This window comes from Microvirga subterranea (assembly GCF_003350535.1).
Taxonomy (GTDB): domain Bacteria; phylum Pseudomonadota; class Alphaproteobacteria; order Rhizobiales; family Beijerinckiaceae; genus Microvirga; species Microvirga subterranea.
On record NZ_QQBB01000005.1, the window covers coordinates 225,139 to 280,006 of the forward strand.

The following is a 54,868-nucleotide window of genomic DNA, read 5'->3' on the forward strand; positions in this document are numbered from 1 at the left end:
AGGCGGGAGCCGAAGCCCTTGCGGGTCGGCGGCGTGACCGGCGGACCGCCCGTCTCCTGCCAGCGCATCACCAGCCGGTTTCCGTCCGCCGTCGCGACCATTTCCCATGAGACCAGAACCCGCCCGCCGGGCTCCTTGAGGGCGCCGTACTTCAGGGCGTTGGTGCAGAGCTCGTGGAGGGCCATGGACAGGCTCAGCGCCATGGAGGGCGTCACGCGCAGGTCCGGACCCCGGACCTCGAACGCGTCGGCCTCGCCGGAGCGCTTGCGGTAGGCCGCGAAGGCCTCGTCGAGGATCGTCGCGAGGCTCGCGCCCTCCCAGTTCTCCCGGGTCAGCACGTCGTGGCCGCGGGCGAGGGCGAAGAGGCGCGCCTCGAAGGCCTCCCGGGCCCGGGAGGCAGCGTCGACGGAGGCGTCGACCCGGGAGAAGCTCTGGGCCGACAGGGACTGCACGATCGCCAGGGTGTTCTTGACCCGGTGGTTCAGCTCGTTGACGAGGAGCTTCAGGTGCTCCTCGGCCCGCTTGTGGTCGGTGATGTCGATCTGGATGCCGTCCCAGACCAGGCCGCCGCTGGGGAGTTCTCGCGGTGTCGCCACGAGGCGCTGCCAGCGGATCTCGCCGGTCTGTGCGTGGCGCAGGGCCACCTCGATGTCGAAGGGCTTCTTCTGGTGGAACGACTCCACCTGCTTCTCGAACATGCGCTGGCGATGCTCGGGCAGCAGCAGCTCGTAGAGCAGAAACGGATTGGCGAGGGCCGCCTCGGCCGGAATGCCGTTCAGCCGCTCGCAGCTCGCGGACAGGTAGATGAACTTGCGGGCGAAGAAATTGTCGCTCTCCAGCATCTGGTAGACCATGCCGACCGGCAGGTTGTCGGCGAGCGCGCTCAGCCGCGCCTGGGTCTCGCGCAGCTCCTCCTCGGCCCGGCGCCGCTCGGTCCAGTCGCGGAAGCTGACCGCGATGCCGCCGTCGTAGGGAAAGACGTGGAACTCCACGTAGCGGTCGGGAGAGCTGACCGCCTTGGCCTCGAACGAGGCGGCCTCGCCGGTGAGGAAGACCTGCTCGTAGCGGGCGCGAAGCTCCGTTCCTTCCGACCAGGGAAACAGGTCCCAGATCACCCGGCCCAGCATCTCTTCGCGGGGAATGCCGTAGAAGGTTTCGGCCGCCCGGTTGATGTAGGTGAAGCGCCAGTCCCGGTCGAGCGCGTAGAAGGCGTCGCCGATGCCCTCGAGGACGACCGCGAGCCTGGAATCGGCATTCCCGACAGCGGAGGGGTGAGGCATCTGCGGCGGGGTGGCGCTTGCCGCAAGGGAAGTAGGCGCCGTCAGGTCGCCGAGGAAGCGGTCGGGAAGAGTCAGGTCGGTAGGTGCAGTGCGCGCGACGTCCATCGAATGAAACTTAGTCACAAAATTGCCGTTGCGCAATGTGCGGGGATGCCGAAGCGTTACGCCTATAGGATAACGTTCGATCCCCTTGCCGGGCGCGAAGGCGACCCTAAGGGAGAGCCGCCTCGGCGGCTCTCCTGGCCCGCGATGGCGCCGGCTCTGCCTAGTAGATCAGGAAGTCGTTGTTGGTCAGCGCAAGGCCCGCCGAGAGCTTGGCGAACAGCACCTGCTGGGCGCTGCCGCTGCCGTCGCGGTCGTAGTAGAGCGCTCCGGTCGCCTGATCGTAGATGATGCGGTCCGTGGCATCCGCGGCGGACGTTCCGATGTGGAACGCATCGGCCGACAGGGTGCCGGCCGGGCCTGCCTGCGTGAAGATGCTTGCCCTGAGCCAGACCGTGTCGTCGGCGACGACGAAGTCCCTGACCCGGTCCGCGTTGGTGCCTGTGTTCGCAGCCGTCAGGCTTGCATTGAATACGAAGGCGTCGGCGCCTGCATCGCCGAAGAGGGTGTCGCGGCCGGAACCGCCGACGACCGTATCGTCCCCTGCGCCGCCGCGAACGATGTCGTTGCCGGAGCTTCCCGACACGTAATCGTTGCCCTCGTCGCCATAGACGAGGTCCCGGCCGGCACCGCCAGAGACGATGTCGTCGTCGAGGCCGCCGGCCACGAAGTCGTTGCCGCTCTGCCCGTTGATGGTGTCCCTTCCAGCCTCGCCAACGAAGAAGTCGTTGCCGCTGCCGCCGTAGAGGCTGTCATTGCCCTCGTTTCCGGCCGCGTAGTCGTTTCCGGTGTTGCCGAAGATCTGGTCGTCGCCGAAATTGCCGATCAGCTGATCGTCGCCCGCATCGCCGAAGATGACATCGTTGCCGTCGCCGCCCGCTACGAAATCGAACCCGTTCCCGCCGAAGAGGCGGTCGTTCCCCTGATCGCCGTGAATTCTGTCGAAGTTGTCGCCGCCACGGATGAGGTCGTCTCCGAGGCGTCCGATGATGATGTCCTCGCCGCCCAATCCACGGATGATGTCGTTGTTGTCCGTGCCAATGAGATCGTTGTTGCCGTTGTTGCCGTTGATGGTGGCCATCGTTTCATCCCTGTCGTTCGGGCATAGCCGATGCCGCGGCGCGGGCCGCACCGGTCGGAAGGAGGGCAAGCTATGCCGGAGTTTCTGTCATTGCTGGCGGCTTTCATGCTCAGATAAGCTTGGCCGATAGCATCAAATCTCGTAGGAATGCTGACAAATACTGTGTTACGTCGGCGTATTTTTAGATTTCTGTCGCGTTTATACGAGGCAGGACATAGTAATTTTCAGGCTTGGACTTGGTTCCGCATCTGATGAGGTACGCTCGATGCCTTATCCCGAACGGGATAGGAGCGGCATGACGATCGGCCGGGCCCTCGTGGTGCGGGCCGACGCAATGCGGAACGCCCGACAGGACGAGAATTCGGGAGAAACGTGCCTCCCGCTGAACGACGAGCCCGGAGCAATGATCGTTGGGGACATCGGACGTGCGGAAGGGGTAATCCTTTGAAAGAAATTGCTGAATCACCCCTCGACGAGGCATAGTTAACGCCTTGCCCTATCGAGGTAGAGCTATGAACGAGCTTTCGATAGTAATCCTCTTTGTTGGCGTGTTTGTTGCTTCCTTGGTGGTATTTCTCGGCGCGGTCGATTTCCTCTACCCGATCACGGATGGGGGCACGAAAGGGTTCTCGCTCGGCCGCGATGCCAAGCGGCGACCGTAATCCGGCATCTCGGGCCTGCGTGAGTCGTTGGAGGCGCGTCGTGATCCTCTACGCGAACAGCTGGTAGAGAACGAGGCTGCCGAGGCCGAGGCCCGACAGGAAGAGCGGGTACCATTTGGGGCATCCCACGTGCTCGTCTTCCCATTCCATGCTCATCCCTCCGAACGACGGTCCATCGTGGCTTCCATCAAAGCCTCGATGAACCTCGTCGAAAAGGTGCGCGCTGGTGAAATGTCGGGCGTTCGCGCTCAAAGGGCGGGCAGCCGTGCTGCTCCGCCCCGGATCATGCCCGACTTCCGCCGTTCCGGGACCCGTCAGTCGCAGTAGGTGGAGGTGTGGGTCCGGCTGCCGCCCCACGGATCCGTCACCCGGTGCTGGGTCGTGTAGCAGTCGCGGCGGCCGCTGAAGCGTGGGTCGCCATAGGCCGGATAGGCGTAAGTCGGCGGGTTGTAGCGGGGCGCCGCCGCGGAGCCCGCGATCGCGCCGATCGCCAAGCCGCCGATGACGCCGGCCGCCAGCGCCGCATCCGCGTTGGACCGGTTGCGGTAGGCGTAGCCCGGGCCCGGAACGTACTTCCACGTGCCGGTGCGCTGGCCCGCCGCGGCCGGAGCGGCCCCAAGCGACAGGCCTCCGCACAGCGTGAGCGCCACGGCCGCCGAGGCGGCCGCCTTCTTCAGAGAAATGGTCATTGTCTGCCCCCAATTGGTCTTGCTTGCGCAACCTACCGTAAGGTTAGGAAATTAAGGAAGCGTGCTTCCGCGAAGCTGGACCCGGTCGATGTGAACGGCGCCATGGGGTCAAAGACTTCCAGCATGACCGTGACGTCCGGCGAACTGTCCGGGGTGAAGTCCGCGGGCCGCCCATTGTCGTTCTGGGCCCCGACATCGGCGAAGCTGAGGGCGGCCAGCGGAACGATCCCTCGGGAGAACTGTCTCGTGGTGCAGTAGGACAGGACCAGATTCATCGCGGCCTCCGTCGAAAGGCAGCGTCAAGCTAACGCAAGGTTAACTTTCCTGGATGTGCTCGACCGCACGGGAACCGCGTCCCGGGCGCGACCTGCCGCGCGATGACACTTGACTCCATTATATTGGATAAGCATTCTAATTTAATGGACAGGTCCACCGACATCAACGCGCACCTCGCGGAACGCCTTCGCGGACTCCGGGCCGAGCGCGGCCTTACGCTCGACGGGTTGGCGGACCGGACCGGCGTGAGCCGTTCCATGATCTCGCTGATCGAGCGGGGCGAAAGCAGCCCGACGGCGGCCGTACTCGATAAGCTCGCAGGCGGCCTCGGGGTCACGCTCGCGTCCCTCTTCGCGGAAACGCCCCGGGAGAACGCATCGCCCCTGGCGCGCCGGGCCGAGCAGCGGGTCTGGCGCGACCCGGCGACCGGCTATGTGCGCCGAAACCTGTCGTCGCCCGGCTATCCGTCGCCCATCGAACTCGTCGAGGTGAGCCTTCCGGCCGGCGCCCGCGTCGCCTACGATACCGGGCCGAGAACGGTCGGGGTGAAGCAGCAGGTCTGGCTCATCGACGGTGCAATCGATCTCACCGTGGGCCCCGATACCCGCCGGCTCGAATCGGGTGACTGCCTGTCCATGCACATCGACCAGCTCATCGTCTTCCACAACCCGGCCGACCGGCCGGCGCATTACCTGGTGGCGCTCGCCACCGATCCTGCGGTCGGCCTTCAACGCGAGAGAACGTCTCCATGATCGATCACGTGACCATTCGGGCCCTGTCGCCACAGGAGGCGAGGGAGCAGGTCGGCGCGCTCTCCGCCGTGCTGATCGACTGCGTCGAAGGCGGCGCTTCGGTGAGCTTCATGGCGCCGCTCACGCGGGAGCGTGCGGACGCGTTCTGGTCCGGCGTCGCGGACGGCGTCGCGGCCGGCGAGCGCATCGTGATCGTCGCGCGGGACGCGGCGAGCGGACGGATCGTCGGAACCGTGCAGGTGGTGCTCAGGCAGCCCGAGAACCAGCCGCACCGGGCCGACATCGCCAAGATGCTCGTCTGCCGCGAGGCGCGCCGGCGCGGCGTCGGGGCGATGCTGATGCGGGCGGCCGAGGACGCGGCGCGGGACGCCGGCAAGAGCGTGCTCGTGCTCGACACGGTGACGGGCAGCGATGCAGAGCGCCTGTACGAGCGCGTCGGCTGGGAGCGCGTCGGCGTCATCCCGAACTACGCGCTCTGGCCGGAGGGCGGCTTCTGCGACACGACGGTGTTCTACAAGCAGATCGCGGCCGCGTGACGGACGAAGGTCGATCGGGTCGCGTTATCGCTCGCTGATCGACTCCGTCGCGCAGACGAGCGCGAACAGCGCGATCACGCCTATGATCTCCGCGAGGTTCACCAGGAAAGTGGAAGAATCGCCGCTGACATAGGCGAGCGCGCCCATCACGAGCGCAACGAACGCAGCCCCGGTGATCATGGGCCTCCTCCCGGCAGATTGTCCTGTGCGGCCCGTTAACAGCCGAGGTTGAGGAAAGTTCCGGTCCCGACACGAAAAATTCGCATCGCGGAGGCCCTGTGGTGCCGGGCGCGCGGCGCTATCTCACGCGTCTGAATCTTAGCGAGCGTCTCATCCCATGCGACCCGTGATCCGACACATCGTCGACGAGCTTCCGGCGCCGGACAATTCCGTGCTCGCCGAGGCGCGCCGGGCTGAGGCGACGCGGGAGAACCACGGGCGGTTCATCGAGCGCATCGCGGCCCTGCATGCGGTCGAGCAGCGGGCGCCGGCGCGGCCGATCCCCTGGCCCGGGCGTCTGCGGATCGCGGCCTTCAACGCCGAGCGGCTGAAATACTGCGCCGGGACCCGCGCGCTCCTCGACCGGGTCGGAGCCCATGTGGCGCTGCTCAGCGAGGTGGATGTGGGCATGGCCCGCTCCGGCAACGTCCACACCGTTCGCCGACTGACAGGGGACACGGGCGAGGGCTATCTCTACGGCGTCGAGTTCGTCGAGCTCGATCTCGGCGGCGTGAGCGAGATGCGCCTTCATGCAGGCGAGCGCAACGCATGCAGCTTCCACGGCAACGCCGTCGTGACCGGCCTCGCGCTCGCGGAGCCGTGCCTCATCCCTCTCGAGGAGAGCGGCTTCTGGTTCCCGGGCCGCAAGGGCGTGCAGCGGCGCATCGGCGGCCGCATGGCGCTGGCGGCGCGGATCGCGGATGCGCCGCGCCCGCTCTGGGTGGTGAGCACCCATCTCGAAAGCAAGACGGACGAGGCCGACCGGCACCTGCAGGTCCAGGCGCTGCTGCGGGCCCTCGACGGTTTCGCGCCGCACGACGCCTGCATCGTCGGCGGCGACTTCAACACCAAGGCCCTGCCGCGCGACGCCGGCGAGCGCGACCGGATGCTCGCCGAGCCCGCGCGGTACGAGCCGCTCTTCGCGGATCTGGAAAAGGCGGGCTTCGCCTGGGTCGACGCCAACGCCCCGCGCCCGACCCAGCGGACCGGACCGGCGAACAAGCCCCGGCCGCCTTTCGGCAAGCTCGACTGGCTGGTGTTCCGGGGGCTGGAGGCGGAGGCCCCGAAGGTGGTTCCCGCCCTCGACGGAAACGGCAGGCCGATCTCGGACCACGAGATGGTGGTGGTCGATGTCAGCCTGTGACCCCCACGATAAAACGTTCCTGAAATGATGTTGTAAAGTCACCTATCCGGTCGTATAGGTGATGAAGAAACGTTGCTTCAAGTAATAACGTCAATATATAGCTATATAAACATATAGGTTATTTTGTTTGAGCTTGGAGACACTGTGGCAGGTTGCCGATTTATTGCCAAAACGTTCTAATTATGATCATCAAAAACTGTAACAATATTTAAGCTTGAGCAGGGAGACTGGAACTTTCCGGGAACGCGGCTTGGCCATAGGCTCGGAGCCGCAGCCGCGTCGAGGCGTACGAAGTCGGTCGCACCGGATCGCTCATGCCGATGCTGAATCAGGGGCGGCCGACGGGCGACACCGTCAGCCGATGACCGCGCTTGTCTTGCGGTTGCCGCATGCTCACTATGATTCGCGTTGCTCGAGCGAGGAAGGCGATGCGGACATCACTCTACGACCTCAGCGTGCCGACCTTCCTGCAAACCGTCAGATCCATCGGGGGCTTTCTCGACCGTGCGGCCGCCCATTGTTCGAACACCGGTGTCGATCCCGACGATTTCGTCAACGCCCGCCTCTTCGACGACATGGCGCCCTTTCATTTTCAGATCGAAGCCGCATGGCATCATTCCGTGTGGGGGGTCGAGGCTCTCAGGACCGGCGCGTTCACCCCTCCGGCCCTGGTCGGACCTGTTCCGTTCGCCGACCTGCAGGCGATGATCGGCAAGGCCGAAACGGCGCTGGAGGCCTTCGTCCCCGACGAGATCGACGGCTGCGCGGGCAAGCACCTCGACCTCCAGATCGGCCCGCGGCGGCTCGCATTCACGCCCGAGACCTTCATTCTCTCCTTCTCCCTGCCGAACTTCCATTTCCACGCTGTCACCGCATACAACATCCTGCGCTCGCGCGGCGTGCCGCTCGGCAAACGGGATTACGAGGGCCGGCTGCGCACCAGCTCATTCTGAGCCGCCATTCGGTCTCGGCGAAACGACCGTCATCGCGCGACCAGCCGCCTTCCATGAGTTCACGACCTAAGGCTCGTCGTAGCTCAGGCTCCAGTCGGGCGTTCGGAACCAGCATCGGCCGGGCTTGCCGGCCTCCTTCCAGCGCAGGCTGCGGACGAACTCGACGCCGCCCTTCTCGAAGGCGGTCTTGAGGGCGTCGTCCTCGGAGCTCTCCGCCAGCGCGCCTTCGGCATAGACGAAGAAGGCCGGGCCGAGCCACCGCACCGCGAAGCCGGCGCCGGTTCGCTCCACGCACAGGCCGGCGCCGTGGAGCGTGTGCGTTCCGCCGCCCGGGCTGCGCTTCGGGCGCGGCACCCCGAGCGGAAGAATCAGGCGGCCACCCCGATCGAGGCGCTCGACCCAGGCGTCGGCTGGACGCTGCACGAGAAAGTTGACGTAGACGCAGTCCACCGTCTCGCGGGGCCAGTCGGCGCCGTCGCCCTGGACGACCGTGACGTTGGCGCGATCCGACAGGTTGCGTTGGGCAAGCCGCGCGAGGTCCGGATCGAACTCCACCGCCGTCACGCGACCCTCGGGCCCGACCAGATGGGCGATGAGCGCGGTGTAGTAGCCGGTTCCGGCGCCGATATGCGCCACGCGGCTGCCGGCCTTCAGGCCGGCATGATGCAGCCAGCGGGCATGGAGCGACGGCGAGCCGTTGTTGACGCCGCGCTCGGCCGCGAGCGCGAAGTTGATATCCTGGTAGGCGACGACGGGATCGGAGGAGGGCAGCTCGCGGTATCCGCCATGCGCCACCATGCGCCAGGGCGGCGGACCGAGGAAGCTTTCGCGCGGCACGGCCGCGAAGGCGTCCTCAAGGGCCGGATCGTCCGCGATTCCCGCCACCGCCAGCATCTGCCGGGCATAGGCCCTGCGAATCGCCGAAAGAGCCTCATCGTCGAAGGCGATGCCGTGATTCATCCCGGGCGTCCTGGATTTGCGGTGGCGAGCACCTGAGCGAGTCGCGGCAGCATAGCGGCGACTCGGGCTCGCGTCATGGCCGGTGAAACCGTGTCCTCTCCGGCGAGAGGAGCGAGGGAAGGGACGCACTCCATCGTCATTCCGGGGCGGCTCGGCGAGCCGAGCCCGGAACCCATAAACGTCGGCATCGCAGGAAGGGACGATCGGTGTTCCGCTTTATCCTGCACCCACAGGGATTATGGGTTCCGGGCTCCGCTGCGCGGCCCCGGAATGACGGCGTATAGATCGGACCGGAAAATCGTCCTTGACAGCGCGACGCTGATAGAGTACAAAACGTGAACACTGACGAAGTGCGAATGAGACCAGTGCCCCCCGGCTCCTTCCCCTCCCGTCAGTTTCCTGAACCGCCCAAGCCGCAAGGCCTGGGCGGTTTTTTTATGCCGTACTTTCCGGCGCGTTCCGCGGCAGCGCCGCAGGCGTCGCGCCTCTGCTCCCGACATCCCGGAGATCATCCATGGCTTCCCGCGCCCGCATCGAATGGGCCACCCTCGGCGAGGGCCGGTCCCTGAACGGATCCGCACACAACATCATCCAGCTCCTGCACGGCACCGCCGCGATGCTCGACGTCTCGGCCTCGCCGACCACCGGCGCCGCGCGCCCCGTCGCGCCGGGCTTCGGCCTGCACGGCATGGGCTACGCGCTGGTGCGCTGCCTCGGCTCGTCGGCGCATCCCGTTGCGGTCGCATGGGGCGACGACCCGATTGCGTCGTCGGCGAACGGCAAGCTCGTCGAGCCCGGCGAGGAGGTGGCGTTGTATTGCCGCGAGGGCATGCTGTTCTCGCTGGTCGAGGTCGCGGAATGAACGCGTTCGGCTACGGCCATGGCTACGGCCTTCGGCAACGCAGGCCAAGGGCGCGCGCCGAACCGGCGATTCCCGATCCGCTGATCCGCCTCGATTTCAACGCCGCGACCATGACGCCGCTCGCGGTGCCGAGCACGGGCACGGACGCGACGCCCTGGAGCGCGGGCGCGGATGAGCCGGCGCTCATCGCTCTTGGCCAAGGCAAAGCGCTGCGCTTCACCACGACCCAGATCCTGGAAAGCGCCGTCACGCTCCCGGCCGGGCCCTTCACCGTGCTGCTGCTGGTGAAGAACGAGAGCCTCGATGGGCAGGGCGTCTATTTCACCGCGCGCTCGTCGCCGCTGCCGTACATGCTCTGGCGCGGACAGCCGGGCGGCACTGCGCTCAACGCGGGCACCGCCGGCAACGGCAGCCGCGCCGTCGGCGGCGCGGTAACGCTGGGCGTATGGCGCGCGCTCTGTGTGACCTTCGATCCGGTGCTGCCGTCCAACCATCTGACGGTGTTCATCGACGGCGCGCCCGTGGCGTCCGCCGATGCGCCCGTGTGGGATCCGGCCGGCAGCGCCGGCATGCTGATCAACTCCATCTACCGCGACGAGGGCACCGGCGACGGCAACGCCATGATCCTCGCCGCCTTCGAGGTTTGGACCGGCGCGCTCCCCGCGCCGCTCGTCGCGCGGCGCTCAGCGAGCGTGGCGGCGGAGGCGGGCGTCGCGCTCGGCCGGCCCTGACACCTGAAGAGGCTTTTCATGAAGACAGAAATCTCCGCTGACCTCAGGCAGCGGGCCTACGACTACTATGCCCATCATCCCGAGATCAGCCTGAAGGCGATTGCGGATTTCCTCGGCGTCAGCGCATGGACATTCCGGCGACTGCGCAAGCAGTGGAACTGGCCGCCCCGAGCCGAGGCCGCGACGGCGCCAGCATGCGACGCCGCTCCCGCATCGGCGCGAAGCACCCTGCGCGACGCGGCCCTGTCGCTGGCGCAGGTGACGCGCACGCGCATCGACGCGCTCGTGCGCGAGCAGCGCGACGCAACATCGGAGGATCACGACAGGACCGCGCGCACCCTGGCGTCCTATGCCAGGACGCTCACCGCCGCGCAGTCCCTGCTCGAACAGGAAGGCACGCAGCCCGATGGACACGAGCACACCGACACGCCCGGCCGCAGCATCCACGACCTGCGCGACGAGCTTGCTCGTCACCTTGAGCGGGTTATCGCGGAGGAGGAGGCTCGCGGACGCGACGGCCTCCTGGTCTGAGGCCGAGCTCGACCGCGTCCTGCGCCACTGGCCCCTGCGATGCCGGCCCGAGCAGCGCGCGCCCGGCCTCGCGCGAAAGCATGATCCCTGGACCACCTGGCTCATGCTCGGCGGCCGCGGCGCGGGCAAGACCCGCGCGGGGTCCGAGTGGGTGCGCGGCATCGCGCTGGGCGACCCCGATTTCGCGGAGCGGCCCGTCGGCCGCATCGCGCTGATCGGCGAGACGTTTTCGGACGCGCGCACCGTGATGGTGGAAGGGCCGGCGGGAATCCTCGGCGTGCATGCGCGCCACGAGCGCCCGACCTGGTCGCCGTCCTTGCGAAAGCTCGAATGGCCGAACGGCGCGGTGGCGCAGGTCTTTTCGGCCGAGGATCCCGATTCCCTGCGCGGCCCGCAATTCGAGGCCGCCTGGGCGGACGAGCTCGCCAAGTGGAAGCACGGCGAGGCGACCTGGGACATGCTGCAGTTCGGCCTGCGCCTCGGCGCGCATCCGCGCCAGATGGTGACCACGACGCCGCGGCCGATCCCGCTCATCAAGCGCTTCCTCGCCGATCCGTCGGTCGCGGTATCGCGGGTGCGCACGGCCGACAATGCCGAGAACCTGGCGCCTGCCTTCCTGGAGACCGTGCTCGGCCGCTACGGCGGCACGCGCCTCGGACGGCAGGAACTCGACGGCGAGATCATCGAGGACCGGCCCGACGCGCTCTGGACCCGCGACGGGATCGAGCTGAGCCGGGTCGAGGCCGCGCTGCCGCTCATGCGGATCGTGGTTGCGGTCGATCCGCCCGCCTCCTCGTCGAAGCGCGCGGATGCCTGCGGCATCGTCGCGGCGGGCGTGGACGAGGGCGGCACCGCCTACGTGCTGGAGGACGCGACCGCGTCCGGCCTCAAGCCGCCCGAATGGGCCGCGAAGGCGGTGGCTTTGTACCGCCGCCTCCAGGCCGACGCCCTCGTGGTCGAGATCAACCAGGGCGGTGAGATGGCGACTGGCGTGATCCGCGAGGTCGATCCCTCGGTGCCGGTGGTCAGCGTGCGCGCCACGCGCGGAAAGTACCTGCGCGCCGAGCCGGTCTCCGTGCTCTATGCGCAGGGCCGCGTCCGCCACGTGGGCGCGCTGCCCGAGCTGGAGGACGAGCTGTGCGACTTCGGCCCCGGCGGATTGAGCACCGGCCGCTCTCCCGACCGCATGGACGCGCTGGTCTGGGCGCTCACGGAGCTGATGCTGCGCACGCGGCCCGAGCCGCGGATGCGGGTGTTGTGAGCGGAACCAAGCCGGCGGACACGGGGTTGACCAGCCGCCCCGACCTATCATATTGATAGGTCGGGGCAGAGATTGTGCCTCTGAACCTCTCTATCGCCGGTGCTTTCCGGATCATCCGGGAGATTGTGCAGGATACGAACAACATCGTCGTTCTGCCGCACGGCAGGCAGAGAGGGCGGCAGCGGAACATCACGCGACGGCAGATCGAACTTTGCGTCCAGCGGGGCACGATCGTCGAGGGGCCATTCGTCAATCAGTTCGGCCATTGGCAGGTCACGTTGTACCGCCACGCGGCCGGAGAGGAAATTACCTGCGTCCTCGCCATCGAGTGGGCGACGAAGGTGCTTGTCATCACGACGTTCTAGGAGGTGGGGATGGCCTATCACTATACCGATAGCGGTCTCGACAACGTCTATCTCGAGAACGGCTTTACGGTGCACAAGACACCTTACGGCGAGGGAATCTCCATCCAGAACACGGAAGGACTTCACCAGGTCATCGGCCGGTCGATCGTCATGGCTCCGAAAGCCATCAACGGCGCGGAGCTCCGCTTTCTGCGGCTGGAGATGGATCTGACGCAGCGCAGCCTTGCGGCCTTCCTCGGCTCGACGGAACAGAATGTCCGGCGCTGGGAAAAGGCACGTCGCACAGCCATCCCAGGCCCGGCAGACCGGCTCCTTCGTCTGCTGTACTCCGAGTATAGCGGCGGCGACGGATCGGTGCGTTCCCTCGTGGAGCGTCTGGCGGAACTCGACCAGATCGACTCCATGGAGCTTCATCTGCTCGAAACCGGTCACGGCTGGCAGGCTGCCCACGCCGCTTGAGCGGGCCGAACCCGCATCGAATTCATCCTGAACCAGCGAAACCTCGCAGCCTCACGGACGCTGCGGGGTTCTTTTGTCTGCCTGACAAGGCAGGAGTTTCCCATGATCGATCTTTTGACCCGCTGGCTTCAGGCGTCGCCCGAAGCCAAGGCCTCGCGTGCGCAATCGGCCGTCGCGCTCTATGTCGCCGGCCACGCCGTGTGGACGCCGCGGGACTATGCGGCGCTCTCGCGCGATGGCTTCCAGAAGAACGCCGTCGTGCACCGGGCCGTGCGGCTCGTGGCGGAGGCGGCGGCGTCGCTGCCGTTGGTGCTGAAGCGGGCAAGCGCGGAACTCGCCGACCATCCGCTCCTGACGCTCCTCGCACGGCCTAACGCCCGGGAGGGCGGTCAGCGCTTCCTGGAGAGCGTCTACGGCCACCTGCTCGTCTCCGGCAACGCCTATGTGGAGGCCGTGCAGGTGGAGGGCGCGCCGCGCGAGCTCCATGCACTCAGGCCCGACCGGATGCGCGTGGTGCCGGGCGCCGACGGCTGGCCCGCGGCCTACGACTACACGGTCGGGTCCGAGACGATCCGCTTCGCGCAACGGTCCGGGGAGGCGGTGCCGCCGGTCCTGCACCTGACGCTGTTCCATCCGGCGGACGATCACTACGGGTTGTCGCCCATGGAGGCGGCCGCCACGGCCCTCGACATCCACAATGCGGCCGGGGCCTGGAACAAGGCGCTCCTCGACAACGCGGCGCGGCCTTCCGGCGCGCTGGTGGTCGGCGGCGCGTCGCTCACGGAGGCGCAGTTCGACCGGCTGAAGGGAGAACTCGAAGCGAACTACCAGGGCGCCGCGAATGCGGGGCGTCCGCTGCTGCTCGAAGGCGGGCTCGACTGGAAGCCCCTGTCGCTCTCGCCCAAGGACATGGACTTCGTCGAGGCGAAGGCCGCCGCCGCGCGCGAGATCGCGCTCGCCTTTGGGGTGCCGCCGCTGCTGCTGGGGCTCTCCGGCGACAACACGCATGCGAACTACGCGGAAGCCAACCGCGCCTTCTACCGTCAGACCGTGATCCCGCTCGTGCGCCGCACGGCCGAGGCCCTCGCGCACTGGCTCTCGCCCGCTTACGGCGAGACGGTGTCGCTGACGCCCGACCTCGACGCCATCGAGGCGCTGGCGGAGGAGCGCGAAAGCCTGTGGCGGCGCGTATCCGCCGCGACGTTCCTGTCCGAAGACGAGAAGCGCGAAGCGGTGGGCTATGGGCGGCGGTGACAGGATTGGCTTCGCGCGGCGTTTCCACCGTCATTCCGGGGCCGCGAAGCGGAGCCCGGAACCCAGAAGCGTTAGCGCCTTAGAACGTGGCGATGACCGGTTCATTTCATCCTGCACCGTCAGCGGTTCTGGGTTCCGGGCTCAGCCCTGCGGGCTGCCCCGGAATGACGGTGAGTGTCATCACCGCTAATCCTCCTCCCGCATCTCCGCCCGCCGCATCGGCATTGTGTCGATCAGGCCGAAGAGTTCCGACGGATCGGCCGGGCGGGTCTCGCGCCACTTCACGCCGCCGTCCTTGCCGACCAGCAGGGCCGTGAAGGGTGTCGCGGCGTCCACGCCGTAGCTGGCGCGCAGAGAGCGCGCATCCGCCTCTGAAGGGACGTCGCCGAAGAACGGCGTCACGTCGTCGCCGATGACCGCGAGGACGACCATGTCGCGTTCGGAAAGCGCATCCCGGTCCGCCAGAAGGTCGCGGGCCTGCTCGTCCACCCGTGGGTCGGGCGCAGCGGCGAAGAGGATGAAGACGCGGTTGTCCTGCCAAGAAAACGACATTGCTCGAGCTCCAGCCAAACGGGGCGGACGGCAGCATCCGGGGGCTCGAAGGTGCCTGATCCCGAATCCGATCCATTTCGCCTCCCACGTTCCGAGCAAACCGCAGAACCGCCCCCGGTTCACGCGGCTTCGCTCACATCCTCGCGCGCCGGCCTCTCTCATTCTGGAACAAAACATGAACACATTCGATCAGATCGCCGAAGCCATCATCCGGCGCGGCGATCTCGCTCATCTCGCCCTGTTCGTCTGGGCGAGCGGAGCCTCCGCGCTGCTCGCCATGACCCTGCGCGACCTGTTCGCGGCCAACCGCCGCTTCGACGCCTTCGTGCGCGAGCTCACCCTGTTCAACCGCCGCCATTCGGGAGATCCCCAATGACCCGCGCCTCAAACCGCCCCGTCCGAAAACCGAAACCCCCGCGCGAAACGCACGGCCGCGCCGCCCTGGTGTTCCGTGATTTCGTGCGCCAGCTCGAGAAGCTCGACGTCCGCCCACCGAAGACCGTCCGCGGCGGTGCGCGATGAAGGCCGGCACGCCCTTCACCCGCGAGGTGAAGCTGCTGCCGCAAACCTTCGACGCGGTCGATGCCGAGGGGGTGTTCGAGGGCTATGCCAGCCTGTTCGGCATCGCCGATCTCGGCAAGGACGTGGTGATGCCCGGCGCCTTCGCGGGCAGCTTGGCGAAACGCGGGGCTGCGGGCGTGCGGCTCCTGTGGCAGCACGACCCGTCGGAGCCGATCGGGCGCTGGATCGCGATCGAGGAGGACCGGCGCGGCCTGTTCGTACGCGGCAAGCTCAACCTCCTGGTCGAGCGGGCCCGCGAGATTCACGCCCTCATGCGCGAGGGCGCGGTCGATGGGCTCTCCATCGGGTTCCGAGTCGAGCGCGCCAGGGCCGAACGGCCCACGGGCCTGCGGAGGCTCGAAAAGCTCGACCTGTGGGAGATTTCCGTCGTGACCTTCCCGATGCTGCCCGGCGCCCGGATCGGCGCCGTCAAGTCTACTCCTGCCGACCTTGCGGCCCGCATCCGGCGCGCCTCCCGTCGATTATTTTCCTGAACCTTAGCCGGGGGAGCGCGTTAGCTCCGAGCCCGCAGAGGAGCGGATGCTGCGGGCCTTGTTCTCGTCCGATGGATCGGTGTCCGCTCGCCTGGGAGGTTTCCATGAAAAAGCTCGGCTTTGTCGCTCTCCTGGCCCTTGCGGCCGCTGCCTGCACCACCACCGAGCAACGGGTCGGCGGCGCCGCCGTCGGCGCGGGCGTCGGCGCGGTGGCGGGCCCCGTCGGGGCCGTCGCGGGCGGCGCGGTCGGCGCCGCCACGGCACCGGCCGTCGTCAGCACGACGCGCCGCGCGACCCGCACGACTCGCCGGCACTAACCACTCCCTTCCTGAGGGAGAAGCAAGGCCCGCCATCCGGCGGGCCTTTTTTATTGTCCAACCCCAAAGATTGTCATGACCGAAACCATCGAGACCAAATCCCACCCGGCCGACGTGGCCCATGCCTTCGAGGACTTCGCCCGCGCCTTCGAGGCGTTCAAGGACGCTAACGACGCCCGCCTCGGCGAGATCGAGACGCGGCTCACCGGCGACGTCGTCGCCGAGGAGAAGCTCGCCCGCATCGACGCCGCCCTCGACGATGCCAAGCGCCGGCTCGACCGGCTGACCCTGGACCGCGCCCGTCCGCCGCTGGGCGACGGCGGCGACGCACCGCGCGACCCGACCCGTGCCGAGCACAAGACCGCCTTCGACGCCTATATCCGCAGCGGCGAGGCCGCGGGGCTGAAGCGGCTGGAGGAGAAGGCGCTCTCGGCCGGCTCCGGCCCGGATGGCGGCTATCTCGTGCCTGACGTGGTCGAGCGCGAGGTGCTGCGGCGCCTGTTGGCCGTGTCGCCGATCCGCGCGATCTCGTCCGTGCGGGTCATCTCCGGCGGCCAGTACAAGCGCGCGTTCTCGGTGTCGGGCCCTGCCACCGGCTGGGTCGGCGAGACTTCCGCCCGGCCGCAGACCGCAGGTCCGACGCTTTCCGAGATGAGCTTCCCGGCCATGGAGCTCTACGCCATGCCGGCCGCCACGCAGACGCTTCTCGACGACGCGGTCGTCGACATCGACCGCTGGATCGCGGAAGAAGTGGAGGCCGCCTTCGCCGAGCAGGAGGGCGCAGCGTTCGTCAACGGCGACGGGGTCAACAAGCCGAAGGGATTTCTCGCGGTCGATACGGTCGAGGACGAGATCTGGGAATGGGGACGGCTGGGCACCGTCCAGGCGGGCGGCGCGACCTTCCCGGCCGCCAACCCCTCCGACGTGCTGGTGGAGCTGATCTATGCGCTGAAGGCGGGCTATCGCCAGAACGCCAGCTTCGTGATGAACCGCAAGACGCAGAGCGCGATCCGCCGCTTCAAGGACGACAACGGCCAGTATCTCTGGGCTCCGCCCGCAAGCGCTGGCCAGGCCGCGACCCTGATGGGCTTTCCCGTCGTGGAGGCGGAGGACATGCCGGACATCGCGGCGGATTCCTGCGCGGTCGCGTTCGGCGACTTCAAGCGCGGCTATCTCGTGGTCGACCGGGCCGGGATGCGCGTCCTGCGCGATCCCTATTCGGCCAAGCCCTACGTGCTGTTCTACACCACCAAGCGCGTGGGCGGCGGCGTGCAGGACTTTGCTGCGATCAAGCTGCTGAAGTTCGCGAGCTGAGGGCGGGGTTTGTCCTCGTCTCCATCATAGTCCTCATCCTGAGGAGGATTGCGTCAGGAATCCGTCTCGAAGGAGAGGGCGTCTCCAGCGCGCACTGGACCCTCCTTCGAGACGCGGACTTCGTCCGCTCCTCAGGATGAGGAGAGGGGTATCGGCTCGCTGGCGAGCTTTAGCTACCGGCTCGACCAGGCGCCGCCCACTCCATTGAGCGCCTGCATGCCCTGCACGATCCAGCCGAGATGCTCGGCGACCGGCGTCACGGCCGTCAGGCCGCCGCAGGCGCTGGGATCCCGGCTGCGCAGGGCTCCGCTCGACCAGCTGACGATGCCGGTGAGGTGATAGCCGGCGGAGGTGCGCGACAGGATCGGGCCGCCGGAATCGCCCCGGCAGGCGCCTGCGCCCGTCGTCTCCGCCAGCCGGTCGCGGTCGGTCACGATGACGACCCGGTTGGCGACCTGGACCGGTCCGAGGGAGACGAGATCGGTCTGGCGCAGGGTCCGGGCGGTCCGCTTGGCCCGCTCGGACAAAAGCCCGAAGCCCGCGATGGTCACCCGCTCGCCCGTCTCGATGCGGCCCGCGCGCCGCAGATCGAAGGGCGCGTAGTCCGGGCCGAGCGGACGCCCGAGCTTGAGGATGGCGAGGTCGACGCCGGGCTGCGTGCGCGGCGTCGTGCCCTGCACGAAGGCCGGATGCACGGCGGTCGCCACCACGTCGAAGGCCTGCGGCCGGAACGCGCGGTTCACGCCCACGACCCGGTAGCCCGCATGGTCCATCATGCAATGGGCGGCGGTGAGCACGAGATCCGGCGCGATCACCGCGCCGGAGCAGAGCTCGCCCTCGCTGTTCTCGATGTAGACCACCGAGCGGCGAAGGCCGTTCGGATCGCGGTTCGTGGTGCCCTGCAGGACCGCATGGGCGGGACCGGCGAAGAGCGTGAGGGCCGCAAGGGCGAGGATCGACAGGGTGCGCATGAATCGAGTGTGAGGGGTGCGAGGGGTTTCCACAAGGGAAGCTTTGGCGCAGGCGAACGGTTCCGCGCCTGCCGCTACGGCATTTTGCCGTTCCACTGCGCGACGCGCTTCCAGCTCGCAAGAGTCTGGTCGATCCAGGCGCGCTGGGGGCCAACCAGGATGCCCTGCGTGATGCCTCCGCAGCCCTGTCCTCCGGCCGCGGTGGACCAGCTCGTGATCGCCACCACCGCGTCGCCCGCCGCCATCGGCCCGCCCGAATCGCCCTGGCACGCGCCCATGGCGCCGGTGCCCTTCGACCACAGCAGGATCCTGCTCGGGCCGTAGGGCTCGACCACGGCGAGCGATGCGGTGCGGAACGTGCCGGTGGTCTTCGGGTCGTCCTTGCGGGCGAGGCCCCAGCCGCCGACCGTGACGGCCTCGCCCTTGCCGAGCCCGGTCGTCGAAAGGGTGGCGGTCTCGAACCGCTGCGGCAGCGGCTCCGGCACACGCAGGAGCGCGAGGTCGATGGAGCGCCGCCGGCCCTCGATCGCCTTGGCGTCGTAGCCCGGATGCACGGCCTTCGCGGCGGGCGCGATCAGCACGGGCTCGCCGGCCTCGTCGCGAAAATGCACCCGGTGCTCCGCCGCGCCCGTCACGCAATGGGCGGCGGTGAGCACCACGTCCGGCGCCACCACCACGGCGCTGCACACGCCGCCATTCGAGCTCAGCACCATCACGCTGCGGCGCGACAGCGGACCCTGGTCCTCCGCGCCGCCGACGATGGCCTCCGCGGCCGTGGCGGGCAGCAGGGTGGCGAGGAGAAGGGCGGTGAAGCGTCTCATGCGAGGAATTCCTGTCATCATGAACCCGATACAAGTCGAAGGCCCCGCCGTCGAGCCCGTCGCGCTCGCCGACATGAAGGCGCATCTGCGCGTCGACCACGATGCGGAAGATGCGCTGATCGAAGGTCTCACCAAGGCCGCGCGCCTGATGGTGGAGGCGGCCTCGCGCCGGCTCCTCGTCGAGCAGACCTGGCGCGTCGCTCTCGACCGCTGGCCGGAGACCGGCACGCTGCTGCTGCCGCTCTCGCCGCTGATCGCCGTGGAGAGCATCACGTTCGTGGATGCTTCCGGTGGGTCAATCGCGATCCCGCCGGAGCGGATCGACGCGGATGCGATGAGCGACCCGCCGCGCATCGCGGTGTCCGACCCGCCGCAGCCCGGCCGCGCCCGCAACGGCATTGTGGTCACGGTGCGCGCCGGCTACGGCGCCGCGCCGGGGGACGTGCCGGCGACCCTTCGGCTCGCGATCAAGATCATCGTCGCCCGCTGGTTCGAGAACCGCGGCGACCTCGCCGGCGACCAGACCCTGCCGCCCGACGCGCTCGCGATGATCGCACCGTTCCGACGTGCGCGGCTTTGAACCCGCGCCCGTCATTCCGGGGCGCACTCTTTCGTCATTCCGGGGCGGCCGCAGGCCGGGCCCGGAACCCAGAGCCGCCTGCGTTTCAGAAGAAGGCGATGAGCATTCCTCCCCATCCTGCATCGTCGGCGTTTCTGGGTTTGCCCGCTTCGCGTGCCCCTTCGGGTCGGGCTCTCGCTACGCTCGCCCCGGAATGACGAGTGGGACCTTACTCTCTCATCCAAAAAGAACCATGCCATCCAAATCCTTATCCATCGGCGCGCGTGCGCGCCGGTTTGTGCTCGAATTGCCGCTGGAGCGTCCCGACGGCTTCGGCGGCGTCATCCGCTCCTATGCGCCCGGTCCTCAGGTCTGGGGCGCCATGGAAATGCTGTCCGGTCACGAGCGCATCCGCGCGGACCGGCCGGAACAGGCGCTCACCCACCGCATCACCCTGCGCTACCGCGAGGGCGTGACGGGGGCCATGCGGATCGTCTGCGGTCTCAGGCGCTTCGCGATCCACGCCGCGTCCGACCCGGACGGATCGCGCCGCGACCTCGTGTGCCTCGTCGAGGAGATCAAGCCGTGACGAGCCCCGTGCTGGCGCTGCGCCGCGCCATCCTCGACGCCGGTTCCGCGGATGCGGAGCTGGTCGCGCTCATGGGTGGCGCCTTGCGCCTCCACGACGAGCCGCCCCGCGCATCCGCTCCCGTCTACGCCGTGTTCGGCGACGTGACGGCGCAGGACTGGTCGACGGATTTCGACCGCGGCCACGAGCAGGACGCGGCGATCGTCGTCTGGGCCGAGCGCGGCGGCGCCAGCATGGCGCTCGCCGTCGCGGAGCGCCTCGCAGCGATTCTCGACGACGCGGCGCTCACCCTCGACGGCCACCGCCTCGTCAACCTGCGCGTGACGGAGCTCTCCGCCGCTCGCGACAAGGACAGCCAGCTCACCCGCGTCACGATCAGCCTGCGCGCCGTGACGGAGGTGGTTTGAAGTACCACGTCACGCTGGGCCACTGCTCCCCATAGCCTCACCCTGAGGAGCGAAGCGTCTCGAAGGGCGAGGCGTCTCCAGGGGGCACGGGAAGCATCCTTCGAGACGGCGCTCCGCGTCTCCTCAGGATGAGGCGGGAGGGTGTTCTTCGCAATTCACCGAAAGGAACATGTCATGCCTGCACAGAAGGGCAAGGATCTGCTCGTCAAGATCGGCGACGGGGCCGGCGGCTTCGTCACCGTGGCGGGGCTGCGCACGCGCCAGATCGCCTTCAACGCCGAGACCGTCGACGTCACCAACGCGGAATCCGCCGGGCGCTGGCGCGAGCTGCTCGCCGGGGTCGGCGTGCGCCGCGCCGGGATCACCGGATCGGGCGTGTTCAAGGATGAGGGGTCGGACGCGCGCATGCGCCAGGTCTTCTTCGACGGCGACATCCTCGACTACCAGATCGTCATTCCGGATTTCGGCCGCATCGAAGGCCCGTTCCAGATCACGAGCCTCGAATATCGCGGCGACCACGCGGGCGAGGTGACGTTCGAGATGGCGTTCGAGTCCGCGGGAGCGCTAACGTTCGCGGCGTTGTAGGGCTGGGCACGTGCCCCCGCAGCCTCATCCTGAGGAGGGCCGCAGGCCCGTCTCGAAGGACGAGGCGTTTCCAGAGAGCACTGGAAGCATCCTTCGAGACGCCGCTTTCGCGGCTCCTCAGGATGAGGCCAGAGTTGTAATCGGTGCTCTGGACCATAAACGCGTGGCGCACTTTCCCTAACCCCTTCCCGCAAGTGGAACACCAACACGCAAAGGAAAAACCCTCATGCCCAACCGACGACGCGGGGAGGTCGCGCTGGAACTCGGCGCGACGCGCTACACGCTCTGCCTCACCCTCGGGGCGCTGGCCGAACTCGAAGACGCCTTCGGCGTGCAGGACCTGATGGCGCTGGCGGAGCGCTTCGGCACCGGGCGACTGTCGAGCCGCGACCTGCTGACGCTGCTCGCCGTCGCCCTGCGCGGCGGCGGCCATGCGCTCACCGACCAGGAGGTGGCGAACCTGCCGCTGAGCGACGGCATTGAGCCCGTCGCGGCCGCGATCGCCGATCTTCTCGCCGCCACCTTCGGGGCCGCCCCAAACCCTCCGCGGCCGCAGGGGGCGTGAGCGAGCCACAGGCGTTTCCCACCCAGGCCTTTCCCTGGGACGAAGCCCTGATGCTCGCTCTCGGCGTCCTGCGGTGGAGCCCGCGCGACTTCTGGCGCGCGACTCCGCGCGAGCTGATCGCCGCGTGGGAGGGCTTGAGCGGCGGACGAGGACCGGAGCCGGCGCTTGGCCGCGACCTCAGGCGGCTGATGGCGGCGTTTCCGGACGGGGCATGATCCGCGGCCATGGATTCGCGTCGCGTGGCGTTCGGCGGTAATCTGCCAGGCGGCATCGACAAGCACAGGGTCGTCCCGCCATGACCGATACGACGGACACCGCTCACGTCCTGATCCGGCCGCCGATTGCCTGGGGGCTCGCCATCCTGGCGGGACTTGCGCTCGACCGGCTCGTGCCCCTGCGGTTCCTGCCCGACGAGGTGCCCGCGGGCCTCCTCGGCGCGGTTGTGTTCGTTCTCGCGCTCGCACTGGGCGTCTGGGCCGTCGTGACGATGACCCGGGCCGGCACGAACGTTCCCACCAACCGGCCGACCACCGCCATCGTCGAGAGCGGGCCGTACCGCTTCGCGCGCAACCCGATCTATCTCGGCATGATCCTGGGGCTGATCGGGTTGAGCGTCGCGTTCGACACGCTCTGGCTGCTGGTTGCGCTGGTGCCCTTCTGGCTCGTCATCCGCTACGGCGTCGTGGCCCGCGAGGAAGCCTATCTCGAACGCAGGTTCGGCGACGTCTATCGCGCCTACAGCTCGCGCGTCCGGCGCTGGCTGTAGGGGACAAAGGGGCGGATGATTGAGGGCGCTGACTTAACCCAACGCCAGCTCGACACACTCATAGGTCCTTCCGATCGTTTCGGGGAGTCCATGTTCTGGTCCAACAATTATCGCCCATAGCCTTTCAGCTTAAGGCACTGTGCATAGATGTCCTTTGCTCCAGTCGCAGTATGAGGCGGTGCTAAATAGATGGCTTTCGACGCCTCATAGAAGCACTCGTCGCGAGCTCTGTCGTATTTCAGGTCGCCTGTTGGTTTCAAATCAAGCTCTTCCGGGCGTGTGCATCCCAAAATCGCAGTGAACGCGATCAGAATTCCACCAAACGTCCCGTGTCGCAACATGGTCGAACTGCTCCATTATCGCACTCTGCGATCAGATCCTTAGGGATAGTACGATTGCCGGAACTTCACGCCGTTGCGCTTCATGCAGTCGAACTCAAGATCCTCTTTCAGCTCGTCTCGGCTTCGTGAAGGAGCCTGCTTAGCGACGGCGAGCTCGGCCTCTTTCGTGCAAAGTGCTTTGATCCGTTGCCATTGATCCTCAGGCATCGAGACGCGACCGACAAAGGTGGCTCCCTTCAGTTCCGCGCACATGACGTAGAGCCTGTTCCACGTGTACGAGACGGCTGTCTTCGAATCTGCTGACGCCGTCGCCTTCTCGGCTTCATAAGAGCATTCATCATTGATCCGGCTCCATTGAGCCGGGGCGATTCCGGGCGTCTTGAAGACGGACCAGGTTGGCGGCGTGCTCACGCAGGCTGTCAAAAAACATGCCCATAAAGCGACAGCAATCAGCTTCGACTTTGGAGAGTGAAATTTGGTCCAGGATGTTAAGGAAACCGGAGATTCGAACGACAAGGCGAATGAAGGAAGAAAACGCCAACTCGACACACTCATAGGTCTTTCCGACCGTTTCGGGGAGTCCATGGCCAATGCTTTTGCAAAGAATATTGCAGAAGGCAAGAAGTTTGACGATGTCCTGAAGAATGTCCGCAGAACATTCACAGAATTCGCTTTACGTAGCGCCATCGCGCCTCTGCAAATGTCCCTGACGAAAGGTCTTCAATCCTTGCTCGGCGGGCTTTTCGGCAATTCGCTGCCGGTCGGGCCCGATCTGTCCGATTTCGGAACAGGCATCGGATCCCTGTTCGGCTCGCTCTTCGGCGGCGGGGCCGCGGCTTTGGCGAAAGGAGGCGTGCTCTCGCGGGGCATGGTGATGCCGTTCGCGCAAGGGGGCGTGGTCGGGGCGCCGACTTACTTTCCGCTCGGGCGCGGCCTCGGGCTGATGGGGGAGCGGGGCGCCGAGGCCGTTATGCCGCTGGCGCGCGGGCCGGACGGGCGGCTGGGCGTCCGCTCCGGCGGGGGCGGGCGGCCGACATCGGTGACCGTGAACGTCACCACGCCGGACGCGGACAGCTTCCGCCGCTCCGAGGCGCAGGTCTCGGCCGCCCTGGCCCGGGCAGTGGCGCGCGGCCAGCGCGGGATGTGAGGTTTCTCCGGGCGGGCGTCAGGCCTGCCCGTCTGCCAGCATCGCCAGGATCTCGTCCTTCAGCCGGACGCGGCGGCGCTTGAGGTCTTCTTCGACGTCCTCGGTGGTCGGCTCCACCCGGGTCTCGACCCGGTGGATGGTCCGGTTGAGTTCGTTGTACTCGTCGTAGAGCCGGGAGAACCGGTTGTTGCCGAGCTTCAGCTCGCGGATCCTGTCGGCCTTGTCCGGAAAGTCCTCGGCGAGGTCGTTGGGGGCGTTGCTCATCGCCGTCTGTCTCCTCTGTCGCTGGGATCTGTCGCAACGACAACGTCACCCCGGCCTTTCCGTTTCATCGCAGGAGGGATGCCCATGGCGTCCGATTTCCACGAGGTGCGCTTTCCCCTCGACGTGAGCTTGGGCAGCCGCGGCGGGCCGGTGCGGCGCACCGACATCGTCACGCTCGCGTCCGGACGCGAGCACCGCAACAGCCGCTGGGCCCATTCGCGCCGCCGCTACGACGCGGGCTTAGGCATCCGCACCGTCGACGCGCTGCACGTGGTGATCGCCTTCTTCGAGGAACGGCGCGGGCGCCTCGTCGGCTTCCGGTTCCGCGACCGCGCCGACTGGCGCTCCGGCCCGCCCTCGCGCGAGCCGACGCCCCTCGACCAGCGCATCGGCACCGGCGACGGCGCGAGCCTGGCCTTTCCGCTCGTGAAGACCTATGGGGCCGCGCACGCGCCGTATGTCCGTCCCATCGTCAAGCCGGTGGGCGGCTCCGTGCGGGTCGCCGTGAACGGGGTCGAGCAGCCGGTGGGCACCGCCTTCAACTGCGACCCGACCACCGGCCTCGTCACCCTCGCGGCCCCGCCGCCGCCTGGCGCTGCGGTCACGGCAGGCTACGCCTTCGACGTGCCGGTCCGCTTCGACACCGACGAGCTCGACATCGACCTCTCGGCCTTCGACGCCGGCGCGATCCCGCAGGTCCCCCTGATCGAGATCGTGCCGTAGCGGAGCCTGTCATCCCCGGCGAGCCGAAGGCGAGGGAAGGGGATCTACGTCCAGAGTGGCCTGAATCCCCTTCCCCTCCGCTTCGCTCCGGCCGGGGATGACACCTTGCCGAAAACCATTCCCGAGTTCCCCCCATGCGCACCATCCCCCAAAACCTCGCCGCCCATCTGACGGACGGGGCGACGACCCTATGCCATTGCTGGAAGCTGATCCGCCGCGACGGGCAGGTCTTCGGCTTCACCGACCATGACCGCGATCTCGCCTTCGGCGGCGTCGCGTTTGCGGCCCGCACGGGGCTCGAGGCCGCGGAGGCCTCGGCCGAACTCGGCTTCGCGGTCGGGGGCGGGGAGGTGGCGGGCGCCCTCGTGTCGGCGGGGCTGACCGAGCACGACATCTCGTCCGGGCTCTACGACGACGCGTCTGTCGAGACCTGGCTCGTCAACTGGCAGAACACAGACGAGCGCATCCTCCTCGACATCGGCTCCATCGGCGAGATCCGTCGCGCCGACGGCAGCTTCGTGGCCGAGGTGAGGGGGCTTATGCATCGGCTCGACGAGGAGCGCGGGCGGCTCTTCCGCGCCACCTGCGCGGCGGATCTGGGCGATGCGCGATGCACGGTCAACCTCGCGTCGTCCGCCTATACGGGCCACGGCACCGTCACCCGCACGGACGGCGCGCTCGCGATCGCGGCCTCCGGCATCGGCTTTTCGGACGGCTGGTGCACGGGCGGACGGCTCACCTGGGAGAGCGGCGCCAATGTGGGCGTCTCGGTCGAGGTGAAGGTGCATCGCGCGGTCGGCGGTACCGACGAGTTCGACCTGTGGCAGCGCGCGCCGCAACCGATCGCGGTCGGCGACGGGTTCCGCGTCACGGCGGGCTGCGACAAGACCCACGCCATGTGCCGCGCGCGCTTCCGCAACGCGGTGAACTTCCGCGGCTTCCCGCACATGCCCGGCAACGACTTCATCATCCGCATGCCGCAGCAGGGCGAGCCGGGGCTCGATGGCGGAAGCTTCTTTCAGTGAGCGATCTTCCTTGCTCCTTGAGGATTGAGGCGCCTGTGCCCGCCGGCATCTTCCCCGCAGCCTCATCCTGAGGAGGACCGTAGGTCCGTCTTGAAGAGCTTGCCCCGGACTTGATCCGGGGACGAGGCGTCTCCAGCGCACGCTGGACCCTCCTTCGAGACGCCGCTTCGCGGCTCCTCAGGATGAGGACGGAGGTGGGCTCTGATCCCTCTTACCCGTCCGTCCACTCCGACCCTCCCCGCAACGGGGAGGGGCACAAGCGTGCATCATCATGCCCACACCCGACATCATCGTCGCCGAGGCCCGCTCGTGGATCGGCACGCCCTACCGCCACCAAGCGTCCCTGAAGCATGTCGGCTGCGACTGCCTCGGGCTGCTGCGCGGGGTCTGGCGCGCCGTCATGGGCGCGGAGCCGGAGTTGCCGCGGCCTTACTCCGCCGACTGGGCGGAAGCGGGCGCTGACACGCTCGTGGCGGCGGCGCGGCGTCATCTCGTCGAGGTGGAGATCGCGGATCTTCAGCCCGGCGACGTTCTGCTCTTCCGCTGGCGCGACAACCTGCCCGCCAAGCACTGCGCCATCGCGACCTCGCCCGACACGATGATCCACGCCCATGACGGTGCCGCCGTCGCCGAGGTGGCTTTTCGCCCCTGGTGGCGGCGCCACCTCGCCCATGTGTTTCGCTTTCCTGGATAAACCTCATGGCCACACTCGTCCTACAGACCGTCGGCTCCGTGGTCGGCGGCGCCATCGCGGGCCCGTTCGGAGCCGCGGTGGGTCGCGCGCTCGGCGGCCTCGCGGGCGCCGCCATCGACAATGCGCTCTTCGGCGGCTCCGATCAGCCGAAGGTCGTCGAGGGGCCGCGCCTGAAGGAGATCGACGGGCTCACCTCCACGGAGGGCGCGCCGATCCCGCGGGTCTACGGCCGCGCCCGCATCGGCGGCCAGCTCATCTGGGCGACGCGGCTGGAGGAGGTGATCACCACGTCGAAGCAGCGCTCCGGCACCCAGGGCGGCAAGGGCCTCGGCGGCGGCGGATCGGGCATTGTCAACAAGACCTATTCGTACTTCGCCAACCTCGCGGTAGGGCTGTGCGAGGGCCGCATCGCGCTCATCCGCCGCGTTTGGGCGGACGGGCGCGAGCTCGACCTCTCGACCATCACCATGCGGGTGCATCGCGGGTCGGAGACGCAAGGCGCCGATCCGCTCATCGTCGCGAAGGAAGGGTCGGCCTACGCGCCCGCCTATCGCGGCCTCGCTTACGTGGTGTTCGAGCGCCTGCCGCTCGCCGATTTCGGCAACCGCGTGCCGCAATTCTCCTTCGAGGTGGTGCGGCCCGTGGACGGCCTCAACCGCATGGTGCGCGCGGTCTGCCTCATCCCGGGCGCGAGCGAGTTCGGCTACGACACGCTTCCCGTCACGCAGGTGCTGGGACTGGGTGCCACGAAGCCGGAGAACCGGCATCAGATGCGCAACGCCACCGACGTCGCCGCCTCCCTCGATGCGCTCGAGGCCCTGTGCCCGAACCTCCGGCGCGTCTCGCTGGTGGTGAGCTGGTTCGGCGACGACCTGCGCGCCGGGTCGTGCAGCATCGAGCCGCGCGTCGACGTGAAGACGAAGAATACGGACGGGGCCACGTGGTCCGTGGCGGGCCTGACCCGCGCGACCGCGAAGGCGGTGTCGCGCTCCGGCAATGCGCCGGCCTATGGGGGCACGCCGTCCGACGATAGCGTCACGCGCCTGATCGCGGAGCTGAAGCGGCGCGACCTGGAGGTGGTGCTCTATCCGTTCGTCATGATGGACGTGCCCGCCGGCAACACGCTGCCCGATCCTTACGGCGGCACCGGCCAGCCGCCCTATCCCTGGCGCGGACGCATCACCTGCCATCCGGCGCCCGGACGCTCCGGATCGCCGGACGGGACCGGCGAGGCCGCAAGCCAGGTCGGCCAGTTCTTCACCCGCAGCTGGGGCCTCGACAGGCTGGTGCTGCATTACGCCAACCTCGCCAGGCAGGCGGGCGGCGTCGACGGATTCATCCTCGGCAGCGAGCTCGTGGGCCTCACCCGCGTGCGCTCGTCGTCCGGCGTCTATCCGGCGGTGTCGCGGCTGCGCTCGCTCGCGGCGGATGTCCGCGACGTTCTCGGCCACGGCACCGAGATCGTCTATGCGGCGGACTGGACCGAATACGGCGCGCACGTGCTTAACAACGGCTCCGAGGTGCGCTTTCCCCTCGATCCGCTCTTCGCGTCCGACGACATCGACGCGGTCGGCATCGACTATTACCCGCCGATCTCCGACTGGCGCGACGGGCCCGACCATGCGGATCTGACGGCGGCGCGCAGCGTCTACGATGTGGACTATCTCCGCGCCCGCCTCGGCAGCGGCGAGGCGTTCGACTGGTACTACGCCAATGCGGCGGAGCGGGCCGCGCAGGTGCGGCGGCCGATCGCGGACGGCGCCTATGACAAGCCCTGGATCTTCCGCGCCAAGGACCTCGTGTCCTGGTGGTCGAACCCGCACGTGGAGCGCGTCGACGGCGTCGAGATCCGCACCACCGCCTGGGCTCCGAAATCGAAGCCGATCTGGCTCACCGAGATCGGCATCCCGGCGGTGGACAAAGGCCCGAATGGCCCCAACGTCTTCCCCGATCCCAAATCCTCCGAATCCGCCTATCCGCCGTTCTCGCGTGGCGTGCGCGACGACCTCGCCCAGGCGCGAGGGCTGGAAGCGATACTCTCGCGCTTCGATCCCGAGCAGCCGGGCTTCGCGCCCGCCTACAATCCGGTGTCGGAGATCTACGTCGGCCACATGGTCGATCCGGCCAACATCTTCGTCTGGGCCTGGGACGCGCGGCCCTATCCGGCCTTTCCCGACTTCGACACGGTGTGGAGCGACGGCGCCAACTGGGAGACCGGGCACTGGATCACCGGCCGCATCGAGGGCGCGCCCCTCGACCGGCTGATCGCCATGATCCTGAAGGATTTCGGCCTCGACGCCTCCGGCCCGTTCCCGGTCGACGGTTTCGTGGACGGCTACGTGCTCGACCGGCCGATGTCGGCGCGCGGCGCGCTCGAACAGCTCATGCGCCTCTTCGGCGTGGATGCGGTCGCGAGCGGCGGCCGCCTCTCCTGGCGCGGCCGGGGAGGGCGCGCGGTGATCCCGCTCGCGGTGGACGATTTCGTGCTCGCCGAGAAGGACCCGTCCCTCAAGCTGGTGCGGGCGCAGGAGACCGAGCTGCCGCAGCAGGTGGAGATCGGCTACACGGAGGGCGATCTCGACTACCGCCGTGCCGCCGTCGCCTCGCGCCGCCTCTCCGGCACCAGCCGCCGGGAGGCGCGGGCGGACGCGGCGATCGTCACGAGGCGGGCCGAGGCGCAGCGCCTCGCGGATGCGTGGCTGCAGGACCTCTGGGCCGCGCGCGAGAGCGCCGAGTTCGAGCTGTCGCCGCGCCGCATCGACATCGAGCCCGGCGACGTGATCTCGCTTCCGACCGAGGCCGGGCCGAAGCTCCATCGCGTCACGCGCATCGCGGACGGGCCGACCCGCAAGGTGTCCGCGCGGGCGGTGGAGCCCGCCGTGTTCGAGACGCCCGGATCATCGATCCCGCGTCCCGTCCGCCGCCCGCCGCCGGTTCCGGGCAAGCCGCTCGTCGTCGTGCTCGACTTGGCGGCGAGCCCCGCCGATCCGGCGCCGCTGCAATACCTCGCGGTCGCGGCCGATCCCTGGCCCGGCGCGGTCGCGGTCTGGCGCTCCGGCAACGGCGCGAGCTTCACGCCGCACCGGATCGTCGACATCCCGGCCGTGATCGGCCGCACCCTCACGCCGCTTCCGAGCGGCCCCTGTGGCGATGGGACCGGCATGCGGTTCTCGATGTCGAGATCTCGTCGGGCGCGATCAGCGCCATCGACGACGAGGAGGCGCTCGGCGGCGGCAACCTCTTCGCCGTGCAGGGAGACGACGGCCGCTGGGAGATTTTTTCCGCCGCACGCGCCGAGATGATCGCCGAGCGAACCTATCGCCTCACGCGCCTGCTGCGCGGCCTTGGCGGCAGCGAGCCGGAGGTGGTCCGCACGATGTCGGAAGGCGCTCTCGTGGTGCGCCTCGATGAAGGTGTCGTGCCGCTGACTTCCGATCTCCAGGATCTCGGGCGGACATGGCGCTACCGCGTCGGTCCTGCGGGCCGCGACCATGCCGATCCGGCGACGGTCGAGTTCTCCGCAACGGTCGGGGGCGACGCGCTGCGTCCGCTCAGCCCGGTGCGCGTCACGGCGCAGCGGGAGGAGGGCGGCATCCGCCTCGCCTGGATCCGGCGCACCCGCCGCGACGGCGACGCGTGGGAGCCGGTCGACGTTCCGCTCGGTGAGGACGGCGAACGCTACGGCATCGACATTTTCCGCAACGGCGCCGTGCGGCGCACGCTGACGAGCACGCAGCCGTCCGTCCTCTATTCGTCGGCCGATGAGCTTGCCGATTTCGGCGCCCCCCAGGCCGAACTTTCGGTCCGCGTCGCGCAGATCAGCGCCGTCGCCGGCCGCGGCTTCGAGCGCACCGCCATGGTCTCGATCCTCTAGCCAAAAGAAAATCCGTTCCGCATGACCGATACACCTCATCTCGGCCTGCCGCTCATCGCGGCCGCGCAGGCGCAGAAGCATGTCACCCACAACGAGGCGCTCGCCTCCCTCGATGCCCTCGTGCATCTCGCCGTCAAGGAGCGCGGCCGCACCGATCCGCCGACCTCGCCGGAAGAGGGCGAGCGCTATCTCGTCGGAGAGGATGCCACCGGCGCCTTCGCGAGCCATGACGGCGAGGTCGCGCTGTTCGACGTCGGCGCTTGGCGCTTCCTTGCGCCGCGTCCCGGCTGGCGCGCCTATGTGGAGGCGGAGGACGCGATCCTCGTCTTCGACGGCGGGGCATGGCGCGACCTCGGCCGCTACAGCCGCGACCTCGGACAGGTGGAACGCCTCGGCATCGGCACTGCGGCGGACGACCTCAACCGTCTCGCCGCGAAGCTCAACGCAGTGCTGTTCACCGCGCTCGCGGCAGGCGAGGGCGGCAGCGGCGATCTGCGCTTCGTGCTCAACAAGGCGGAAGCCGGCAACGTGCTGTCGCAGCTCTACCAGCGCGGCTACAGCGGGCGCGCCGAGACCGGCCTGATCGGCTCGGACGATTTCGGCATCCGCGTCTCGCCGGACGGCAGCACGTGGCGCGACGCCATGCGCATCGAGGCCGCCACGGGCCTCGTGTCGTTCCCGAGCGGCTGCGTGGGCGCGGGTCCTCCGAGCCTTCTCGTCAACGGCCATTTCCTCGTGAACCAGCGCGGTTTCGCGGGCGGCGCCCTGGGCCAGGGCGTTTACGGCTACGACCGCTGGAAGGCGGGCACCGGCGGCTGCACCATCACCCGCACGGCGGACGGCACGGTGACCCTCACCGGCAATCTCGAGCAGGTCCTCGACGTGGCGCGGGCCGCGGCCCTCACCGGAACCGCCACCTATGCGGGGCTCACCCTGACCCTGTCGGTCGAGAACCCCTCCGTGCCGATCCCGGTCACGGTCGGCTCCCAGGCGGCGACCATTCCGCGGGGCAGCGGACGCCGTTCGGCCACCGTGACCCTCGCCTCCAACGAGACCGGCCATGTGGTCGTGCGGCTCCAGCCCACGGAGACCTGCACCTTCTCCCGCGTCAGGCTGGATGTCGGGCCCGCCGCCTTGCCCTGGGCCTTCGAGCCCCCTGACGTCGAGGAGCTGCGCTGCCGCCGCTACTACCAGCGTCTCGCCGGCGGAACCGGCGTGACCGTGATGCTGGGGGCGTTCGGGCAGAGGATCGGCACGAACCTCGTCGAGATCCCGCTCATGCTGCCGGTGCCGATGCGGGTCGGCCCCTCGGTCATGTCCAGCAGCTTCGCCTGGGCGAACGCCGCCCCGTCCGGCAATCAGGTCGGCTTCTTCGACAATGCGGCCGGCACCTGGACCAGCCTCACCGGCGGGCTCGTCATCGCGACGGCGCCGGGGGGAGGCCCGTTGTCGCTTGCCCTGCGTTTCCAGGCCGGCACCTCCTTCAGCGGGATCGCCGGAAGCGTCGGTGTGCTCCACCTCGGTGGAACGGCTACGATTGCCCTACAGGCGGAGTTGTGATGGCGCTCGCATCCTTTGACCGAAGCCTCGCGGAAGTGCTGCGGCACGAGGGCGGCTTCGTCCAGCATCCGGCCGATCCGGGCGGAGCCACCAAGCACGGCATCACCCGCGCGACCCTATCGCGGTTCCGCGGCCGTCCCGTTTCGGTCGAGGACGTGCGGGCGCTGACGCGGGAGGAGGCCGGGACCATCTACCGCCGCCACTACTGGGACGCGGTCCGGGGCGACGAGCTTCCCGCAGGCGTCGACCTCGCCCTCTTCGACTTCGCGGTCAATTCCGGCCCGGAGCGTGCGGTCCGCAGGCTCCAGGGCATCCTTGGCGTTCCGGCCGACGGCGTCGTCGGCCCCCGCACCCTCGCGGCCGCGCGCAATGCCGAGGCCGCGGACGTCATCCGCCGCCTGACCCGGGCGCGGCACACCTTCCTCTCCGGCCTCGCGTCCTGGCCCATCTTCGGGCGCGGATGGCGCAGCCGGGTTCTCGCGGTCGAGCAGGAGGCCCTCCGGCTCGACCGATCCTCATCCTGACCGAAAGGATCTCTCCATGATCGACACCAAGACCATCCTGGCCAGCCGCACGGTCTGGGCCAACCTCGTCGGCCTCGCGGCCCTCGTGCTCGGGCTGATCGGCTTCGACACGTCCGACCTCCGGACCGAGGCCTTCGCCGAGGCCGCCGCCCAGCTCGTGGGCGCTGCGAGCTTCGTGGCCTCCACAGTCTTCCGGATTCTGGCCACCCGGCAAATCATGAGCTAGTGTTACATTCAGACTTCGTTCAGTGCCGAAAGGGCATGTTCCGGCCATGCGTCTGATCTGGCTCGTCATCATGTGGTGGGGATTCCTGGGTGCCGCGCACGCGCAGAGCGCGTCGGCGGCCCTTCAGGACTGCCTGCAGCCGCGAGAAATGCAGGCGGCGGTCGCGTCCAAGGACGTCGTCGCCCCGGCCGCCGCCGTCATGACCGCGCGGCGCCAGGTGCCGAACGCCGACGTGGTGCGGGCCAATCTCTGCCGGAACAGCGACGAGCTGGTTTACGTCATCGTGGCCTTGCAGAGGGACGGTCGGATCGTGCAAGTGATGATCGACGGGTCTTCGGGACGCGTGAAATCGGTTCATTAAGGAAAGCTGGAAAGCGTGCGCCTTCTCGTTGTCGAGGATGATGCGATCCTCAATCGCCAGATCGTGACCTCCCTGGAACAGGCCGGCTACGCGGTCGACTCCGCCTCGGACGGCGAGGAGGGGCAGTTCCTGGGCGATACCGAGCCCTACGACGCCGTGATCCTCGATCTCGGGCTGCCGAAGGTCGACGGCGTCACCGTGCTCAACGCCTGGCGACGCGAGGGCCGGAAGATGCCGGTCATCATCCTGACCGCCCGCGATCGCTGGAGCGACAAGGTGCAGGGCTTCGACGCCGGCGCGGACGACTACGTGACCAAGCCCTTCCACATGGAGGAGCTCTTGGCCCGCGTCCGCGCCCTCCTGCGCCGGGCCACCGGCCACGCCACGAGCGAGATCAGCTGCGGCCCGGTCAAGCTCGACACCCGCTCCGGCCGGGTGACGGTCGACGGCAATCCGGTCAAGCTGACCTCCCACGAGTACCGGCTGCTCTCCTACCTGATGCACCATACCGGCCGCATCGTGTCCCGGGGGGAGCTGACCGAGCACCTCTACGACCAGGACTTCGACCGCGACTCGAACACGATCGAGGTGTTCATCGGCCGCCTGCGCAAGAAGCTCGGGGTCGACATCATCCAGACCGTGCGCGGCCTGGGCTACCTTCTCGACGCAGGCCAGACCAGGACGTGAGGGGCCTGCAGCCGATCCTGAAGGGATTCGCGGGCCGCTCGATCGCGGTTCGCCTCGCGGCATCGTCGGTCTTCTGGAGCTTCGTGATCCTGCTGATCGCGGGGCTCATCCTCTCCACCCTCTACCGCGAGAACACGGAGCGGGCCTTCGACCAGCGCCTGCTGGTCAATGCCAACACGCTTGCGTCGAACCTCGTCGCGCCGGGCGCGCCGGACCGGGACCTCGGCCCCATCGGCGACCCGCGCTTCGAGCTGCCCCTGTCCGGCTGGTACTGGCAGGTCACCCGCCCGAACGCCAAGCCCGACGAGGTGCGCTCCTCCAAGTCCCTCTTCGGCGGGCAACTCCCGGCGCTGGCGCGCTCCGGCAACGAGGCCTTCGGGCAGATCCGCCGCGGCTACGGCAAGGCGCCGGACGACCGGGACCTGCGCATCATCGAGCGCGACATCGACCTCGGGGAGGACGGGCGCTTCATCATCCGGGTGGCCGGTCCCGCCGACGAGATCGAAACCGCGGTGCGCAGCTTCCTGTTCGCCCTCACGGTTACGTTCGCGCTCCTGGGCCTCGCGCTCGGCTTCACGACCCTGCTGCAGATCCGCTTCGGCCTGCGGCCGCTCGCCAACCTGCGCAGCGCACTCGGCGCCATCCGGCGCGGGGAGGCGGAGCGGATCGCGGGCGAATACCCGCACGACATCGCCCCGCTCGCCAGCGAGTTGAACCTGCTGCTCGACACGAATCGGGAGATCCTGGAGCGGGCCCGCACCCAGGTCGGCAACCTGGCCCATGCGCTCAAGACGCCGCTCAGCATCATCGTCAACGAGGCCGAGAACGCTCCCGAGGACGTCGCCGCCAAGGTGCGCGAGCAGGCGGCGCTCATGCGCGACCAGGTGAACTACTACCTCGACCGCGCCCGTGCGGCGGCGCTCGCCGGAACCTTGGGAACGCTGACGGACGTAGAGCCCGTGATCGACGGCCTCGCCCGGACCTTCGCCAAGATCTACCGGGACAAGGACCTGGCGGTGGAGCTCGCGATCCCGAAGGGCCTGCGCTTCCGGGGCGAGAAGCAGGACCTGGAGGAGATGGCCGGCAACCTCATCGACAACGCAGCCAAATGGGCCGACGGCAAGGTGGTGGTGATGGCCGAAGTCCTGCGCGAGGGCGCCGACCGGGCGCGCATCCGCCTCCTGATCGACGACGACGGGCCGGGCCTGCCCGAGGCCGCGCGCAGCGAGATGATCAAGCGCGGGCGCCGCCTCGACGAGACCAAGCCGGGCTCCGGACTGGGCCTCTCCATCGTCAGCGACCTCGCGGCGCTCTACCGCGGCTCCTTGAGCCTCGAGGCCTCCCCAATGGGCGGGTTGCGGGCCGTTCTGGAGCTTCCGGGGGACAAAGCTTGACGGCGCGCGCTTTGCGCGTGACACCGTGCCACCATCGTGCTTGAGGGCGGCACGGGTTAATTAGGGGCTCATGGTGATCTGGATAATACTCCTGGCAATGACGGCCGCTGCCGTGATGGTGGTTCTGTGGCCGCTGTCGCGCCATTCGGCCGTTCGCGGGCAGGCGGATCCCAACGTCCAGTTCTATCGGGACCAGATCGCCGAGATCGAGCGCGACCGGGAGCGCGGCGCGCTCCTGCCCGCCGAGGCGGAGGCCGCCAAGGCCGAGGCCGGCCGCCGGCTCCTGCGCGCCACGGGCCTGGAGGACACCGCCTCCGCGGCCGTCGGCGAGCCGGCCCTGCGCCGCCGCCGCGCGGTGTCGACGCTGGCCCTGTCGGTCGTGCCGATTCTCGCCATCGCGGTTTACGGCGCCTACGGGTCCCCGCATATCTTCGACCGTCCCGTCGCAAATGCGCCGCAGCCGCAGGCGCAGACCCAGGACCTCGCCACCGCCGTGTCGCAGATCGAGACCCACCTCGCCCAGCACCCTCAGGACGGGCGCGGCTGGGAGGTGCTCGCTCCGGTCTACATCCGCATGGGCCGGGTGGACGATGCGGTGAAGGCCTACGAATCGGCCCTGCGCATCCTGGGCGACGATGCCGACCGGCTGTCCAATTACGGCGAGGCCCTCGTCCTCGCCAGGAACGGGCTGATCTCGAGCGACGCGCAGGCCGCGTTCGAGAAGGCCGTGAAGCTCGATGCCGGCGCCCCCAAGGCGCGCTTCTATCTCGCCCAGGCCGCCGAGCAGGACGGACAGGTCGAGAAGGCGAAGGCCGCCTATACCGACCTCCTGTCGATCTCGCCCGCCGATGCCCCGTGGGTTTCGCTGGTCCGGGAGCAGCTGACCCGGCTCGGCGCACCGGTGCCGCCGGCTGCGGCGCAGGCCCCGCAGGTGGGCGCCGCCGACATCCAGCGCATGGTGTCCGGCCTCGCGGAGCGCCTCGAATCGCAAGGCGGCAGCCCGGAGGAATGGGCGCGACTCATGCGCTCCTATGCGGTCCTGGGCCAACGTGATAAAGCAGAGGCCGCAGCCCAGAGGGCCCGCCAGGCGCTGGCGCAGGACGATGCGGGGCTGAAGACCATCGAAGCGATGGCCCGTGAACTGAAATTGACTGACGCTGCGCAATGACCAGAAAACAACGCCGCCTGACTCTGATCGGTGTTGCCGGCTGCATCCTTGCGGTCGCCCTCGGCCTCGTGCTGTTCGCCATGAACGACACGATCGTGTTCTTCAACTCGCCCGCCGACGTGCAGGCCAAGAACGTGCAGCCGGGCACGCGCTTCCGCCTCGGCGGTCTCGTGAAGGAGGGCTCGGTCCAGCGCGGCGCGAACCAGCAGGTCTCCTTCGAGGTCATGGACGCGCAGAGCTCGATCCGCGTGAACTACAACGGCCTGCTTCCGGACCTATTCCGCGAAGGGCAGGGGATCGTGGCCGAAGGCGCGCTCGATCCGTCCGGCATCTTCAAGGCCGACACCGTGCTCGCCAAGCACGACGAGAACTATATGCCCCGTGAGGTCGCCGATGCCCTGAAGAAGCAGGGTCATTGGCAAGGCGAGGCGAACGCCGCGCCGCAGACGCAGTAACGCAAGGAGTGCCATCGTGTTGGTCGAGGCCGGACATTTCGCGCTCGCACTCGCGCTCGGATTATCCCTGATCCAGTTCGTGGTGCCGCTCTGGGGCGCCCGGTCGAACGATCCGGTCCTGATGGCGGTGGCGCCGGCCGCCGCGCTCGCGGTCCTCGCCTGCCTCGCCTTCGCGTTCCTGGCCCTGACGGTCGCCTACGTGACGTCCGACTTCTCGGTCATCAACGTGGTCGAGAACTCGCATTCGACCAAGCCGATGATCTACAAGATCTCCGGCGTGTGGGGGAACCACGAGGGCTCCATGCTCCTGTGGGTCCTGATCCTGGCCCTGTTCGGCGCCGTCGTGGCGCTGTCGCGCAACACCGTTCCGGTGAAGCTGCAGGCCAACACGCTCGCGGTGCAGGGGCTCGTCACCATCGCGTTCCTGCTCTTCATCCTCATGACGTCCAATCCCTTCACGCGGATCATGCCCGCTCCGTCCGAAGGGCAGGACCTCAACCCGCTCCTGCAGGATCCGGGCCTCGCGATCCACCCGCCGCTCCTCTACATCGGCTATGTGGGCTTCTCGATCTCCTTCGCGTTCGCCTGCGCGGCGCTGATCGACGGGCGCATCGACGCGGTCTGGGCGCGCATCGTGCGGCCCTGGACGCTCGGCGCCTGGGTGTTCCTGACGCTCGGCATCGCCATGGGTTCCTACTGGGCCTATTACGAGCTCGGCTGGGGCGGCTGGTGGTTCTGGGATCCGGTCGAGAACGCCTCGCTCATGCCCTGGCTCGCCGGCACGGCGCTGCTGCACTCCACGGTCGTGATGGAGAAGCGCGACGCCCTAAAGGTCTGGACGATCCTGCTCGCGATCCTTACCTTCTCCCTGTCGCTGCTCGGCACCTTCCTGGTCCGCTCGGGCGTGCTCACCTCGGTCCATTCCTTCGCGGTGGATCCGGAGCGCGGAGTCTTCATCCTCGGCATCCTGATCGTGTTCATCGGCGGCTCGCTGGCGCTCTTCGCCTGGCGCGCGCCGATGCTGAAGCAGGGCGGCCTGTTCGCGCCGGTCTCCCGCGAGGGCGCGCTCGTCCTCAACAACCTCCTGCTCGCGACCGCCTGCGCCACCGTCTTCGTCGGCACCCTCTATCCGCTGGCGCTCGAAGTGCTCACCGGCGACAAGATCTCGGTCGGCGCGCCGTTCTTCAACTTCACCTTCCTGCCGCTCGTGATCCCGCTTCTGTTCCTGGTTCCGATCGGCCAGACCCTCGCCTGGAAACGCGGCAACCTCCTCGGCACGGTGCAGCGACTCTACGCCGTGTTCGGCATCGCGCTCCTCGTCACCCTGGCGCTCGTCGCATTCCGCGACGGCGGCCCAGTCGCGGCGCCCCTCGGCATCGGCCTCGGCGCCTATCTGGTGCTCGGCGCCCTGAACGAGATCGTGACCCGCTCCTGGAGCAGGGGGACACCGCTCGCCACCGTCTGGCGCAAGGCCGCGGGCCTGCCGCGCTCGACCTGGGGCACCGTCATCGCCCATGCGGGCGTCGGCGTGACCGTGATCGGCATCGCGGCCACTGCCTGGGACGCGGAGGGCCTCGGCACCCTCAAAGCCGGCGACAGCATGAGCGCTGGTCCTTACCAAGCGAGGCTCGAGCGCGTGGTGCCGCGCCAGGAAGCCAATTATCGCGAGGATGTCGCCCTCATGCGGATCTTCCGCAACGGGCAGGAACTCGGCACGGTCGAGACCATGAAGCGCCTCTACGTGACGCGCGGCATGCCGACCACGGAGGCCGGCATCATGACCGTGGGCCTCAGCCAGGTCTATGTGAGCATCGGCGAGGTCCATGCGGACGGCACCATCGGCATGCGCATCTACCACAAGCCGCTCGTGCTGCTGATCTGGCTGGGCGCGGTCGTCATGGCGGCGGGCGGAGGGCTCTCGCTCACGGACCGGCGCCTGCGCATCGGGGCGCCCACCCGGGCCAGGACCGCACCTCCGGCCTCGGCCGTTCCGGCGGAGTAGGGGCCATGCGGTTCGTTCTCGCGCTTCTGGCGACGCTCTTCGTCGGCACCGCCGTCCATGCGGTCCAGCCCGACGAGGTGCTGAAGGACCCGGCTCTGGAGCAGCGGGCCAGGAAGATCTCCGCGGGCCTGCGCTGCATGGTGTGCCAGAATCAGTCTATCGACGATTCCGATGCGCCCCTCGCCAAGGACCTGCGCCTTCTCGTGCGCGAGCGACTGCAGGCCGGCGACAGCAACGAGCAGGTCGAGAACTACCTCGTTCAGCGCTACGGCGAATTCGTGCTGCTCAAGCCCACCTTCGGGGCCCATACGCTGCTGTTATGGCTCGCGCCGGCCCTTGTGCTGGTCCTGGGCGGGATCGGCGCCTGGACGGCCCTGCGCCGCCGCCCGCAGGCCGCCGCGACGGCCCTCGACCCGAACGAGCAGGAGGCCGTGCAGGCCCTGCTCGAACGCGACCAGGGGCGCTGACCCGCGGGAAGGGCGTCAGCCCTTGGGGTTCACGCCGGTGCAGAACTGCGGCGTGTTGATGTTCCAGTTGCCGCATTTGTCGCAGGCCGAGGCCAGCAGTCCCAGCCCGATCACGCAGGCGACTTGGATCATGCGCTTCATCTCGAAAACCCCCACGGCGGCGCCGCTCGCGCCGCCCGATGAACCTTGGGCGCATCTAGCATCATTGCCGGGCCGACCACAATCGGGCCTCTCCGTACCGACCCCGTGTGTGACGTCGCAACCTTACGAACATTTCATCTTGAGGTGAGGGTACCGTAAGGCGGCAAACCCCATCTTCCTCCTACGACGATCCCAAGAGGGTTCCTCGAGGAGAGACAGAACATGTTGGACAAGGTTTCCACCCCCCGCAAGCGTATGACCAAGTGGCTCGGCGCGGCGGCCGTCGCGGCGTTGATCGCGGGCGGCGCTGTCGAGACCGGGCTCGTGGCTCCCAATGCCGCTCACGCCGAACTGCGCTCGGCCTCGCAGCCGATCCAGAACCTGCCGTCCTTCGCGGACGTGATCGAGCGCGTGAAGCCCGCCGTCGTGGCCGTGAAGGTCAAGGTGCAGAACGTGGCCGACCGCGACGACGACGGCGACGGCCAGCAGTTCTCCATGCCCGACCTGCCCCCGGGCCATCCGATGGAGCGCTTCTTCCGCCAGTTCCGCGACCAGCAGCAGCCCGGGCAGCGCGGCGATCGCCAGCAGCGTCCCCGCCAGTTCGGCCAGGCCCTTGGCTCCGGCTTCTTCATCTCGGCCGACGGTTACGTGGTGACGAACAACCACGTGGTCGACAAGGCGAGCTCGGTCACCGTCACCATGGATGACGGCAAGGAACTCGACGCCAAGGTGATCGGCACCGACCCGAAGACGGACCTCGCCCTGCTGAAGGTCGAGGGCAGCGACTTCCCCTACGTCCGCCTTGCCGGCCAGAAGGCTCGCATCGGCGACTGGGTCGTGGCCATCGGCAACCCGTTCGGGCTCGGCGGCACCGTGACGGCCGGCATCGTCTCGGCCCAGCACCGCGACATCGGCGCGGGTCCCTACGACGACTTCATCCAGATCGACGCCTCCGTGAACCGGGGCAACTCGGGCGGCCCGACCTTCAACCTCTCGGGCGAGGTCGTGGGCGTGAACACGGCGATCTTCTCGCCTTCCGGCGGCAACGTGGGCATCGCCTTCGCGATCCCGGCGAGCACCGTCGAGACGGTCGTGAACTCGCTCAAGGAGAACGGCTCGGTCACCCGCGGCTTCATCGGCGTGCAGATGCAGCCGGTCACCAAGGAAATCGCGGAGGCGATCGGCCTCAGCGAGCCTAAGGGCGCGCTCGTGGCGGAAGCCATGAAGGACAGCCCTGCCGCCAAGGCCGGCGTGAAGACCGGCGACACCATCGTGGCCGTCGACGGTCAGCCGATCCGCGAAGCCAAGGACCTGTCGCGCAAGATTGCGAACGTGGCCCCCGGCAAGTCCGTGTCGCTCACGCTCTACCGTGACGGCAAGGAGCGGAACGTGACCCTCGAGGTCGCCTCTCAGCCGAAGGGAATCTAACCCCCTCGGCCGGAACAGGACCCGGAGTTCCCAGCCCCTCGCGTACTCCGGGCCCTTTTCCCACGGCAGGCCGGCCTTTCCCCCTCCAGGGCTGGCCTGCCGCTGGGATTCGAGTACGTTGTGCCCATGTCCATGCGGATTCTCATCATCGAGGACGACCGAGAGGCGGCCTCCTATCTCGTCAAGGCGTTCCGGGAAGCAGGCTACGTCGCCGATCATGCGGCGGACGGCCTCGACGGCTATGGCATGGCCGAATCCGGCGATTACGACGTGCTGGTCGTCGACCGCATGCTGCCGAAGCTCGACGGCCTCTCCCTCATCCGCTCCTTGCGCGAGCAGAAGGTCGAGACGCCGGCCCTGATCCTGTCGGCCCTCGGCCAGGTCGACGATCGCGTGAAGGGTCTGCGCGCCGGCGGCGACGATTATCTCCCCAAACCTTATGCCTTTTCGGAGCTGCTCGCCCGCGTCGAGGTGCTCTCGCGCCGCCGTGCCTCGGCTCCGAGCGCCGAGCCGACCGTCTACCGGGTCGCGGACCTCGAACTCGACCGCCTGTCCCACCGGGTCACGCGGTCGGGCCAGGAGATCGTGCTGCAGCCGCGCGAGTTCCGGCTGCTCGAATACCTGATGAAGAACGCCAACCAGGTGGTGACCCGCACGATGCTGCTGGAGCACGTCTGGGACTATCACTTCGACCCGCAGACCAACGTGATCGACGTGCACGTCTCGCGTCTGCGCGCCAAGATCGACAAGGGCTTCGACAAGCCGCTCATCCACACGATCCGCGGCGCCGGCTACATGGTGCGCGTGGGCGGCGAGGGGAGTGACGAGTGACGGGGCCGCGACCGATGACGGCTCTCGGGAAGCTCTTCCGCACCACCGCGTTCAAGCTGTCCTTCGCGTATCTCCTGGTCTTCACGATCTTCGCCTTTGTGACCCTGGGCTACGTCGCGTGGAGCGCGCAGCGGCTTCTGACCGACCAGTTCGTCTCCACCATCGAGGCCGAGATCAATGGTCTCTCGGAGCAGTACCGGAACGGCGGATTGCGCCGTCTGGTGAACATCGTCGAGCGCCGCTCCCGCGCGCCGGGCGCCTCGCTCTATCTCGTCACCACGGCCTCGGGCGAACGGATCGCCGGCAATGTCGGCGCGCTGCCGCCCGGCGTGATCGACCAGCCGGGCCAGTTCGAGACCGCCTACAGCCGGACCGACGACCAGGACGCGGCGCCGAACCACGCCATCGTGCGGGTCTACCTGCTGCCGGGCGGCTTCCGGCTCCTCGTTGGTCGCGACGTGGAGGAGCGGATCCGCCTCCGCGACATCATCCACCGCGCCTTCGGCTATTCGCTGCTGTTCATCGGCGTGCTCGGGTGCATCGGCAGCTGGTTCATCGCCAGGCGCGTGCTGAAGCGCGTCGACGACATGACCGAGACGACCCGGGTGATCATGGCAGGCGATCTCGGCGGCCGGCTGCGGGTCGCCGGCACGGGCGACGAGCTCGACCGCCTCGCGATGAACCTCAACGACATGCTCGACCGGATCGGCGAGCTGATGCGCGGCATGCGCGAGGTGTCGGACAACATCGCCCATGACCTCAAGACGCCGCTCACGCGCCTGCGCAACAAGGCCGACGAGGCCCTGCGGACGGCGAAGACCCCTGACGAGCTCAAGGCATCCCTCGAAGCCATCATCGAGGAGAGCGACAACCTCATCCGCATCTTCAACGCGCTCTTGATGATCGCGCGGCTCGAAGCCGGCAACGCCCGCGAGGAGCTGGCGGACTTCAACGCCGCCGACACCGTCCGCGACGTGGCCGAGCTCTACGAGGCTCTCGCCGAGGAGGCTGGCCTGCCGCTCGAGGTTTCGGTCGAGGAGGACCTTCCCGTCCACGGCAGCCGCGAGCTTCTGGGACAGGCCATGGCGAACCTGCTCGACAACGCCCTGAAATACGGCGCCCAGTCGACCTCTCCTGATATGGTGGCGGCCATCGCCGTGTCGGCGCGCCGGCTCGACGGCGAGGCCGAGATCGTGGTGGCGGATCGCGGGCCCGGCATTCCCGAGGCGGAGCGCGGCCACGTGCTCGAGCGCTTCGTGCGGCTGGAGACAGCGCGCACGCGTCCGGGCTTCGGCCTGGGGTTGAGCCTCGCGGCGGCCGTGGCCCGGCTCCACGGCGGCACCTTGCGGCTCGAGGACAACGCCCCGGGCCTGCGGGCGGTGCTTCTGCTGCCCTTGGGCCAGATGCCCGTCTCGCAGGCGCCCGCCCAGGCGGCGGCCTGAGACGGAGGATGGAGGTGGGGGGCGGATATTTCGGTTGCCTTCCTGTCGCCGGCATGGAGACATGAGGCCGATCAACCCTCGACATGGATTGGCCGTGCCGGACCAGACCCGCTCCCTCCTCAGCCGCCTCGCCAAGGCTCCTCCCGTCTCCGATTTGCGGCGGGCGAAGGCGCAGCTGGCGGATTTCGCCGGGCGCGCGAAGGACAGGCCGGAGGCCGCCGACCTTCTGCCGCATCTCGACGGCGGCACCCTGCGCGACCTCCTTCTGTCGATTGCGGATCACTCGACGTTCCTCTGGCAGCTCGCGCTGAGCGATCCCGTCCGGATGGCGATGCTTGCCCGGCAGTCTCCCGAGGCGACGCACCGCGCCATCGTCGAGAGCCAGGCCAACCTGTTCCGCGAGATGCGCTCCGGCGCGATCACCCGCGACGACGCGGTGCGGGCCTTCCGGCGCAACCGCAACACCCATGCGCTGCTCGTGGCGCTTGCCGATATCGGCGGGATCTGGGGTGTCGAGGAGGTGACCCGCGCGCTCTCCGAATTCGCCGATGCTTCCGTGCGCGGCGGCGTGAACCTGGTGCTGACCGAGACGGCGGATCTCGGACGCATCGTGCTGAAGAATCCCGACGAGCCGGGGGAGGGCTCCGGCTTCACGGTGCTGGCGCTCGGCAAGCATGGGGCGGGCGAGCTCAACTACTCGAGCGACATCGACCTCGTGATCTTCTTCGACCCCGCGTCATCGGCCCTGCCGGAGGGCGCCGAGCCCGCGACCCTCTACACCCGCATCGCCCAGCAGCTCGCGCGCCTGCTTCAGGAGCGCACGCCGGACGGCTACGTGCACCGGGTCGATTATCGCCTGAGGCCCGATCCGGGCTCGACCCCCACCGCGGTGGCGCTGCCCTCGGCCTATATCTACTACGAGACGGTGGGCCAGAACTGGGAGCGCGCGGCGCTCATCAAGGCGCGACCCGTCGCGGGCGACGTCGGCCTCGGCGAGACGTTCATCGCGGAGCTGCGCCCCTTCATCTGGCGCAAATACTTCGACTTCGCGTCGATTGCCGACGTGCACGCAATGAAGCGGCAGATCCACGCGGTGCGGGGGCACGACGAGATCGCGGTCGCGGGCCACGACATCAAGCTCGGACGCGGCGGCATCCGCGAGATCGAGTTCTTCGTGCAGACGCAGCAGCTCGTTTTCGGCGGGCGGCGTCCGGCCCTGCGCGGACGGCGCACCCTCGATATGCTGGACGCGCTGCACGAGGAGGGCTGGATCACGGAAAACGCGCGCGACGAGCTCTCCGACGCCTATCGATTCTTGCGCACCATCGAGCACCGGCTGCAGATGGTGGCGGACGAGCAGACGCAGCGCCTTCCCTCCGACGAGGAGGAGCTGAAGCGCTTCGCCAGGTTCTGCGGCTATCCCACCCTCAAGGCTTTCGCAAAGGCACTGACCCAGCAGGCGCGCATCGTGCAGGGGCATTACGCGCTGCTGTTCGAGGAGGGGCCTGAGCTTGCCTCCGACGTAGGCAACCTCGTCTTCACGGGCACGACGGACGATCCCGAGACCCTCGCGACGCTCCGGCGTCTCGGCTTCCGCCAGCCCGAGCAGGCCGCCGAGACCGTGCGCGGCTGGCATTTCGGCCGCCGCGCCGCCATCACCAGCCAGCGCGCCCGCGAGGTGCTGACCGAGCTTGTGCCGGCGCTTCTGTCGGCCCTCGGCGGCACGGCGGATCCCGACGGCGCTCTCGCGGCGCTCGACCGCGCCTTCGGCCGCATGCCGGCCGCCGTGGAGCTGCTCACCATCCTGCAATCGCACGACCGCCTTCGCCTGCGCTTCGCGGATCTTCTCGGCACGGCGCCGCGTCTCGCTGACACGGTCGCCCAGGCGCCGCACGTGCTCGACGCCCTCATCGATCCGGCCTTCGGCATTCCGTTCAACGACGACGCAGCCATCGGCGAGCAGGTGCGCCAGATCATCGGCACGCCTTCCGACCACGAGGACTTCCTCGACCGCGCCCGCGACGCCGCGCGGCAGATGCGCTTCATCACGGGCGCGCGGCTTCTCTCCGACATCCTTTCGCCCGCGCAGGCCGGCGAGGCTTATGCGTCGATCGCGGATGCGATGATCCGGGTGTCGTTCGAGGCGGTGCGCAAGGTCTTCGAAGCGGAGCACGGCGTGGTGCCCGGCTCCCGCATCGCCGTGCTCGGCCTCGGCAGATTGGGCTCGCGGGAGCTGACCGCGACCTCCGATCTCGACTTGGTTGTGACCTACGATTTCGACGAGGAGCGGCGCGAGAGCGACGGCGCGCGCAAGCTCGACGCGGTGGTGTATTTCACGCGCCTCACACAGCGGCTCGTGGCAGCCCTGACGGTGCCGACCCGGCGCGGCCTGCTCTACGAGGTCGATCTTCGCCTGCGCCCGCAGGGCGGCAAGGGGCCGGTCGCGTCGCAGTTCCGCGGCTTCCTGAACTACCAGAAGACCGAAGCGGACCTGTGGGAGCACATGGCGCTCACCCGCGCCCGCGTGATCCTCGCGGACGACGGGTTCGAAAGCGAGGTCGCGACCGCCGTGAAGGACATTGTCGGCGCTGCGCGGGACCGCAAGCACGTCGTGTCGGAGGTGGCATCCATGCGCGAACTGATCGCGCAGGAGAAGGGCGACGACAATCCCTGGGACCTGAAGCTCGCCCGCGGCGGCCTCACGGACATCGACTTCATCGCGCAAGCGCTCGTGCTGGCGCACGGGGCGCAACATCCGAGCCTCGTCGGACTGGCGCCGGAACCGGTCTTCGCTGAAGCGCGCAAGGCCGGCCTGCTGAGCCGGGACGTCGCCGAGACCCTCATCGAGGCGCGCCGGCTTCTGAACGCGATCTTCCAGTGGCAGCGCCTGACGATCGAAGGCAGGTTCGATCCCGCGACCGTGCCGCCAGTGATCCTCAAACGCCTCGCCGCCGTCGCCGGGCTGCCGGACGAGAAGGTGCTGCTCGAACAGCTCAACGAGACACGCGGGAGAGTCGCGGAGGTGTTCGGGCGGGTGCTGGATGTGGGGTCACGGAGAGTAAAGCGGTCGGGATAGATCCGGGCGCAACCACACGGCGCGGGGAGGGGCGGTGGCCCTCCCGCAGGGCGTGCAAACTGGATCTTATGATGAGATGTTCACTGCAACTTTCGTCTGTGGTCGGAGATTGCGACGAAAGGAGAGCGTCAGTTTCAGTGCCTTCGCATAAAGCACTGAGTAAAATTGATGCCCGACTGACGTATTGAATCGGCCGCGATCCTGTAAGAGTGATGTCTGCGGCAACGAGACTTAGCTTTCAGGGCCTGACATCAACTTCGTCTTCTCAATCTCAACTTGTTCGTGAGCCCTTCGGCGGCCTCGACCTTAGGTGCGCCAAGTCACTGTTCTTGAGATAATATTCCTTTGCATGCAACCTAAAGCGATATTGCTTTAAGATCGCACCCTTTGATTGCGCTGGTCTAAAATGCAACACTATACCGAGCTTCTCTGGCGGGCGCAGTTCCGCTGGGCGGCAGGAGGGTTCGGCCTCATGACGGGCTACCCCTCTCTTTGAGCGACAACGGTGACCAGGGGAGCGGTATGGCTTTTTCACTCGAAGAGCTGATGGGATTTTTCTTCGATAATAGTGGTGGCGGAGGCATTTGGTACGGCGGCACGGGCATCAGTTACGGTCCTATTGCCAACGGCATAGCGACGGGCGGTACGTATCCCGGGGGCACGTATGAATCGGGTTCTTCATATCCGCCTTCAGGGGGGAGCGAAGCCGGCGGATCGGATGTCCCAATAAAGATAGAGGGAAAGGTTATCGTTAGTGAGCACGTCATCAACAACCAGCGATACCTCGAGGACTCCCTCGGCAAGCTTTACATCGTAAATCCTCGAGGAAAGATCTTCGTAGTTCCTGCCAATGTAAATGTAGACCTGCTGATGTCACAGGCAGAGCTCTTTAACGCTCTCCTCGAAGGTAGCATGATAGCCGTTCCTGTCGATGCCGGCACCATCTATCTACACTTAGACGGCTCCATGTACACAATGCCTACGGGCAGCGGAGTCTTCATGCCTGTTGCAGCCGGGCCTTTAGCGAGCATCGGGTGGGACTTAGCAGTCGTTGGACCTACGTGGAACGAGGGGCTCCAGCATGAACAAATGTGGGAGACCATCACGACGGACCATGGAACCTTTTGGTTGAACACATGGTTCGACGTGGCCTACGAGGCCCCTCCAGTTATGTTTGGCGGGCCTACGAATGATATACCCAGAGCCACTATTGAAGACATCTTTGGGACGGCAGTTCGGCAGGATAACCAAAACATTCTCGAGCTAGATGGCGGCGGATGGTCGAACGACACCTTCTTCATCCAGGATCCTCCACCTGCAGCCTCCCCCGATGCCGGATCAGGTGAGGTGATCCGCAAAGGCTATAGCGTCATCTTCAGTGACTACGCGGCGAGAACGGTTTACGGCACCTCCGGCAACGACGTGATCGATGAGGGAGGCTGGGTGCTGGGCGGCAAGGGTGACGACGCGATCACCGGCAATGCCTTCTCGGATACGCTCATCGGCGGCGACGGCATGGACACGCTCAACGGTGCGGCCGGAGACGACACCATTGATGGCGGCGCCGATGCCGACGTGATCAATGGAGGCGACGGAGATGATCTGCTCGACGGCAATACCGGAAGCGACGTCCTCAACGGCGGCGCGGGAGCTGACACCTTCGTGGGTGGCGACGGTTGGGACCAGGTGAACTACACCGACTCCCAAATGAGCGTGATCGTCGACCTCGAGAATGTTATCACCGCCGGCGGCGCCGAAGGAGACCGGTTCAACGGCATCGAGGCCGTCGCCGGTTCGGCCTACGGCGACCAACTCCTCGGCAACGGCCAGAACAACAACCTCATCGGCGGCGGCGGCGACGACTACATGGACGGCCGCGCGGGCACCGACTGGCTCTTCGGCGAAGCCGGCAACGATACGCTGGCAGGTGGTCTTGGAGGTGACTTCCTGCTCGGCGGCGCCGGCACCGACACGGCCGACTACCGCAATGCGCTTGCGGGCGTGACCGCAAATCTCGCCACCGGCGGCACGGGCGGCGAGGCGGATGGGGATCGATTCTATGATATCGAGAACATCTCCGGCTCGAACCACGACGATCAACTCACCGGCGATGCGGGCGCGAACACGCTCTCGGGCAGGGACGGCGCGGATCTGCTCGATGGTGGAGACGGCGACGACATCCTGATCGGCGGCGACGGTGCCGACACGCTGATCGGCGGCGACGGCTGGGACACGGCCTCCTATGCCGGCTCCACGTCCGGCGTGACGGTGAGCCTGGCCACGGGCAACGCCGAAGGCGACGTGTTCAGCGGCGTCGAGGGGCTCGCCGGCACCGAGTTCGACGATCATCTGAGCGGTGATGCGGCCTCCAACGTGCTCGTGGGCGCAGGCGGCGGCGATTACCTCGACGGCGGGGACGGCCACGATGCGCTCTATGGCGGCGCGGGCCACGATACGCTCATTGGCGCAGCCGGCGACGACGCGATGAACGGCGATGACGGCAACGACTTCCTCGATGGCGGCTCCGGTGACGACACCGCCTCGGGCGGCGCCGGCAGCGACGTCATCACCGGCGGCTCCGGCCATGACGTGCTCGACGGCGGCGACGGCAACGACACGCTGGTGGGCGGCCATGGCAACGACACGCTCGTGGGTGGGGCCGGCGCCAATACACTCGACGGCGGCGCCGGCTTCGACATCGCCTCCTATGCGGGCGCGTCGGCGGGCGTCGTGGTGAGCCTCGCGCCGGGCGCGAAGGCGCAGGCCGACAGCTTCACCGGCATCGAGGGGCTGTCGGGCTCGTCCCATGCCGACCGGCTCACGGGCGATGCGAACGGCAACCTGCTGGAGGGCCATTCGGGCGACGACACGCTCGAAGGCGGAGACGGCGCCGACACGCTCGCGGGTGGGGCAGGTCTCGACACCGTGTCCTATGCGGATGCGGCGTCGGGCGTGGCGGCGAGCCTCGTCGACGGCGGCACGGACGGCGCCGCGGCCGGAGACGTGTTCGAGAGCATCGAGAACCTGTCCGGTTCGGCCCATGGCGATCAGCTCACGGGCGATGGGGGCGGAAACGTACTCTCGGGCCAGGCGGGCGACGATCTGCTCGACGGAGATGCCGGCAACGATACGCTCGACGGCGGGGCCGGCTGGGATACGGCCACCTATCAGGATGCGCAGGCGGGCGTGGTCGCAAGCCTCGCGGTAGGCGGCAGCGGCGGGGAGGCGGCCGGCGACACGTTCAGCGGCGTCGAGGCGCTCGTCGGCTCGTCCTACGACGACCGGCTCACGGGCGACGATGCAGCCAACGTTCTATCCGGCGCGGGCGGCAACGACGTGCTGAGCGGCGGCCGGGGCAATGACAGCCTCGACGGCGGCATCGGCAACGACACGCTGACCGGCGGCGACGGGGCCGACGCGCTCACCGGGGGCCTCGGCTTCGACATGGCGAGCTACCAAGGCGCCGGCGCCGGCGTGGTGGCGAGCCTGGCGAGCGGCGGCACGGGCGGCGATGCGGCCGGCGACACGTTCGTCGGCATCGAGGGGCTGATCGGCTCAGGCCATGGCGACCGCCTCACCGGCAATGCGGGCCACAACCTGCTGGTCGGCTATGGCGGCGACGACGTGCTGAGCGGCGGGGGTGGCAACGACACCCTCGACGGCGGCGAGGGCTTCGACATCGCGGATTATTCCACGGCGTCGGCGAGCCTGAACCTCGACCTCTCCGGCGGCAATTCGGGCACTGTCCTGATCTCGATCGAAGGGCTCACCGGGTCGGCTTTCGACGACGTGCTTGCCGGCAACGGCGCGGCCAACCTGCTCGACGGCGGGGCCGGCAACGACGTCCTGCGCGGCAGCGACGGCAACGATACGCTGACCGGTGACCGCGGCAGCGACATCTTCGTGTTCGACGCGCTGCTGAATGGTGCCGGTAACGTCGATGCGGTGACGGACTTCGACTTCCGCGAGGACCGGATCCAGCTCGACAGCGGCATCTTCACCGGCCTTCGCTCGGGCCCGCTCGATGCGGCAGCCTTCACGTTGGACAAGAATGCCACGACTGCGGACCACCGCATCATCTACCATGCGGAAACGGGCGAGCTGTTCTACGACGCGGACGGCACAGGGCGGATCGAACAGGTGAAGTTCGCGGTTCTCGTTCCGGGCACCGTTCTCAGCGCGGATCTGTTCATGATCGCCTGACGTTCGCACGCAGGATAACGTGACCACAGGGCGCGGCGCCGGAAGGCGCCGCGCCTTTTCGCATTCGGAGCGGACGTCCGGTGCCGCGGGCCACGCTCCGTCCAGGGGACTGTCGGGGGTTGCCGTGGGCCGGGAACGTTCGATAATCATCCGGGTTCGCTGAAACCGCCTGCCACGCCCTACCGGCCGGAGATCACCCAATGGCTCAACCCGCATCGGAGCACCCTGACCCCTTTTCCTGGCTGGAGGAGGTGGAGGGCGAGGCGGCTCTCGGCTGGGTGCGCTCCCGCAACGAGGCGACCGGAGCGGTACTCCGCGACGCTGCCTTCGAGGCCGACGTCGACGCGATCTACGAACTCTCCACCCGGCCCGACAACATCCCGTTCGTCACGCGGCGGCACGGGATGCTCTACAATTTCTGGCAGGACGCGAACCACGTGCGCGGCCTGTGGCGGCGGACCACCCTGGAGGAGTACCGCAAGCCCGAACCCCACTGGGAGACGGTGCTCGACCTCGACGCGCTGGCGCAGGCGGAGGGACAGGACTGGGTCTGGAAGGGCTGCTCGACTCTCGAGCCGGAGCACCGGCTCGGCCTCGTCAGTCTGTCCCGCGGCGGCGCGGATGCGGTCGTCACGCGGGAGTTCGACCTCGTCGAGAAGCGCTTCGTCGAAGGCGGCTACGATCTGCCGGAAGCCAAGGGCGGCGCGGCTTGGGTCGATGCCGACACGCTGCTGGTCGCCAAGACCCTGGGCGAGAGCGCCGCCACGACTTCGGGCTATTCGCGCACGGTGCGCCTGTGGCGGCGCGGCACGGATTTTGCGCAGGCTCCGCTCGTGTTCGAGGGCGAGACGACGGACGTCGCGGTCTCGGCGGCGGTCGATCATGAGCCCGGCTTCGAGCGTACCTTCTACCGGCGCCAGATCACCTTCGAGGAGGGGATCAGCTACGTGGCGTACGGGGACGGGCCGCCCGTGGCGATCGATCTCCCGCTCGACGCCCGCTTCGACGTGGAGCGGGACTGGATGGTCGTGAAGCTGAAGAGCGACTGGGTCCTGCCTGAGGCCACCCATCCGGCGGATTCGCTTCTGGCGATCAGCTTCGCGCGCTTCCTCGAAGGCGATCGCGCCTTCGAGGTCCTGTTCCGGCCCTCCGCCCGGCGGGTGCTCGAGGGCTTCTGGTGGACGAAGTCGCGGCTCGTCCTCACGGTGCTCGACAACCTCGCCAGCCAGATCTGGCTCGCCACGCCGGGAGAGCCCTGGAGCCAGGAGCGCCTCGGCGGGGTGCCCGAAACGGCGACGCTGCACGCGATGCCGCTCGACTCCGGCCAACTCGAGCGCACGGACGAGTTCCTGCTGGTGATCGCGAGCTATGTCGAGCCGACCAAGCTCGCCCTCGTGGCCCCGGAGACCCGGATCGAGATCCTGAAGGAGGCCCCATCCGCCTTCGACGCCGCGGGCCTGGAGGTGACGCGCCATGAGGTCGGCTCGGTCGACGGGGAGCGCATTCCCTACTTCGAGATCGGCCCCAAGGGCCGCACCGGCCCGCGCCCGACGGTGCTCTACGGCTATGGCGGCTTCTCGGTCTCGCTGACGCCCGGATATCTCGGTGCGATCGGCAAGGTCTGGCTGGAGAAGGGCAATGTCTGGATCGTGGCCAACATCCGCGGCGGCGGGGAGTTCGGAGCCGCCTGGCACAAGGCCGGAATGCGCGAGGCCAAGCGCCTCTCCCACGACGATTTCGCCGCCGTCGCCCGGGATCTCGTCAGGCGCGGGGTGACGACTGCGGGGCAGCTTGCCGCCTATGGCGGCTCGAACGGAGGCTTGCTCGTCGGCAACATGCTGACCCGCTATCCCGAGCTCTTCGGAGCGGTCTGGTGCACGGTGCCGCTGTTGGACATGCGTCGCTACACGAAGCTGCTCGCAGGCCCGAGCTGGGTGGCCGAATACGGCGATCCCGACAAGCCCGAGGACTGGGCCTTCATGGAAGGCTTCTCGGCCTATCACAACGTGCAGGAGGGCCGCACCTATCCGCCGGTGCTGCTCGTGACCTCGCGCCGGGACGACCGTGTCCATCCGGGACATGCCCGCAAGATGGCGGCAAAGCTCGAAGCTCTTGGGCAGTCGGTGCTGTTCTACGAGCCTGACGACGGCGGCCATGGCGCCGCCAACAAGCGGCAGGCGGCGTTCCTGTCCGCGCTGGGCTTTGCCTTCCTCAGGCGGACGATCGGCCAGCCTGCCGACGCACATCGCACTGCCGGCGCCTGATCTCTCGCCCATCGGACGTTCGTACGAGCGCATGCTCGGCTCTGCAAGGAGCGACGTTGGCCGGAGGCATTGGCAGCACGATGCACGACAATCAGGTTCATATCGATGCCGATGTCATTCGCGGGATGATCGTCGATCAGTTCCCGCAGTATCGCGATGAACGGATCGAGCGACTTGAGACGGCCGGCACCGTCAATGCAATCTTCCGGATTGGATCCCGGGTGGCGGCAAGGTTCCCCTTGCGCAAGATGGAGCCGGTCGAGTGCGCCGAGATGCTTCGCCGTGAAGCGGCAGCCATGACGGAGTTCTCGAAGCATTCCCGGTTTGCGACTCCTCGACCGTTGGGACTTGGTCGACCCGGCGTGCTCTATCCGATGCCGTGGGCGGTGCAGAGCTGGATCGAGGGTGATGTTGCAACGCCAAACGGGCTTGCGGCCTCCACGCGATTTGCCCTCGACATCGCCGACCTGATCGCGTCGTTGCGTGCAGCGGACACGCACGGTCGCCACTTCGATGGACAGGGGAGGGGCGGCAACCTTCCCGATCACGATGACTGGATGGAGGTCTGCTTCAAGAACAGCGAGGATCTCCTCGACGTTGCTCGCCTGCGTCTCATGTGGGCCCGGCTGCGGGAGCTGCCGCCGTCCGGCCCCCACGTCATGAGCCATCGGGATCTCATTCCTGCGAACCTTCTTGTGCATGGCGAACGTCTTGTGGGCGTGCTCGATGCCGGCAGCTTCGGGCCGGCCGACCCGGCGTTGGATCTCGTCGCTGCATGGCATCTTCTTGACCGCGACCGGAGGGAAATCGTGCGGGCTCATCTCGGATCGGGCGACGTCGAGTGGAAGCGCGGCGCAGCATGGGCGTTCCAGCAGGCGATGGGGCTGGTTTGGTACTACGAGCGCTCCAATCCGAGGATGAGCGCGCTCGGTCGAAACACGCTCTCCCGCCTGCTCGACGATCTTGACGTCTGAACCGAGTGGACTTCCGGCGAACGAGGCGAAGTAGGAATGCCCGCTTCCGTCAATCCGACATCGCAAGTGCCGTATCTCTCTGTGCCGTAAGAGTGCGGAAGCCATCTCGAGCCCGCAGGATGTGGCGCAGATCATGCATCCGGTGCTCTGGCGGGCCCTAAAGGTCGCTGACGCAGACGTTCGGTTCCGTACGATGCTTTCTCTCTCAATGAGAGCATCGTTCTGGCGAAAAACCGGGTCCACTTTTTCGCACTTTGCTCTAGAACGAACTCTCCTCGACGTTGCAGCTCAGGCCGAGCGAACCGGCCGTGTTGCTGACGGTCGCGAGGCATGCGTTCGCCTGGTCCGGCGGGATGAACACGGCGAAGCGCGTCACGTAGAGGTCCTGATCGGCCTCGGAGAGCTTTCGGGCTTCCAGGCGCACGATGTTCGACTCGTAGCGCTTGAAGACCTCGGCAAGCCGCGCCAGGAGCCCCGGCTGGTCGCCCCCGCCGATGGTGATGCGGTGCGTCACTTTTCCTGTCGGACCCGCGGACGAGCCGAACGGATAGGGCACCGCCCGAACCTCGGCGCCCTGGAGTGTCGGAAGCTGCTTCAGGTCGGCCTCGATCTCGCCCGCCGTCATCCCGTCCGGAAGCTCGCACAGGGCGACGAACTCGGCCCCGGACCCAAGAGCCGCGAAGGTTGTGTCGCCGAGATTGATGCCGGCGTTGAACAGGCGCTCCGCGACCTCCGCCACGAGGCCGACGCGGTCGGGACCGAGAACCGAAACCAAGGCAACCGAACTCATCCTAGCCCTCCTCGCGTGGAGGGGCATTCTGGCACCAAGGAGCGGCTTGCCGGAAGGGGCATAATTATATATACTATAACATATATAAATTCGGTGTGCCCCAGGGCACATCGGCCCTGTCCCACTCCGAATAGGGTGGAAACCAGGAACAGGATACCGCCCAAAAAGGGCGCCGGGGTAACGAGCCAT

Annotated in this window: 58 protein-coding genes and 1 pseudogene (1 of these 59 cut by a window edge); 46 read left to right on the top strand and 13 right to left on the bottom strand. The window is 68.0% G+C overall.

Annotation, left to right across the window (positions count from 1 at the left end; genetic code table 11):
* Both DES45_RS14340 and DES45_RS14345 read right to left on the bottom strand, forming a co-directional pair.
* On the bottom strand, window positions 1-1,385 hold the 5' portion of the coding sequence (locus tag DES45_RS14340; RefSeq protein WP_114770702.1) for a sensor histidine kinase. It extends 94 nt beyond the left edge of the window; 1,385 of the gene's 1,479 nt are visible here — the first part of the coding sequence; its start codon is at window positions 1,383-1,385; its stop codon lies beyond the left edge, outside the window.
* Window positions 1,386-1,545: 160 nt separating this feature from the next.
* The gene (locus tag DES45_RS14345) at window positions 1,546-2,463 is read right to left on the bottom strand and encodes a calcium-binding protein (RefSeq protein ID WP_114770703.1); all 918 of its coding nucleotides are present in this window, start codon (window positions 2,461-2,463) and stop codon (window positions 1,546-1,548) included.
* Between the two features lie 512 nt (window positions 2,464-2,975).
* Here DES45_RS14345 and DES45_RS25170 point away from each other — a divergent pair.
* The gene (locus DES45_RS25170; RefSeq protein ID WP_170151503.1) at window positions 2,976-3,125 is read left to right on the top strand and encodes a hypothetical protein; all 150 of its coding nucleotides are present in this window, start codon (window positions 2,976-2,978) and stop codon (window positions 3,123-3,125) included.
* A gap of 314 nt (window positions 3,126-3,439) precedes the next feature.
* On the opposite strand, the gene DES45_RS14350 is transcribed toward DES45_RS25170, so the two are convergent.
* Both DES45_RS14350 and DES45_RS14355 read right to left on the bottom strand, forming a co-directional pair.
* Window positions 3,440-3,814 (bottom strand): hypothetical protein, encoded by a 375-nt coding sequence (locus DES45_RS14350; RefSeq protein ID WP_173949874.1) that lies wholly within the window; start codon window positions 3,812-3,814, stop codon window positions 3,440-3,442.
* Window positions 3,815-3,846: 32 nt separating this feature from the next.
* Window positions 3,847-4,089 carry a hypothetical protein gene (locus tag DES45_RS14355; RefSeq protein WP_114770704.1) on the bottom strand — a complete coding sequence of 81 codons (243 nt, stop codon included), beginning with the start codon at window positions 4,087-4,089 and terminating at the stop codon, window positions 3,847-3,849.
* A gap of 144 nt (window positions 4,090-4,233) precedes the next feature.
* Between DES45_RS14355 and DES45_RS14360 the strand changes: the two genes are divergently transcribed.
* Window positions 4,234-4,842 carry a helix-turn-helix domain-containing protein gene (locus DES45_RS14360; RefSeq protein ID WP_114770705.1) on the top strand — a complete coding sequence of 203 codons (609 nt, stop codon included), beginning with the start codon at window positions 4,234-4,236 and terminating at the stop codon, window positions 4,840-4,842.
* Entirely contained in the window at window positions 4,839-5,378 is a 540-nt protein-coding gene (locus tag DES45_RS14365; RefSeq protein ID WP_114770706.1) for a GNAT family N-acetyltransferase, read from the top strand. The genes DES45_RS14360 and DES45_RS14365 overlap by 4 nt, the downstream gene beginning before the upstream one ends.
* 24 nt (window positions 5,379-5,402) lie before the next feature.
* Here DES45_RS14365 and DES45_RS25175 read toward each other — a convergent pair whose 3' ends face one another.
* Complete coding sequence (locus DES45_RS25175; protein ID WP_170151504.1) at window positions 5,403-5,558, bottom strand: hypothetical protein; 156 nt, start codon at window positions 5,556-5,558, stop codon at window positions 5,403-5,405.
* A gap of 157 nt (window positions 5,559-5,715) precedes the next feature.
* Here DES45_RS25175 and DES45_RS14370 point away from each other — a divergent pair, with 157 nt between their 5' ends.
* On the top strand, window positions 5,716-6,741 hold the full coding sequence (locus DES45_RS14370; protein WP_114770707.1) for an endonuclease/exonuclease/phosphatase family protein: 1,026 nt from the start codon (window positions 5,716-5,718) through the stop codon (window positions 6,739-6,741).
* Window positions 6,742-7,169: 428 nt separating this feature from the next.
* On the top strand, window positions 7,170-7,694 hold the full coding sequence (locus tag DES45_RS14375) for a DUF1993 domain-containing protein (RefSeq protein WP_114770708.1): 525 nt from the start codon (window positions 7,170-7,172) through the stop codon (window positions 7,692-7,694).
* Window positions 7,695-7,760: 66 nt separating this feature from the next.
* Here DES45_RS14375 and DES45_RS14380 read toward each other — a convergent pair whose 3' ends face one another.
* Window positions 7,761-8,654, bottom strand: a complete 894-nt coding sequence (locus tag DES45_RS14380) for a protein-L-isoaspartate O-methyltransferase family protein (RefSeq protein WP_114770709.1) — start codon at window positions 8,652-8,654, stop codon at window positions 7,761-7,763.
* Between the two features lie 514 nt (window positions 8,655-9,168).
* Here DES45_RS14380 and DES45_RS25180 point away from each other — a divergent pair.
* From DES45_RS25180 to DES45_RS14410, 7 genes are all read left to right on the top strand, one after another.
* Window positions 9,169-9,516, top strand: coding sequence for a hypothetical protein (locus tag DES45_RS25180; RefSeq protein WP_170151505.1), 348 nt, complete (start codon window positions 9,169-9,171; stop codon window positions 9,514-9,516).
* Window positions 9,513-10,247 (top strand): LamG-like jellyroll fold domain-containing protein, encoded by a 735-nt coding sequence (locus DES45_RS14385; RefSeq protein ID WP_170151506.1) that lies wholly within the window; start codon window positions 9,513-9,515, stop codon window positions 10,245-10,247. Before DES45_RS25180 ends, DES45_RS14385 begins: the two co-directional genes overlap by 4 nt.
* 18 nt (window positions 10,248-10,265) lie before the next feature.
* Window positions 10,266-10,778 carry a hypothetical protein gene (locus DES45_RS14390; RefSeq protein ID WP_114770711.1) on the top strand — a complete coding sequence of 171 codons (513 nt, stop codon included), beginning with the start codon at window positions 10,266-10,268 and terminating at the stop codon, window positions 10,776-10,778.
* Window positions 10,723-12,039, top strand: a complete 1,317-nt coding sequence (locus DES45_RS14395; protein WP_245571722.1) for a DNA-packaging protein — start codon at window positions 10,723-10,725, stop codon at window positions 12,037-12,039. The genes DES45_RS14390 and DES45_RS14395 overlap by 56 nt, the downstream gene beginning before the upstream one ends.
* Window positions 12,040-12,113: 74 nt before the next feature.
* Entirely contained in the window at window positions 12,114-12,404 is a 291-nt protein-coding gene (locus tag DES45_RS14400; protein ID WP_170151507.1) for a DUF4258 domain-containing protein, read from the top strand.
* A 9-nt stretch (window positions 12,405-12,413) separates the two neighbouring features.
* Entirely contained in the window at window positions 12,414-12,863 is a 450-nt protein-coding gene (locus DES45_RS14405; RefSeq protein WP_114770714.1) for a helix-turn-helix domain-containing protein, read from the top strand.
* A gap of 102 nt (window positions 12,864-12,965) precedes the next feature.
* A complete protein-coding gene (locus tag DES45_RS14410) occupies window positions 12,966-14,117 on the top strand; it encodes a phage portal protein (protein WP_114770715.1) in 1,152 nt (383 codons plus the stop codon).
* Window positions 14,118-14,303: 186 nt separating this feature from the next.
* On the opposite strand, the gene DES45_RS14415 is transcribed toward DES45_RS14410, so the two are convergent.
* Window positions 14,304-14,669 (bottom strand): DUF4174 domain-containing protein, encoded by a 366-nt coding sequence (locus tag DES45_RS14415; protein WP_170151508.1) that lies wholly within the window; start codon window positions 14,667-14,669, stop codon window positions 14,304-14,306.
* Between the two features lie 175 nt (window positions 14,670-14,844).
* On the opposite strand from DES45_RS14415, the gene DES45_RS14420 reads away from it, so the two are divergent.
* The 5 genes from DES45_RS14420 to DES45_RS14435 all read left to right on the top strand — a co-directional run bounded on the left by DES45_RS14420 (window position 14,845) and on the right by DES45_RS14435 (window position 17,355).
* A complete protein-coding gene (locus DES45_RS14420) occupies window positions 14,845-15,045 on the top strand; it encodes a hypothetical protein (protein WP_114770717.1) in 201 nt (66 codons plus the stop codon).
* Window positions 15,042-15,191 carry a hypothetical protein gene (locus DES45_RS25185; protein WP_170151509.1) on the top strand — a complete coding sequence of 50 codons (150 nt, stop codon included), beginning with the start codon at window positions 15,042-15,044 and terminating at the stop codon, window positions 15,189-15,191. The genes DES45_RS14420 and DES45_RS25185 overlap by 4 nt, the downstream gene beginning before the upstream one ends.
* Window positions 15,188-15,724: an HK97 family phage prohead protease gene (locus DES45_RS14425; protein WP_114770718.1), complete on the top strand. Its 537-nt coding sequence runs from the start codon at window positions 15,188-15,190 to the stop codon at window positions 15,722-15,724. Before DES45_RS25185 ends, DES45_RS14425 begins: the two co-directional genes overlap by 4 nt.
* A gap of 71 nt (window positions 15,725-15,795) precedes the next feature.
* Window positions 15,796-16,041, top strand: a complete 246-nt coding sequence (locus tag DES45_RS14430; RefSeq protein ID WP_114770719.1) for a hypothetical protein — start codon at window positions 15,796-15,798, stop codon at window positions 16,039-16,041.
* 75 nt (window positions 16,042-16,116) lie between these two features.
* The gene (locus DES45_RS14435; protein ID WP_114770720.1) at window positions 16,117-17,355 is read left to right on the top strand and encodes a phage major capsid protein; all 1,239 of its coding nucleotides are present in this window, start codon (window positions 16,117-16,119) and stop codon (window positions 17,353-17,355) included.
* A 173-nt stretch (window positions 17,356-17,528) separates the two neighbouring features.
* On the opposite strand, the gene DES45_RS14440 is transcribed toward DES45_RS14435, so the two are convergent.
* Both DES45_RS14440 and DES45_RS14445 read right to left on the bottom strand, forming a co-directional pair.
* Entirely contained in the window at window positions 17,529-18,326 is a 798-nt protein-coding gene (locus DES45_RS14440) for a S1 family peptidase (protein WP_114770721.1), read from the bottom strand.
* A 74-nt stretch (window positions 18,327-18,400) separates the two neighbouring features.
* Window positions 18,401-19,147, bottom strand: coding sequence for a S1 family peptidase (locus DES45_RS14445; RefSeq protein ID WP_114770722.1), 747 nt, complete (start codon window positions 19,145-19,147; stop codon window positions 18,401-18,403).
* A gap of 19 nt (window positions 19,148-19,166) precedes the next feature.
* On the opposite strand from DES45_RS14445, the gene DES45_RS14450 reads away from it, so the two are divergent.
* The 7 genes from DES45_RS14450 to DES45_RS14480 all read left to right on the top strand — a co-directional run bounded on the left by DES45_RS14450 (window position 19,167) and on the right by DES45_RS14480 (window position 22,618).
* A complete protein-coding gene (locus DES45_RS14450) occupies window positions 19,167-19,727 on the top strand; it encodes a head-tail connector protein (protein WP_170151511.1) in 561 nt (186 codons plus the stop codon).
* Between the two features lie 232 nt (window positions 19,728-19,959).
* Window positions 19,960-20,295: a phage head closure protein gene (locus tag DES45_RS14455; RefSeq protein WP_114770724.1), complete on the top strand. Its 336-nt coding sequence runs from the start codon at window positions 19,960-19,962 to the stop codon at window positions 20,293-20,295.
* Complete coding sequence (locus DES45_RS14460) at window positions 20,292-20,702, top strand: DUF3168 domain-containing protein (protein WP_245571723.1); 411 nt, start codon at window positions 20,292-20,294, stop codon at window positions 20,700-20,702. Before DES45_RS14455 ends, DES45_RS14460 begins: the two co-directional genes overlap by 4 nt.
* 174 nt (window positions 20,703-20,876) lie before the next feature.
* Entirely contained in the window at window positions 20,877-21,287 is a 411-nt protein-coding gene (locus DES45_RS14465; protein ID WP_114770725.1) for a phage major tail protein, TP901-1 family, read from the top strand.
* A gap of 226 nt (window positions 21,288-21,513) precedes the next feature.
* Window positions 21,514-21,852: a gene transfer agent family protein gene (locus tag DES45_RS14470; RefSeq protein WP_114770726.1), complete on the top strand. Its 339-nt coding sequence runs from the start codon at window positions 21,514-21,516 to the stop codon at window positions 21,850-21,852.
* Window positions 21,849-22,067, top strand: coding sequence for a phage tail assembly chaperone (locus DES45_RS14475; RefSeq protein WP_281024088.1), 219 nt, complete (start codon window positions 21,849-21,851; stop codon window positions 22,065-22,067). The genes DES45_RS14470 and DES45_RS14475 overlap by 4 nt, the downstream gene beginning before the upstream one ends.
* 80 nt (window positions 22,068-22,147) lie before the next feature.
* Window positions 22,148-22,618, top strand: a complete 471-nt coding sequence (locus DES45_RS14480) for a methyltransferase family protein (protein ID WP_114770727.1) — start codon at window positions 22,148-22,150, stop codon at window positions 22,616-22,618.
* A 380-nt stretch (window positions 22,619-22,998) separates the two neighbouring features.
* On the opposite strand, the gene DES45_RS24785 is transcribed toward DES45_RS14480, so the two are convergent.
* Window positions 22,999-23,514 (bottom strand): hypothetical protein, encoded by a 516-nt coding sequence (locus tag DES45_RS24785; protein WP_170151488.1) that lies wholly within the window; start codon window positions 23,512-23,514, stop codon window positions 22,999-23,001.
* A 145-nt stretch (window positions 23,515-23,659) separates the two neighbouring features.
* Here DES45_RS24785 and DES45_RS14490 point away from each other — a divergent pair, with 145 nt between their 5' ends.
* A complete protein-coding gene (locus DES45_RS14490; RefSeq protein ID WP_342633529.1) occupies window positions 23,660-24,106 on the top strand; it encodes a phage tail tape measure protein in 447 nt (148 codons plus the stop codon).
* An 18-nt stretch (window positions 24,107-24,124) separates the two neighbouring features.
* Here the strand turns inward: DES45_RS14490 and DES45_RS14495 are convergent, their stop codons facing one another.
* Entirely contained in the window at window positions 24,125-24,370 is a 246-nt protein-coding gene (locus DES45_RS14495) for an HP1242/YdcH family protein (RefSeq protein ID WP_114770730.1), read from the bottom strand.
* Window positions 24,371-24,454: 84 nt separating this feature from the next.
* Here DES45_RS14495 and DES45_RS14500 point away from each other — a divergent pair, with 84 nt between their 5' ends.
* The 14 genes and pseudogenes from DES45_RS14500 (at window position 24,455) to DES45_RS14565 (ending at window position 39,530) form a co-directional block, all read left to right on the top strand.
* Window positions 24,455-25,093, top strand: a complete 639-nt coding sequence (locus DES45_RS14500; RefSeq protein WP_114770731.1) for a DUF2460 domain-containing protein — start codon at window positions 24,455-24,457, stop codon at window positions 25,091-25,093.
* A 134-nt stretch (window positions 25,094-25,227) separates the two neighbouring features.
* Window positions 25,228-26,118 (top strand): DUF2163 domain-containing protein, encoded by an 891-nt coding sequence (locus tag DES45_RS14505; RefSeq protein WP_114770732.1) that lies wholly within the window; start codon window positions 25,228-25,230, stop codon window positions 26,116-26,118.
* Window positions 26,119-26,389: 271 nt separating this feature from the next.
* Window positions 26,390-26,812, top strand: a complete 423-nt coding sequence (locus DES45_RS14510; protein ID WP_114770733.1) for an NlpC/P60 family protein — start codon at window positions 26,390-26,392, stop codon at window positions 26,810-26,812.
* Window positions 26,813-26,817: 5 nt separating this feature from the next.
* A pseudogene (locus DES45_RS14515) lies at window positions 26,818-30,686 on the top strand (baseplate multidomain protein megatron).
* Window positions 30,687-30,707: 21 nt separating this feature from the next.
* Window positions 30,708-32,246 (top strand): DUF2793 domain-containing protein, encoded by a 1,539-nt coding sequence (locus DES45_RS14520; protein ID WP_114770734.1) that lies wholly within the window; start codon window positions 30,708-30,710, stop codon window positions 32,244-32,246.
* On the top strand, window positions 32,246-32,770 hold the full coding sequence (locus DES45_RS14525; RefSeq protein ID WP_114770735.1) for a glycoside hydrolase family 108 protein: 525 nt from the start codon (window positions 32,246-32,248) through the stop codon (window positions 32,768-32,770). Before DES45_RS14520 ends, DES45_RS14525 begins: the two co-directional genes overlap by 1 nt.
* A 16-nt stretch (window positions 32,771-32,786) precedes the next feature.
* Window positions 32,787-32,996: a hypothetical protein gene (locus DES45_RS14530; RefSeq protein ID WP_114770736.1), complete on the top strand. Its 210-nt coding sequence runs from the start codon at window positions 32,787-32,789 to the stop codon at window positions 32,994-32,996.
* 46 nt (window positions 32,997-33,042) lie between these two features.
* A complete protein-coding gene (locus DES45_RS14535; protein WP_114770737.1) occupies window positions 33,043-33,357 on the top strand; it encodes a PepSY domain-containing protein in 315 nt (104 codons plus the stop codon).
* A gap of 15 nt (window positions 33,358-33,372) precedes the next feature.
* A complete protein-coding gene (locus tag DES45_RS14540) occupies window positions 33,373-34,044 on the top strand; it encodes a response regulator transcription factor (protein ID WP_114770738.1) in 672 nt (223 codons plus the stop codon).
* Entirely contained in the window at window positions 34,041-35,438 is a 1,398-nt protein-coding gene (locus DES45_RS14545) for an ATP-binding protein (protein WP_245571725.1), read from the top strand. Before DES45_RS14540 ends, DES45_RS14545 begins: the two co-directional genes overlap by 4 nt.
* Window positions 35,439-35,508: 70 nt before the next feature.
* Window positions 35,509-36,606: a c-type cytochrome biogenesis protein CcmI gene (ccmI, locus tag DES45_RS14550; protein ID WP_114770739.1), complete on the top strand. Its 1,098-nt coding sequence runs from the start codon at window positions 35,509-35,511 to the stop codon at window positions 36,604-36,606.
* Window positions 36,603-37,061, top strand: coding sequence for a cytochrome c maturation protein CcmE (gene ccmE / locus DES45_RS14555; RefSeq protein ID WP_114770740.1), 459 nt, complete (start codon window positions 36,603-36,605; stop codon window positions 37,059-37,061). Before ccmI ends, ccmE begins: the two co-directional genes overlap by 4 nt.
* 16 nt (window positions 37,062-37,077) lie before the next feature.
* Complete coding sequence (locus DES45_RS14560) at window positions 37,078-39,063, top strand: heme lyase CcmF/NrfE family subunit (RefSeq protein WP_114770741.1); 1,986 nt, start codon at window positions 37,078-37,080, stop codon at window positions 39,061-39,063.
* A 5-nt stretch (window positions 39,064-39,068) separates the two neighbouring features.
* A complete protein-coding gene (locus tag DES45_RS14565) occupies window positions 39,069-39,530 on the top strand; it encodes a cytochrome c-type biogenesis protein (protein WP_114770742.1) in 462 nt (153 codons plus the stop codon).
* Between the two features lie 15 nt (window positions 39,531-39,545).
* Here the strand turns inward: DES45_RS14565 and DES45_RS26070 are convergent, their stop codons facing one another.
* On the bottom strand, window positions 39,546-39,671 hold the full coding sequence (locus DES45_RS26070) for a hypothetical protein (protein WP_281024089.1): 126 nt from the start codon (window positions 39,669-39,671) through the stop codon (window positions 39,546-39,548).
* A 222-nt stretch (window positions 39,672-39,893) separates the two neighbouring features.
* Between DES45_RS26070 and DES45_RS14570 the strand changes: the two genes are divergently transcribed.
* From DES45_RS14570 to DES45_RS14600, 7 genes are all read left to right on the top strand, one after another.
* A complete protein-coding gene (locus tag DES45_RS14570; protein ID WP_114770743.1) occupies window positions 39,894-41,099 on the top strand; it encodes a S1C family serine protease in 1,206 nt (401 codons plus the stop codon).
* A 132-nt stretch (window positions 41,100-41,231) separates the two neighbouring features.
* Window positions 41,232-41,930 (top strand): winged helix-turn-helix domain-containing protein, encoded by a 699-nt coding sequence (locus DES45_RS14575; protein WP_114770917.1) that lies wholly within the window; start codon window positions 41,232-41,234, stop codon window positions 41,928-41,930.
* 14 nt (window positions 41,931-41,944) lie between these two features.
* Entirely contained in the window at window positions 41,945-43,372 is a 1,428-nt protein-coding gene (locus DES45_RS14580) for a HAMP domain-containing sensor histidine kinase (RefSeq protein ID WP_114770744.1), read from the top strand.
* A 61-nt stretch (window positions 43,373-43,433) separates the two neighbouring features.
* A complete protein-coding gene (locus DES45_RS14585) occupies window positions 43,434-46,448 on the top strand; it encodes a bifunctional [glutamine synthetase] adenylyltransferase/[glutamine synthetase]-adenylyl-L-tyrosine phosphorylase (protein WP_114770745.1) in 3,015 nt (1,004 codons plus the stop codon).
* Between the two features lie 1,347 nt (window positions 46,449-47,795).
* Window positions 47,796-50,651: a beta strand repeat-containing protein gene (locus DES45_RS26075; protein ID WP_170151512.1), complete on the top strand. Its 2,856-nt coding sequence runs from the start codon at window positions 47,796-47,798 to the stop codon at window positions 50,649-50,651.
* Window positions 50,652-50,851: 200 nt separating this feature from the next.
* Entirely contained in the window at window positions 50,852-52,915 is a 2,064-nt protein-coding gene (locus tag DES45_RS14595) for a prolyl oligopeptidase family serine peptidase (RefSeq protein ID WP_114770747.1), read from the top strand.
* 80 nt (window positions 52,916-52,995) lie between these two features.
* Window positions 52,996-53,889, top strand: coding sequence for an aminoglycoside phosphotransferase family protein (locus DES45_RS14600; RefSeq protein WP_114770748.1), 894 nt, complete (start codon window positions 52,996-52,998; stop codon window positions 53,887-53,889).
* 259 nt (window positions 53,890-54,148) lie between these two features.
* Here DES45_RS14600 and DES45_RS14605 read toward each other — a convergent pair whose 3' ends face one another.
* Window positions 54,149-54,679 (bottom strand): glycine cleavage system transcriptional repressor, encoded by a 531-nt coding sequence (locus DES45_RS14605; RefSeq protein WP_114770749.1) that lies wholly within the window; start codon window positions 54,677-54,679, stop codon window positions 54,149-54,151.
* Between the last annotated feature and the right edge of the window lie 189 nt (window positions 54,680-54,868).

Excerpts from the sequence above, each read along its gene's own strand:
- DES45_RS14390 (WP_114770711.1), top strand. The coding sequence starts at position 10,266 with ATGAAGACAGAAATCTCCGCTGACCTCAGGCAGCGGGCCTACGACTAC.
- DES45_RS14425 (WP_114770718.1), top strand. The coding sequence starts at position 15,188 with ATGAAGGCCGGCACGCCCTTCACCCGCGAGGTGAAGCTGCTGCCGCAA.
- DES45_RS25185 (WP_170151509.1), top strand. The coding sequence starts at position 15,042 with ATGACCCGCGCCTCAAACCGCCCCGTCCGAAAACCGAAACCCCCGCGC.
- DES45_RS14405 (WP_114770714.1), top strand. The coding sequence starts at position 12,414 with ATGGCCTATCACTATACCGATAGCGGTCTCGACAACGTCTATCTCGAG.
- DES45_RS14510 (WP_114770733.1), top strand. The coding sequence starts at position 26,390 with ATGCCCACACCCGACATCATCGTCGCCGAGGCCCGCTCGTGGATCGGC.
- DES45_RS14490 (WP_342633529.1), top strand. The coding sequence starts at position 23,660 with ATGTCCCTGACGAAAGGTCTTCAATCCTTGCTCGGCGGGCTTTTCGGC.
- ccmE (WP_114770740.1), top strand. The coding sequence starts at position 36,603 with ATGACCAGAAAACAACGCCGCCTGACTCTGATCGGTGTTGCCGGCTGC.
- DES45_RS14430 (WP_114770719.1), top strand. The coding sequence starts at position 15,796 with ATGGATCGGTGTCCGCTCGCCTGGGAGGTTTCCATGAAAAAGCTCGGC.
- DES45_RS14375 (WP_114770708.1), top strand. The coding sequence starts at position 7,170 with ATGCGGACATCACTCTACGACCTCAGCGTGCCGACCTTCCTGCAAACC.
- DES45_RS25180 (WP_170151505.1), top strand. The coding sequence starts at position 9,169 with ATGGCTTCCCGCGCCCGCATCGAATGGGCCACCCTCGGCGAGGGCCGG.
- DES45_RS14465 (WP_114770725.1), top strand. The coding sequence starts at position 20,877 with ATGCCTGCACAGAAGGGCAAGGATCTGCTCGTCAAGATCGGCGACGGG.
- ccmI (WP_114770739.1), top strand. The coding sequence starts at position 35,509 with ATGGTGATCTGGATAATACTCCTGGCAATGACGGCCGCTGCCGTGATG.
- DES45_RS14440 (WP_114770721.1), bottom strand. The coding sequence starts at position 18,326 with ATGCGCACCCTGTCGATCCTCGCCCTTGCGGCCCTCACGCTCTTCGCC.
- DES45_RS14580 (WP_114770744.1), top strand. The coding sequence starts at position 41,945 with ATGACGGCTCTCGGGAAGCTCTTCCGCACCACCGCGTTCAAGCTGTCC.
- DES45_RS14605 (WP_114770749.1), bottom strand. The coding sequence starts at position 54,679 with ATGAGTTCGGTTGCCTTGGTTTCGGTTCTCGGTCCCGACCGCGTCGGC.
- DES45_RS14370 (WP_114770707.1), top strand. The coding sequence starts at position 5,716 with ATGCGACCCGTGATCCGACACATCGTCGACGAGCTTCCGGCGCCGGAC.
- DES45_RS14435 (WP_114770720.1), top strand. The coding sequence starts at position 16,117 with ATGACCGAAACCATCGAGACCAAATCCCACCCGGCCGACGTGGCCCAT.
- DES45_RS14500 (WP_114770731.1), top strand. The coding sequence starts at position 24,455 with ATGGCGTCCGATTTCCACGAGGTGCGCTTTCCCCTCGACGTGAGCTTG.
- DES45_RS14585 (WP_114770745.1), top strand. The coding sequence starts at position 43,434 with ATGAGGCCGATCAACCCTCGACATGGATTGGCCGTGCCGGACCAGACC.
- DES45_RS14455 (WP_114770724.1), top strand. The coding sequence starts at position 19,960 with ATGCCATCCAAATCCTTATCCATCGGCGCGCGTGCGCGCCGGTTTGTG.
- DES45_RS14445 (WP_114770722.1), bottom strand. The coding sequence starts at position 19,147 with ATGAGACGCTTCACCGCCCTTCTCCTCGCCACCCTGCTGCCCGCCACG.
- DES45_RS14495 (WP_114770730.1), bottom strand. The coding sequence starts at position 24,370 with ATGAGCAACGCCCCCAACGACCTCGCCGAGGACTTTCCGGACAAGGCC.
- DES45_RS14575 (WP_114770917.1), top strand. The coding sequence starts at position 41,232 with ATGCGGATTCTCATCATCGAGGACGACCGAGAGGCGGCCTCCTATCTC.
- DES45_RS14525 (WP_114770735.1), top strand. The coding sequence starts at position 32,246 with ATGGCGCTCGCATCCTTTGACCGAAGCCTCGCGGAAGTGCTGCGGCAC.
- DES45_RS14365 (WP_114770706.1), top strand. The coding sequence starts at position 4,839 with ATGATCGATCACGTGACCATTCGGGCCCTGTCGCCACAGGAGGCGAGG.
- DES45_RS14345 (WP_114770703.1), bottom strand. The coding sequence starts at position 2,463 with ATGGCCACCATCAACGGCAACAACGGCAACAACGATCTCATTGGCACG.
- DES45_RS14595 (WP_114770747.1), top strand. The coding sequence starts at position 50,852 with ATGGCTCAACCCGCATCGGAGCACCCTGACCCCTTTTCCTGGCTGGAG.
- DES45_RS14420 (WP_114770717.1), top strand. The coding sequence starts at position 14,845 with ATGAACACATTCGATCAGATCGCCGAAGCCATCATCCGGCGCGGCGAT.
- DES45_RS26070 (WP_281024089.1), bottom strand. The coding sequence starts at position 39,671 with ATGAAGCGCATGATCCAAGTCGCCTGCGTGATCGGGCTGGGACTGCTG.
- DES45_RS24785 (WP_170151488.1), bottom strand. The coding sequence starts at position 23,514 with ATGAGTGTGTCGAGTTGGCGTTTTCTTCCTTCATTCGCCTTGTCGTTC.
- DES45_RS14530 (WP_114770736.1), top strand. The coding sequence starts at position 32,787 with ATGATCGACACCAAGACCATCCTGGCCAGCCGCACGGTCTGGGCCAAC.
- DES45_RS14415 (WP_170151508.1), bottom strand. The coding sequence starts at position 14,669 with ATGTCGTTTTCTTGGCAGGACAACCGCGTCTTCATCCTCTTCGCCGCT.
- DES45_RS14505 (WP_114770732.1), top strand. The coding sequence starts at position 25,228 with ATGCGCACCATCCCCCAAAACCTCGCCGCCCATCTGACGGACGGGGCG.
- DES45_RS14355 (WP_114770704.1), bottom strand. The coding sequence starts at position 4,089 with ATGAATCTGGTCCTGTCCTACTGCACCACGAGACAGTTCTCCCGAGGG.
- DES45_RS14520 (WP_114770734.1), top strand. The coding sequence starts at position 30,708 with ATGACCGATACACCTCATCTCGGCCTGCCGCTCATCGCGGCCGCGCAG.
- DES45_RS14385 (WP_170151506.1), top strand. The coding sequence starts at position 9,513 with ATGAACGCGTTCGGCTACGGCCATGGCTACGGCCTTCGGCAACGCAGG.
- DES45_RS14450 (WP_170151511.1), top strand. The coding sequence starts at position 19,167 with ATGAACCCGATACAAGTCGAAGGCCCCGCCGTCGAGCCCGTCGCGCTC.
- DES45_RS25175 (WP_170151504.1), bottom strand. The coding sequence starts at position 5,558 with ATGATCACCGGGGCTGCGTTCGTTGCGCTCGTGATGGGCGCGCTCGCC.
- DES45_RS14410 (WP_114770715.1), top strand. The coding sequence starts at position 12,966 with ATGATCGATCTTTTGACCCGCTGGCTTCAGGCGTCGCCCGAAGCCAAG.
- DES45_RS14350 (WP_173949874.1), bottom strand. The coding sequence starts at position 3,814 with ATGACCATTTCTCTGAAGAAGGCGGCCGCCTCGGCGGCCGTGGCGCTC.
- DES45_RS14470 (WP_114770726.1), top strand. The coding sequence starts at position 21,514 with ATGCCCAACCGACGACGCGGGGAGGTCGCGCTGGAACTCGGCGCGACG.
- DES45_RS14480 (WP_114770727.1), top strand. The coding sequence starts at position 22,148 with ATGACCGATACGACGGACACCGCTCACGTCCTGATCCGGCCGCCGATT.
- DES45_RS14565 (WP_114770742.1), top strand. The coding sequence starts at position 39,069 with ATGCGGTTCGTTCTCGCGCTTCTGGCGACGCTCTTCGTCGGCACCGCC.
- DES45_RS14570 (WP_114770743.1), top strand. The coding sequence starts at position 39,894 with ATGTTGGACAAGGTTTCCACCCCCCGCAAGCGTATGACCAAGTGGCTC.
- DES45_RS14380 (WP_114770709.1), bottom strand. The coding sequence starts at position 8,654 with ATGAATCACGGCATCGCCTTCGACGATGAGGCTCTTTCGGCGATTCGC.
- DES45_RS14360 (WP_114770705.1), top strand. The coding sequence starts at position 4,234 with ATGGACAGGTCCACCGACATCAACGCGCACCTCGCGGAACGCCTTCGC.
- DES45_RS14535 (WP_114770737.1), top strand. The coding sequence starts at position 33,043 with ATGCGTCTGATCTGGCTCGTCATCATGTGGTGGGGATTCCTGGGTGCC.
- DES45_RS25170 (WP_170151503.1), top strand. The coding sequence starts at position 2,976 with ATGAACGAGCTTTCGATAGTAATCCTCTTTGTTGGCGTGTTTGTTGCT.
- DES45_RS14600 (WP_114770748.1), top strand. The coding sequence starts at position 52,996 with ATGCACGACAATCAGGTTCATATCGATGCCGATGTCATTCGCGGGATG.